This window comes from Aequorivita lipolytica, assembly GCF_007997135.1.
Taxonomy (GTDB): Bacteria; Bacteroidota; Bacteroidia; order Flavobacteriales; family Flavobacteriaceae; genus Aequorivita; species Aequorivita lipolytica.
The window spans coordinates 57672-115342 of record NZ_VORU01000010.1 but is presented as its reverse complement, the minus strand read 5'-3'; the positions used below and the strand labels follow the sequence as shown (position 1 = coordinate 115342).

Annotated in this window: 51 protein-coding genes and 1 tRNA gene (2 of these 52 cut by a window edge); 24 read left to right on the top strand and 28 right to left on the bottom strand. The window is 37.6% G+C overall.

Going from position 1 to position 57671, the window contains the following annotated elements:
- The 12 genes from ESV24_RS11825 to ESV24_RS11770 all read left to right on the top strand — a co-directional run.
- Positions 1-536, top strand: the 3' portion of a protein-coding gene (locus tag ESV24_RS11825) for a glucosamine inositolphosphorylceramide transferase family protein (protein ID WP_146743175.1). It extends 367 nt beyond the left edge of the window; 536 of the gene's 903 nt are visible here — the last part of the coding sequence; the start codon falls outside the window, past its left edge; the stop codon is at positions 534-536.
- A 21-nt stretch (positions 537-557) separates the two neighbouring features.
- The gene (locus tag ESV24_RS11820; protein WP_111816595.1) at positions 558-1664 is read left to right on the top strand and encodes a glycosyltransferase family 4 protein; all 1107 of its coding nucleotides are present in this window, start codon (positions 558-560) and stop codon (positions 1662-1664) included.
- Complete coding sequence (locus ESV24_RS11815) at positions 1661-2755, top strand: glycosyltransferase (protein WP_111816597.1); 1095 nt, start codon at positions 1661-1663, stop codon at positions 2753-2755. The genes ESV24_RS11820 and ESV24_RS11815 overlap by 4 nt, the downstream gene beginning before the upstream one ends.
- A 20-nt stretch (positions 2756-2775) precedes the next feature.
- On the top strand, positions 2776-3789 hold the full coding sequence (locus tag ESV24_RS11810; protein WP_111816598.1) for a CgeB family protein: 1014 nt from the start codon (positions 2776-2778) through the stop codon (positions 3787-3789).
- On the top strand, positions 3786-4889 hold the full coding sequence (locus ESV24_RS11805; RefSeq protein ID WP_111816600.1) for a glycosyltransferase family protein: 1104 nt from the start codon (positions 3786-3788) through the stop codon (positions 4887-4889). Before ESV24_RS11810 ends, ESV24_RS11805 begins: the two co-directional genes overlap by 4 nt.
- 1 nt (position 4890) lies before the next feature.
- Positions 4891-6159 (top strand): hypothetical protein, encoded by a 1269-nt coding sequence (locus tag ESV24_RS11800; RefSeq protein ID WP_111816601.1) that lies wholly within the window; start codon positions 4891-4893, stop codon positions 6157-6159.
- Positions 6152-7144, top strand: a complete 993-nt coding sequence (locus ESV24_RS11795) for a glycosyltransferase (RefSeq protein ID WP_111816603.1) — start codon at positions 6152-6154, stop codon at positions 7142-7144. Before ESV24_RS11800 ends, ESV24_RS11795 begins: the two co-directional genes overlap by 8 nt.
- A gap of 3 nt (positions 7145-7147) precedes the next feature.
- On the top strand, positions 7148-8284 hold the full coding sequence (locus ESV24_RS11790) for a glycosyltransferase (protein WP_111816604.1): 1137 nt from the start codon (positions 7148-7150) through the stop codon (positions 8282-8284).
- A gap of 215 nt (positions 8285-8499) precedes the next feature.
- The gene (locus ESV24_RS11785; RefSeq protein WP_111816606.1) at positions 8500-9048 is read left to right on the top strand and encodes a WcaF family extracellular polysaccharide biosynthesis acetyltransferase; all 549 of its coding nucleotides are present in this window, start codon (positions 8500-8502) and stop codon (positions 9046-9048) included.
- Entirely contained in the window at positions 9045-9812 is a 768-nt protein-coding gene (locus tag ESV24_RS11780; protein ID WP_111816607.1) for a glycosyltransferase family 2 protein, read from the top strand. Before ESV24_RS11785 ends, ESV24_RS11780 begins: the two co-directional genes overlap by 4 nt.
- A gap of 135 nt (positions 9813-9947) precedes the next feature.
- A complete protein-coding gene (locus tag ESV24_RS11775; RefSeq protein WP_111816609.1) occupies positions 9948-10715 on the top strand; it encodes a polysaccharide biosynthesis/export family protein in 768 nt (255 codons plus the stop codon).
- Positions 10715-13084, top strand: coding sequence for a GumC family protein (locus ESV24_RS11770; RefSeq protein WP_111816610.1), 2370 nt, complete (start codon positions 10715-10717; stop codon positions 13082-13084). The genes ESV24_RS11775 and ESV24_RS11770 overlap by 1 nt, the downstream gene beginning before the upstream one ends.
- A gap of 248 nt (positions 13085-13332) precedes the next feature.
- On the opposite strand, the gene ESV24_RS11765 is transcribed toward ESV24_RS11770, so the two are convergent.
- Positions 13333-13417, bottom strand: a tRNA-Ser gene (locus ESV24_RS11765).
- Positions 13418-13632: 215 nt separating this feature from the next.
- Between ESV24_RS11765 and ESV24_RS11760 the strand changes: the two genes are divergently transcribed.
- The 6 genes from ESV24_RS11760 to ESV24_RS11740 all read left to right on the top strand — a co-directional run bounded on the left by ESV24_RS11760 (position 13633) and on the right by ESV24_RS11740 (position 20729).
- On the top strand, positions 13633-17523 hold the full coding sequence (locus tag ESV24_RS11760) for a hybrid sensor histidine kinase/response regulator transcription factor (protein ID WP_111816612.1): 3891 nt from the start codon (positions 13633-13635) through the stop codon (positions 17521-17523).
- 116 nt (positions 17524-17639) lie between these two features.
- Positions 17640-17777 (top strand): hypothetical protein, encoded by a 138-nt coding sequence (locus ESV24_RS15365; protein WP_170227891.1) that lies wholly within the window; start codon positions 17640-17642, stop codon positions 17775-17777.
- Positions 17774-18136, top strand: a complete 363-nt coding sequence (locus tag ESV24_RS11755; protein WP_111816616.1) for a DUF4870 domain-containing protein — start codon at positions 17774-17776, stop codon at positions 18134-18136. The genes ESV24_RS15365 and ESV24_RS11755 overlap by 4 nt, the downstream gene beginning before the upstream one ends.
- Positions 18137-18165: 29 nt before the next feature.
- Positions 18166-18555, top strand: a complete 390-nt coding sequence (locus tag ESV24_RS11750) for a hypothetical protein (protein WP_111816617.1) — start codon at positions 18166-18168, stop codon at positions 18553-18555.
- Positions 18556-18783: 228 nt separating this feature from the next.
- On the top strand, positions 18784-19422 hold the full coding sequence (locus ESV24_RS11745) for an NAD(P)H-dependent oxidoreductase (RefSeq protein WP_111816619.1): 639 nt from the start codon (positions 18784-18786) through the stop codon (positions 19420-19422).
- A 113-nt stretch (positions 19423-19535) separates the two neighbouring features.
- The gene (locus ESV24_RS11740) at positions 19536-20729 is read left to right on the top strand and encodes a DegT/DnrJ/EryC1/StrS family aminotransferase (protein ID WP_111816620.1); all 1194 of its coding nucleotides are present in this window, start codon (positions 19536-19538) and stop codon (positions 20727-20729) included.
- On the opposite strand, the gene ribB is transcribed toward ESV24_RS11740, so the two are convergent.
- The 11 genes from ribB to ESV24_RS11685 form a co-directional block, all read right to left on the bottom strand.
- A complete protein-coding gene (ribB, locus tag ESV24_RS11735) occupies positions 20726-21874 on the bottom strand; it encodes a 3,4-dihydroxy-2-butanone-4-phosphate synthase (RefSeq protein WP_111816622.1) in 1149 nt (382 codons plus the stop codon). The genes ESV24_RS11740 and ribB overlap by 4 nt on opposite strands.
- Positions 21875-22001: 127 nt before the next feature.
- A complete protein-coding gene (locus ESV24_RS11730; RefSeq protein ID WP_111816623.1) occupies positions 22002-23450 on the bottom strand; it encodes an LptF/LptG family permease in 1449 nt (482 codons plus the stop codon).
- Between the two features lie 15 nt (positions 23451-23465).
- Entirely contained in the window at positions 23466-24104 is a 639-nt protein-coding gene (lolA1, locus tag ESV24_RS11725) for an outer membrane lipoprotein periplasmic chaperone LolA1 (protein WP_111816706.1), read from the bottom strand.
- Between the two features lies 1 nt (position 24105).
- Positions 24106-26469: an FtsK/SpoIIIE family DNA translocase gene (locus ESV24_RS11720; RefSeq protein ID WP_111816625.1), complete on the bottom strand. Its 2364-nt coding sequence runs from the start codon at positions 26467-26469 to the stop codon at positions 24106-24108.
- Positions 26470-26562: 93 nt separating this feature from the next.
- On the bottom strand, positions 26563-26922 hold the full coding sequence (locus tag ESV24_RS11715) for a diacylglycerol kinase (RefSeq protein ID WP_111816627.1): 360 nt from the start codon (positions 26920-26922) through the stop codon (positions 26563-26565).
- A complete protein-coding gene (tpx, locus tag ESV24_RS11710; RefSeq protein WP_111816629.1) occupies positions 26922-27422 on the bottom strand; it encodes a thiol peroxidase in 501 nt (166 codons plus the stop codon). The genes ESV24_RS11715 and tpx overlap by 1 nt, the downstream gene beginning before the upstream one ends.
- Before the next feature lie 143 nt (positions 27423-27565).
- Positions 27566-27814 carry a DUF6952 family protein gene (locus ESV24_RS11705; protein WP_111816631.1) on the bottom strand — a complete coding sequence of 83 codons (249 nt, stop codon included), beginning with the start codon at positions 27812-27814 and terminating at the stop codon, positions 27566-27568.
- Positions 27795-28109, bottom strand: a complete 315-nt coding sequence (locus ESV24_RS11700; RefSeq protein ID WP_111816633.1) for a thioredoxin family protein — start codon at positions 28107-28109, stop codon at positions 27795-27797. The genes ESV24_RS11705 and ESV24_RS11700 overlap by 20 nt, the downstream gene beginning before the upstream one ends.
- A gap of 2 nt (positions 28110-28111) precedes the next feature.
- Positions 28112-28747, bottom strand: coding sequence for a peroxiredoxin (locus tag ESV24_RS11695; RefSeq protein ID WP_111816635.1), 636 nt, complete (start codon positions 28745-28747; stop codon positions 28112-28114).
- Positions 28748-28900: 153 nt separating this feature from the next.
- On the bottom strand, positions 28901-30394 hold the full coding sequence (gene nhaC / locus ESV24_RS11690) for a Na+/H+ antiporter NhaC (protein WP_111816637.1): 1494 nt from the start codon (positions 30392-30394) through the stop codon (positions 28901-28903).
- A gap of 112 nt (positions 30395-30506) precedes the next feature.
- Complete coding sequence (locus tag ESV24_RS11685; RefSeq protein ID WP_111816707.1) at positions 30507-31706, bottom strand: aminotransferase class I/II-fold pyridoxal phosphate-dependent enzyme; 1200 nt, start codon at positions 31704-31706, stop codon at positions 30507-30509.
- Between the two features lie 151 nt (positions 31707-31857).
- Here ESV24_RS11685 and lpdA point away from each other — a divergent pair, with 151 nt between their 5' ends.
- The gene (gene lpdA / locus ESV24_RS11680) at positions 31858-33261 is read left to right on the top strand and encodes a dihydrolipoyl dehydrogenase (RefSeq protein WP_111816639.1); all 1404 of its coding nucleotides are present in this window, start codon (positions 31858-31860) and stop codon (positions 33259-33261) included.
- Between the two features lie 168 nt (positions 33262-33429).
- On the opposite strand, the gene ESV24_RS11675 is transcribed toward lpdA, so the two are convergent.
- The 3 genes from ESV24_RS11675 to ESV24_RS11665 form a co-directional block, all read right to left on the bottom strand.
- Entirely contained in the window at positions 33430-34026 is a 597-nt protein-coding gene (locus ESV24_RS11675; RefSeq protein ID WP_111816640.1) for a superoxide dismutase family protein, read from the bottom strand.
- Positions 34027-34166: 140 nt separating this feature from the next.
- Positions 34167-35381 (bottom strand): bifunctional alpha/beta hydrolase/OsmC family protein, encoded by a 1215-nt coding sequence (locus ESV24_RS11670; protein ID WP_111816642.1) that lies wholly within the window; start codon positions 35379-35381, stop codon positions 34167-34169.
- A gap of 9 nt (positions 35382-35390) precedes the next feature.
- Positions 35391-36293 (bottom strand): diacylglycerol/lipid kinase family protein, encoded by a 903-nt coding sequence (locus ESV24_RS11665; protein WP_111816644.1) that lies wholly within the window; start codon positions 36291-36293, stop codon positions 35391-35393.
- 65 nt (positions 36294-36358) lie between these two features.
- Here ESV24_RS11665 and ESV24_RS11660 point away from each other — a divergent pair, with 65 nt between their 5' ends.
- Positions 36359-37324 (top strand): App1 family protein phosphatidate phosphatase, encoded by a 966-nt coding sequence (locus ESV24_RS11660; RefSeq protein WP_111816646.1) that lies wholly within the window; start codon positions 36359-36361, stop codon positions 37322-37324.
- Positions 37325-37331: 7 nt separating this feature from the next.
- Here ESV24_RS11660 and ESV24_RS11655 read toward each other — a convergent pair whose 3' ends face one another.
- The 3 genes from ESV24_RS11655 to ESV24_RS11645 all read right to left on the bottom strand — a co-directional run bounded on the left by ESV24_RS11655 (position 37332) and on the right by ESV24_RS11645 (position 40690).
- Entirely contained in the window at positions 37332-39272 is a 1941-nt protein-coding gene (locus ESV24_RS11655; RefSeq protein WP_111816647.1) for a S9 family peptidase, read from the bottom strand.
- A 215-nt stretch (positions 39273-39487) separates the two neighbouring features.
- On the bottom strand, positions 39488-40015 hold the full coding sequence (locus tag ESV24_RS11650) for a PRC-barrel domain-containing protein (RefSeq protein ID WP_111816648.1): 528 nt from the start codon (positions 40013-40015) through the stop codon (positions 39488-39490).
- A gap of 12 nt (positions 40016-40027) precedes the next feature.
- Entirely contained in the window at positions 40028-40690 is a 663-nt protein-coding gene (locus ESV24_RS11645) for a hypothetical protein (RefSeq protein WP_111816649.1), read from the bottom strand.
- A gap of 220 nt (positions 40691-40910) precedes the next feature.
- On the opposite strand from ESV24_RS11645, the gene ESV24_RS11640 reads away from it, so the two are divergent.
- The 3 genes from ESV24_RS11640 (at position 40911) to ESV24_RS11630 (ending at position 43965) form a co-directional block, all read left to right on the top strand.
- Positions 40911-42032, top strand: a complete 1122-nt coding sequence (locus tag ESV24_RS11640) for a vWA domain-containing protein (RefSeq protein ID WP_111816650.1) — start codon at positions 40911-40913, stop codon at positions 42030-42032.
- A 68-nt stretch (positions 42033-42100) separates the two neighbouring features.
- A complete protein-coding gene (locus ESV24_RS11635; protein WP_111816651.1) occupies positions 42101-42418 on the top strand; it encodes a four helix bundle protein in 318 nt (105 codons plus the stop codon).
- A gap of 83 nt (positions 42419-42501) precedes the next feature.
- Positions 42502-43965 carry a magnesium chelatase gene (locus ESV24_RS11630; RefSeq protein WP_111816652.1) on the top strand — a complete coding sequence of 488 codons (1464 nt, stop codon included), beginning with the start codon at positions 42502-42504 and terminating at the stop codon, positions 43963-43965.
- 66 nt (positions 43966-44031) lie between these two features.
- Here the strand turns inward: ESV24_RS11630 and ESV24_RS11625 are convergent, their stop codons facing one another.
- On the bottom strand, positions 44032-44409 hold the full coding sequence (locus tag ESV24_RS11625) for a LysM peptidoglycan-binding domain-containing protein (RefSeq protein ID WP_111816653.1): 378 nt from the start codon (positions 44407-44409) through the stop codon (positions 44032-44034).
- 209 nt (positions 44410-44618) lie between these two features.
- Here ESV24_RS11625 and ESV24_RS11620 point away from each other — a divergent pair, with 209 nt between their 5' ends.
- Entirely contained in the window at positions 44619-45251 is a 633-nt protein-coding gene (locus ESV24_RS11620; RefSeq protein ID WP_235004046.1) for a fasciclin domain-containing protein, read from the top strand.
- Positions 45252-45302: 51 nt separating this feature from the next.
- On the opposite strand, the gene ESV24_RS11615 is transcribed toward ESV24_RS11620, so the two are convergent.
- The 9 genes from ESV24_RS11615 to ESV24_RS11575 all read right to left on the bottom strand — a co-directional run.
- Positions 45303-45965 (bottom strand): ATP-binding cassette domain-containing protein, encoded by a 663-nt coding sequence (locus ESV24_RS11615; protein WP_111816654.1) that lies wholly within the window; start codon positions 45963-45965, stop codon positions 45303-45305.
- 297 nt (positions 45966-46262) lie between these two features.
- Entirely contained in the window at positions 46263-49553 is a 3291-nt protein-coding gene (locus ESV24_RS11610; RefSeq protein ID WP_111816656.1) for an amidohydrolase family protein, read from the bottom strand.
- 51 nt (positions 49554-49604) lie between these two features.
- Complete coding sequence (locus ESV24_RS11605) at positions 49605-51227, bottom strand: M1 family metallopeptidase (protein WP_111816657.1); 1623 nt, start codon at positions 51225-51227, stop codon at positions 49605-49607.
- 11 nt (positions 51228-51238) lie between these two features.
- On the bottom strand, positions 51239-52570 hold the full coding sequence (locus ESV24_RS11600) for a M28 family peptidase (RefSeq protein WP_111816658.1): 1332 nt from the start codon (positions 52568-52570) through the stop codon (positions 51239-51241).
- A 75-nt stretch (positions 52571-52645) separates the two neighbouring features.
- On the bottom strand, positions 52646-53512 hold the full coding sequence (locus ESV24_RS11595) for a hypothetical protein (RefSeq protein ID WP_111816659.1): 867 nt from the start codon (positions 53510-53512) through the stop codon (positions 52646-52648).
- Positions 53513-53752: 240 nt separating this feature from the next.
- Entirely contained in the window at positions 53753-55564 is a 1812-nt protein-coding gene (locus ESV24_RS11590) for an acyl-CoA dehydrogenase family protein (protein WP_111816660.1), read from the bottom strand.
- A gap of 41 nt (positions 55565-55605) precedes the next feature.
- Complete coding sequence (locus ESV24_RS11585) at positions 55606-55956, bottom strand: four helix bundle protein (RefSeq protein WP_111816661.1); 351 nt, start codon at positions 55954-55956, stop codon at positions 55606-55608.
- A gap of 50 nt (positions 55957-56006) precedes the next feature.
- On the bottom strand, positions 56007-57197 hold the full coding sequence (locus ESV24_RS11580; protein ID WP_111816662.1) for an acetyl-CoA C-acyltransferase: 1191 nt from the start codon (positions 57195-57197) through the stop codon (positions 56007-56009).
- 76 nt (positions 57198-57273) lie between these two features.
- Positions 57274-57671 carry the 3' end of a 3-hydroxyacyl-CoA dehydrogenase/enoyl-CoA hydratase family protein gene (locus ESV24_RS11575; RefSeq protein ID WP_111816663.1) on the bottom strand. It continues 2011 nt past the right edge of the window, so the window shows 398 of its 2409 coding nt (coding positions 2012-2409); its start codon lies beyond the right edge, outside the window — the gene reads right to left on this strand; its stop codon occupies positions 57274-57276.

The following is a 57671-nucleotide window of genomic DNA, read 5'->3' as shown; positions in this document are numbered from 1 at the left end:
GCGCACAGGATATACGTTTATACAAATTTGAGGATTTCCCATTCGGCCTTAAAAAATCTAAAACTTTGCTTAATGGTCGGTATTGGGACTCTTCCGTAATATATCTTGAAGGAATGTGGTATCTTTTTACTTCCTCAGAAAAAGGTATGGATATATTTTTCACACCCGATATTCTAACCCAACCTCTGAGACCGCATCCTCAAAACCCAGTATGTACTGACGCGAAATATGAAAGATGTGGGGGAGGTGTAGTTTCAATCGACGGTCAGCTTTATAGATTGGCACAAGATTGTTCAGAGGAATATGGAAAAAGCCTGCATATTCTTAAAATTAACGCGCTCGATGAAAAAGATTACAGTGAAGAATTATATCGTGAAAATTATTTGGAAGGGAGTGAAAAATGGAACTATAATGGTGGCCACCATTTGAGTTTTGCAAATTTTAAGGAAAAAAACATCATTGCCACGGATGGAAAACAAAACGACTATTTTATAAACAAGATGTTCGCCCTATATTTTATGGCCAAAAATGATTAAATTGAAAATGCCCAGGAACCAATGAAAAAAATCAATTTTATTAGCAATCAGGATTTAAACGTTACCAGTGGCGGGTGGAGCGGTATCAATTTTAATATACATAGGGAATTGGAGAAACATTTGAAAGTAAACTACGTTGGCCCCATCAATCCTCCTGTAAACCTATTGGAAAAATCACATTCCAAACTGTACCGTACTTTAGGACTTCGGGGAAAATTCAACTTCTTCTCGGAAAGCCGATTGCAAAAAATTGATACTGAAGTAAAGAAAAAACTTGAAAAGGCAGATTATAATTTATTTTTCGGGCAGACGGCTTGGCTTAAATGCAATTATAATGTGCCCTATGGCGTATATCTGGATGCAGATTTTATAACCTATTTGAAAATTTTCTCAAAAATTGAAACCTTCAACAAAAAGGATATTGACAGGATTGCGAAACAGGAAGAAAAATGGCTCCAAAACGCCACCCATATTTTTGTGGGCAGCCAATGGGCCTGGGATGAAATGGTAAAGGTTTACAGTTTAAACGAATCGCAAAAGCACGTGGTATATACTGGCGGAAACGTGGAGATGCCCGTCAAGGACAAGTATGACGGCGGCTATAATTTCGTTTTTATTAGCCTTAACTTTGAAAAAAAAGGTGGCCATATTTGCGTTGGGGCTTTTAAAAGGATAAGGAAACGTTATCCCTCGGCCACCCTTAAGATTATGGGCGAGAAACCACCTAACGAAGTTTTGGAAGAACCTGGAATAAAATATGTTGGCCTGTTGAAAAAAACGGATGCCGAGGATTTAAAAAAATTTAAGGATATTTTGTCAAAAGCGTTCCTGTTGGTACACCCCACAAAAATGGATACTATGGGCGCCGTGCTGATAGAAGCCGGATATTTTGGTTGCCCTAGCATTGCGCCACGTAGTTTTGGCATTCCAGAATTGGTAAAACATGATGAAACCGGAATTATTATTGAAAACCCATTCACGGCCGAGGATTTTGCAACGGAAATTGAGAAACTTTTGAAAGACAAAAAAAAATATTTACAGATGCGGGCTAATGCTTGGGTGTATACCCGAAACGAAATGACATGGGAAGCAATTGGCCATAAAATAAACAAACAAATAATGGGATGAAAATTTTAATTGTGGACGGAAATGCCTCCTCCACCTTCGGGGGAGCCGAAAAATCCATGTCGGTTTTTTCCGAATATCTGGAAAAAAGTGGTCATGAGGTTTTTTTGGTCTGCGAAAAATTTACCGATTATGCCGTTCAATATGAAAGGGTTGAGGTGATCAATTTACAACCGCCAAATGTGCAGGGCGTTTTTTCATACCTAAAATCCGTTGAGAAACTTGTCCGTTTCATAAAAAAGAACAAAGTCGATTTATTGATTACCCACACCATCCATGCGTTTCCAATGATTCGAATTGTAAAGTACATAACAGGTATCCGGACTATGGTTTACTTTAAATGGGTGTATAACAAAAATTCTATTGGCAGTTTAAATAAATGGGGTTTGAGGGGCATCAAAAACTATGTTGCCAACAATGAAATGGTGGGGAGTTATTGGGCGAGACACTTACCACCGACAACAAAAATGGACTATGTGGCGGACGGTATTCTCCTAAACCTTTCAGATTCGTGCTTGGTATATGATAAAGAAAACAAAAACCAAATTCTGTATTTCGGAAGAATTATTGAAGGCAAAGGCCTGCATTTGTTAATAAAAGCACTATCCATGCTTCCGGAAAAATATGCTTTAAAAGTTTTGGGAGCTTTCAATCCAAAATCTGCAAATACTATGGAAGCTACCTATCACAGTTCAATAGTAAGGTTGGTTGAAGAATTGCAATTAAAGGAAAGAGTTTTTTTTGAAGGACACGTAAAAAATGTGAATGAGTTTATTAAAAATGCCTCCCTTGTGGTAGTGCCATCCATTGTGGATGATGCCCAACCGTTTTCAATTTTGGAATCCTTTGCTCTAAAATGTCCTGCTATTGGCACCAACAGGGGTGGGATTCCCACTATCTTTGAAAATGATACGTTTTGGTATTGTGAACCAAACGCAAATGCTATTTTTAAAAAGATTGAAGAAGTTTTAAATACCGATAGCGATGTTTTAAAAAACAAAACTGAAACTGTGTTCAACTCAATTTTAAGAAGGTACAATTCGGAAAACACCCAAAAGTTGCTTTTGGATTTTTGTGAAACGGCTGTAAAGTAATTAAGGAATTTAGAGAAAATATGAAAGTTTTATACGTAGGTCAATATTCGCCCGGCACAACCAGTAAAATGCGAGGCGACAAAATTTTCGGAATTTTGAATGCAGAGATTTTTGACGTTATAGATATTCACATACCATTTTACAACACCAACAGGCTTTGGCGCTCTTTGGGTTTTAGGTATAATAAAGGCCCTTTGATTGGAAATGTAAACCGGTATGTGCTCTCCAAATTCAAAAAAATAAATTATGACTTAATTTGGGTTGATAAAGGTATTTTCCTAAATGAAAAAGTGATACAAATGTTTCGAGATTACACTACAAAAATGGTTCATTTTACTCCAGATCCAGCTTTTACTTATAACAAATCTGCCTTATTCAACCAAACCCTAAGTTATTATGATTTTTTAGTTACCACAAAATCATACGAGTTGGATTTCTACTATAAACACGTGGATCCCTCAAAAATTATTTATACCACACAAGGCTTTGATAAGGAAATCCATAAAAAATCAGAAAGCGATTTCAAATCCAAGAAAGGATTGGTTTTCATTGGCCGCCACGAAAAGGAAAGAGAAATAGTGATTCGCAAACTATTGGAAGACGAAATTCCCGTTACGCTTGCTGGAACAAAATGGGAAACTTTTGCCAATTCCCATAAAACTAATCCCTACTTAAATTATTTGGGAAAAGGGGTTTATGGCGACGATTATGTTAAGCAATTTCAAAATGCGCACATAGGCTGGGGTGCCATAAGCAAATGGTTCCCGGAGTTGCACACCACCCGCACTTTTGAAATCCCTGCTTGTGGCACCGCACTTTTGACAGAGCGCAATAAAGAAACTACTTCCTTTTTTGACGATAGTGAAGCTATATTTTATGACAATGAAACTGACCTTTTGGAAAAAATAAACTTCTATTTGAACAATGAAAAGAAGTTGGAATTGATTGCTTCAAGGGGATACGAAAAAGTACACCAAGCGGGATATGATTATGAATCAATCCTAAGGAAGGTATTAAAAACGGTAATGGCATGAAAAAAATAGCAGTCGTGCATTATCTGTCCGTGGAATTTTACCCACCCGCAATGAACTTTTTGAACATAAGTTCGGAAGAGAAAGATTTGAAGATAAAAGTTTGGACCACCCATAACAACAAAAAGCGGAAAATATATAGGAACGTTGCAATCGATAACATTTCAAGGACTGCCGCGCCAAATTTGGCTGAAAATGCAACCATCCGTGTTTTTAAATACGCACTTTTCAACATTAAATGTCTGCTTGGGTTGTTATTCTTTAAACCGGACAAAATCCTTTATTTTGAAAGTTACTCCGTCTGGCCCGTTTACTGGTATTTAAAATTATTCAATAAAAAAGCTGAATTGTTGATACATTATCATGAATATTTTAGCTTAGAATGGTATGAAACCGGGATGCGTTTGGTGAAAAAATATTACCAATGGGAGCGGGATTTTTTATATAAAAAAGCCATCTGGATTTCCGAGACCAATGAAGACAGGATCCGTTTGTTTTTGGCAGATAATCCTGAAGTTGATAGTGGCAAAATGCGGATACTTCCCAATTATCCGCCATTGAGCTGGGGAAAGGAGCTTCAGAATTCCAAAGCCACAATACCTTTAAAAACCGTTTATATTGGTACCTTGACCGTGGATCATTCCTATATAAAGGAATATTGTACTTGGGTACTTGCGCAACAGGGAGAGGTTTTGTTTGATATTTACGGCTATAATTATAATGCCGAAACCTTAGACTATCTGAAGGCCTTGGACAGTCCCCACATAAACTTTATTGAAGGCGGGGTAGATTATAACAACATTCCCTTAACTTTGAAAAAATACAATGTTGGTCTTATTTTGTATACCGCTAACGATGATAACTATAAATACAACGCTTCTAACAAGCTATTTGAATATCTAGCCTGTGGGCTGCAAGTATGGTATTCAAAAAAGATGTTGGGCGTAAAACCTTATAGGTCCGGAATGGTAATTCCCGTGGATTTCGAGAAAATGGATAGCTTTGATCGGCAAAATTTTTCAATGGTCGAATCTATTGATGGACTCTCAACCAATAACGCTGAAGATGCATTGAAACCTTTGTTGAACCAACTGGAAAAGTGATATGGAATTTTGGTCTGTAATAGGAATATTGGCTGTTGTATACGTGGGGTTCCGCTTTTTAACCGCACTGGGGCACCGCGTTCCCATATTGGAACTATTACTTTTAATAGCCGGAATGCAGTGGATTATTGGACCCATTATAGAGTATCAAAATACTTTTACCCATTTTAAATACCATATGTACATTCCCGAGGATATTTATGTGGGCTATGTAGTGCCCGCATACCTTGTGCTCGCGTTGGCCATGTTTTATGGAATTTATAAGGAGCCGAAATTAAATATCGACGAAGGATTGTTTCAGCGCTATTCCTCTGCTGGGGTTTACATTCTTCTTTTAGGCATCGCATTTGGGCTGCTCAAAAGAATAATGCCGGACAGTCTCAGTTTTGTTTTTTACCTATTGGAAAACTTTAAATATGTAGGCGCGCTCATTTTACTATTTTCAGATAAAAGATGGCACCGTTATTTGTTTTACGCCGCAATTCTCTTTCTCTTCATAGAATCCATAAGGTCTGCCCTATTCCACGATTTTATTCTTTGGTCAACATTCTTTTTTATGTTTTGGGCCTATAAGGTAAAGCCGGCCATAAGGACTACCCTTATAATTATGGTTTCGGGTTTTTTACTGGCTACGGGCATTCAATTGGTGAAGGCAGATTTCAGGACATTAGTCTGGAATGGGTATTCCGGCAATAAGCTGGAGCTGTTTTTTGATATTCTCACAAGAAAGATATCCGGTGGGTTTACAGAGGACAAAGAGGAACAAGGAGAAATGAACGTGCGTTTGAACCAAGGGTGGATAATAAGCGCCATTATGAAGTATACCCCAGAAAAGGAACCTTATGCCTACGGTGAAACGGTTGTTGATGCAGTATATGCCAGTATATTGCCCCGGTTTCTGATTCCGGGCAAGGAAGAAGCCGGCGGGGTGGAAAACTTTGAAAAATTTACAGGCCTCTATTTAAGCAGCGGAACGTCTATGGGTATGAGCGTTGTGGGCGAGGCCTACGCCAATTACGGTGTGTTCGGTGGTATTGTTTTTATGGCAATTTTCGGTGTGGTGTTAATTTTATTTTGGAGGCTAATACTAAAATGGGTAGTAAGGGAACCACTTATTTTATTTTTTATACCGCTATTCTGGCTACAGGTGGTAAAGGCCGAAACGGAACTGGTAGTAGTGCTAAACCACATGGTAAAATCACTATTGCTCGTATTTCTATTTTTTTGGGTGTGCAAGAATATTCTAAACTGGCATTTTAGCGATGAATAAAACAGTAAACTACATCTCACGCCAACGCCTGCCACAGTACAACAGTATTGAGGAGCTTTTTGAAAGCCTTCAAGACGAAATTGTAAATACCTGCCACATAAAAAAAACCGAAATGCCGGCCACAGGCGGGGATCCAAGTACCATCTTAAAAAATATTAGAAGTTTCAGCCCGAACAAAACCGATATCAACCACATTACCGGCGATGTAAATTATCTGGCCCTAGTCACGGGCAAAAACACCGTGCTGACCGTTCACGATATAAAGTCGGCCATTCACGGCAACATCATTAGACGTTTTTACATTCTTTTGCTTTGGTATTGGCTTCCGGCAATGTTTGTAAAACGGATTACGGTAATTTCGGAATTCACAAAAAAGGAACTTTCCAAAGTAATTCCTTTTGCGAAAAATAAAATCAGCGTAGTCCATAATCCTGTAAATCCAATGTTTACTTTTAAGCCGAAGGTATTTAATTCGGAAAAACCCATTATTTTGCTCATTGGCACAAAACCGAACAAAAACCTAGAATGTTCGTTGAAAGCGATCCAAAACATCCATTGTGAAGTTTTGATTATAGGTAATTTGTCTGAAGCACAACAAAAGCTACTAAAAGAATTGAAAATTGAATATACCAATAAAACATATATCCCTTTTAGTGAAATAGTTGAATGCTACGAAAAATGTGATTTGTTATGTTTCCCCTCAACCTATGAAGGTTTTGGGATGCCCATTATCGAAGCGCAAAAAGTGGGGAGACCTGTACTTACCTCAGATTTTGGCGCAATGGCTGAAGCTGCCGGTGAAGGTGCCTATCTTGTAAATCCTTATGATGAAAATGAAATTGAAAAAGGCCTGAAAGATATTATTGAAAATGAAAACCTTAGGGAAATGTTGGTTAAGAAGGGAAGAGAAAATGTGAAACGGTTCAGCCTAAAGGAAATTGCGGGCCAATATTTAAACATCTATAAAGAAATGGCCACCCCATAAAAAATGGAAAACCCAAAAAAGAACATATTGATATTTTTGGATTGGTTCCTGCCCGGTACAAAATCTGGCGGACCAGTGCGCTCCTATGCCAATATGCTGGACCATTTGGGGGATTACTGTAATTTTTACATAGTTACGCGAAACACGGATTATTGCAGTACTGAAGTCTATAAAAACGTAGCTTCAAATCAATGGAACACTTTTAGCAAAAATACTTCGGTTTATTATTTTTCAAAAGACCAGCTCAATAGAAAAAACATCAAAAAACTGGTTGACGAAACCGAATTCGATATAGCGTATATCAACGGCATCTACAGTTGGTATTTTTCGATCCTGCCACTTTGGTTGTTGAAAAAGCATATGAAAATTATTGTTTCTGCAAGAGGAATGCTCAATCCACAGGCCTTTTCGGTAAAAGGATTCAAAAAGAAAACATATTTGAGTATTGCCAACGCAATTGGACTATACAAAAATGTGGTTTTTCACGCCACCAATCTGCAGGAATCGAAACATATAAAGGCTATTTTGGGAAATAACACAAAAACCAAAGTAGCCCCAAACTTTCCCAGGTTGCTAGTTGGCGAATTTACTCAGAGAAACAAAAACAAAGTAACAACATTTGCTAACGTAGCGAGAGTTTCCATTGAAAAAGGAACTTTGAAAATGATAAACGCTTTCAAAAAAGTATCGGAAAACGTTATTTTGGACATATACGGTCCCATTTATGACGAAGCGTATTGGAAACTTTGCCAAAATGAAATCGATTCGCTTCCCAGCAATGTGACGGTAAACTATAAAGGAAGTGTGGAAAGTGAAGTAATTCCGTCTATTTTGGAACAGTACGATTTTTTCATAATGCTTTCGGAAGGCGAAAATTTTGGGCATTCCATTTTGGAGGCGCTTTCTGCTGGCTGTCCGGTCATCATTTCAGACAAAACCCCGTGGCAAGGCCTAGAGGAAAAAGGAGTGGGCTGGGATTTAAATATAAACAACACCGAAAAAGTGTCGCAAATATTGAACAGTGCAAGTTCAATGACTGATGAAGTATATAAAAGAATGTCAAAACAAGCTTTTGAATATGCCTCCGATTTCTACAAAGACCCCCAAACAATGAAACTGAACAGGGAACTTTTTCAATAAAAAACGTCCTTCAAACTTAACCCCTTGAAAAAATTTAAATAAAAAAAGTGGGTTGGTATATTCCATTGGAAAATACAGATGAATTTCATAACGTTTTGATAAAGGCAATCTATATGGCCCAAAAAAATATGATATTTGGCAGCAATCCGCGTTTGGGTATGCCAAGAAATTCATCAATGACTCCGCGATTTTTGCAGAATAAAAAATTATAGTGAATGAAGACTGACCTATCCACGTACGACAATTCTTGGTATAATCCCGGATCCAAATTTAAAGGCGCATTGTGGTACTTAACAAACATTCTTTTTTTTAGAAGCCCTCTTATCCCGTTTTCATTCTTAAAGAGAAATTTATTGAGGGCATTTGGTGCAAAGATTGGCAAAGGAGTCGTTATAAAACCTCGGGTAAACATTAAATATCCTTGGTTTTTAACTATTGATGATTATACGTGGATAGGGGAAGAAGTATGGATAGACAATCTTGCGAAGGTTACAATAGGCAAAAACGTATGTCTTTCGCAAGGTGCGATGATTATATGCGGAAGCCATAATTATAATAAATCAACCTTCGATTTGATAATAGGCCCAGTAACAATTGAAGACGGTGTGTGGATTGGCGCACAGGCTATTGTCCCGATGAATGTAGTTTGTAAAGACCATTCCATTTTATCCTTAAAATCTGTAGCTACTAAAACTTTGGAGCCATATTCCATTTATCAGGGCAATCCAGCTAAATTGATAAAACTAAGAAAGATAGTTGAATGAAAGTTTCAATAATTACTGCCACCTATAACAGCGCGCAAACCATCAATAATTGCATGGATTCCGTCTTGGGGCAAACGTATAAAAATATTGAGTATGTTGTTATTGATGGAAACTCCAAGGATAGAACGGTTGAGATTATAAAAGCACGGGCCGCCGAACATCTCAATATTAAGTGGGTAAGCGAAGCAGACAAAGGTATTTACGACGCCTTGAACAAAGGAATAGAAATGGCAACTGGCGAAATTATCGGCTTTGTACATTCAGATGATTATCTGGCCGGGCCAGAGATCATTTCAGAGATTGTAAAAATATTTGAGGAAGGAGATACAGATGGCGTCTATGGCGATCTGGAATATGTGAACAAGGAAGATACCATGCGGGTTATCCGCTCTTGGAAGAGCAGGAATTTCCACCCAAAACTTTTGAAAAAAGGTTGGATGCCCGCGCATCCCACTTTGTTTTTGAAAAAAGAGGTTTACCAGAAACATGGCAGTTTTGACTTAAAATTCAAAATAGCTGCGGACTACGATTTTATGTTGCGGGTTTTGAGGGATCCCTCTCTTAAATTTTCCTATGTCCCGAAGGTTATAACCAAAATGCGGGTTGGGGGTGCCAGCAACAGGAGTTTAAAGAACATGTACCAAAAATCCAGGGAGGATTTTACAGTAATAAAATCTAATGGTATACCATTTCCCATACGGGTTCTTTTGTTTAAGAATTTTTCAAAAATCCCCCAATTTTTTAAACTATTAGAGAAATTTTAAGATTATTATAATTTAGAAATAATATATTCATACTCAATATGAAAGAGCGATCGACATACGATTGAAAATAGTTTTATTTACACATATTCAGTAAATTATTAACCCGAAATTTAAAGCGCTTAAAGCCGTTTCGCTATGATAAAAAGAAATATTCTAATTTTAGTTTCATTGGTATTGGTATTCAGTTCGTGCGCCAGTAAAAAAGAGATTTTGTATTTTCAGGATGCGGATTATTACATCCCCCAAGAAATCTATTATGAACCTGTAAAAATCCAACCCAATGACATTTTGAACATCACCGTGAGTGCCTTGGTTCAGGAAACCGCTGCGCCTTACAATATAACGGTGGCAGGCTCTGCCGGTAATAGCAATATTGATCTTCTAAAATTGCAGGGCTATTTGGTAGGGGAGGATGGTTCTATAACTTTTCCTGTGCTTGGCACACTTGACGTTGCGGAAAGAACAACAAAGGAACTTGAGCAAGGAATAAAGGAACTATTGGAAAAAGGAGGCCATCTAAAAGAGCCTACCATAAGCGTACGTATATTAAATGCGAAAGTTACCGTATTGGGCGAAGTGGCCAGACCAGGCACTTATTCCTTTACAGAGCAGAATATTACCCTTCCCCAGGCACTTGGCTTTGCAGGAGATCTTACAATAAATGGAGAACGGAAAGATGTACTATTGATAAGGGAAGAAAATGGCATACGCAAAATACAGCATTTGGACCTTACCAGCACAGACTGGTTCAATACCCCTTATTTCTATATAAAACCCAATGATTTTATAGTAATAAATCCCAATGAGGCCAAAGTTAAAAGTGCTGGACTAGTGGGCAATGTTGGCGTTCTTTTGACCATATTGTCATTAGTTTTAACTGTAACAGTTTTACTTACACGATAATGGCAAAAAACAAAAAAGATATCTTGATTCAAAAAAAAGACCAGCAGCGGTTAAACCTAAAAGTAAAGATTTTAAAATATCTTAGGTATTGGCCCTGGTTTGTGATTGCTGCGGTCATAGCTTTGGTAGGTGGCTATATTTACCTTCGTTATACTCCGGTTAACTATAATACTATCGCCAAAATAAAAATTATTGACGATTCCCCCGAACTAAATATAGCCTCGGAAGCGTCGATCTCTTTATTGGGAAATCAATCTGCCATCAATCTTGAAAACCAAATAGAGGTATTAAAATCCTACAGATTGCTCAGTGAAGTGGTCGAAGCCCTGAATCTTGATGTTACCGTAAACGAAGTAGGGAACGTAAAAACGTATGAAACCTGGGGCAATCCGTTTGTTGTCATTAAAAAGCCAATGGCAGATAGTTTGGATATTACGGGTTCCTATTATCTTGAGATCCAGTCTTCAAAACTTAAAATTACGGATGGATCTAATAAAACAACCACCATAGACCTATATGAAAAGGATACGGTTTCCACTCTGCCATTTACTATAAATTTCACGGGAATGGAAAAACTAAGCGATTATAAAGACCGTAGCTTCGAGATTGTCCTTAAATCTAAAAAACAGGCTATAATCCAACTGACTAACGCCATTGACATTCAGCCCACAAATCGTGTTGGCGACATACTTACTTTGTCCCTTGTAGGCGAAAATACTGCACGGTCTGAAGCAATTCTTAATACTTTAATTGAAAAATTTAACAAAGATGGTATTTTGGATAGACGGTTGGTGTCTGAACGAACCGTGAATTTTATTGACAACAGGTTTGTTTATTTAACTCAGGAGTTGGATTCCATTGAGGGATCGAAAAAGACTTTTAAACAAAACAACAACCTAGCCTATATAGAGGCTGATGCCGGGGTGACACTCGAAAAGAAATCTGTGGCAGAAGATGAGGTCTTTAAACTACAGACTCAAATTGCGTTATCCCGATTGTTAAAGCAAACCATTACCGAAGAAAAAGATTTCTCTTTATTACCTGCTGACATTGGTTTGGACAATTCCGGTATAAACAATTTGGTAACTGATTACAACAAAATAGTTCAGGAACGTGAAAAACTTTTGGCAAGTGCCGGTAAAAACAATCCAACACTACAAGCGCTTTCAGGGCAATTAGAACAGGGAAAGCAGAACGTTATTCAAACGGTAAATATGTATCAAAACCAATTGAAAGTTTCTTTGGGCCAGCTGGGTATGGAAAGATCAATTGCAGGAGCCAAGTATTCCAGCCTGCCGGAAAAGGAACAAATATTGCGTTCCATTGAGCGCCAACAGGGCATTAAAGAAAATCTTTTTCTTCTTCTTTTGCAGAAAAGGGAAGAGGCCGCCATAAACCTTGCTGTAACCGCGCCATCAATAAAGGTTGTGGATTATGCCCTTTCCAGCAACACCCCAGTTTCCCCCAATAGAAATAAAACGTTGGGCATGTTCCTGCTTGTAGGATTGTTGTTGCCGTTCGTGGTTCTTTACACAAAATTTTCTTTGGACACAAAAGTCCATAATCGCCTTGATGTAGAAAAACTGAATTCTGTGATCCCCATACTCACCGAGATACCAAGAATAGAAGATACCAAAACCCTAATTGAAGCCAATGACCATTCTGTACTGGCAGAGTCCTTTAGGATTTTGAGTACCAATGTTAACTATCTATTGCAAAAAAAAGAGGATGGTTTTGGTCACGTAATATATGTTACCTCGACAGTTAAAGGGGAAGGAAAAACGTTAATGTCCGTTAATTTGTCTTTGGCCTTTGCCAGCTTGAAAAAACGAGTATTGCTTATTGGGGCCGATTTGAGAAACCCTACTCTACACCATTATTTCAAAAAGGAGAAAAACGTGGTTGGGCTTTCGAATTATTTACATAATCCAGATTTGGATTTACAAAGTTGCATTCAAAATGGGCTCGGTAATAATGACTATTTAGATGTTTGCCTCGGTGGCCCAATTCCTCCAAATGCTCCTGAACTTTTTTCGAACCATAATTTTGAGGAATTCCTTAAAAAAGCAAAGAAACAGTATGATTATGTTATAGTGGATACTGCCCCTACCATGCTGGTAGCGGACACAATGTTGATATCAAAATATGCAGATCTCACTTTATTTGTAGTACGTGCTGATTTTACTGAAAAACATTTATTGGAATTTTCAAAGGATCTGAATGCCACCAAAAAACTTAGAAAGATGGCCTACGTTATTAATGATGTGTCACAACAGAATGTTACCGGCTACAATTATGGCTATGGCTATGGCTATGGACAAAACATAAAGGCAAAATCCAAACCTTGGTTTCGGACTTTATTTGGTTAATGGATTTTTATTGACATTTGATTTTTGAATTATTCTAAAAAATTTTTGGATTAAAAATTAAAAAGGATTGGTTTCTACAGAAGCAATTTATCATTTAAAAAATATGAGCTTAAATCCACATTCTAAGGATAATGAGCGAATTATAGAATTTGTATTGAAATATAAAGATTTGGGATGCATGTAAAATAGCCCGAACTGTCAACTGCAAAAACAAAGCCCCGTAATCGTTTCGATTACGGGGCTTTTTGCGGAGAAAGAGGGATTCGAACCCCCGGAGGTGTGACCCTCAACAGTTTTCAAGACTGCCGCATTCGACCACTCTGCCATTTCTCCAGTGGTATGCGTTACCTAAGCATTTTGCTTAAGAGTGTGCAAATATAAAAAGCTTTTTGAAATATCCTATTGCTTTTTTGATGTTTTTATTCATCAAAAATAGTCCTGTAAAAATTTGTTTAAAAGCATTGTAAATGTTGGGACAAAGCAAATATGGATGGCAATAATTTCGACTGTAATTTTTTTAGTATATTTAAGTAGCCAACCAACTCTAAATGAAATCCCTAAAGTTCCTTATTTTTTATTTGCTTTCCTTGGTTGCCTTCTCACAGAGCAATAAACAAGTAGCGTTTCGTGAGCTTACCGTTGAGCAGGGATTGTCGCAAAACAGCGTCGTCAGTATTGCACAGGACAGCATTGGGTTTATGTGGTTTGCAACGCAGGATGGACTCAATAAATATGACGGCCGCAATTTTATACATTTCGATATTCAGTTTGAGGACGTAACCCGCCCCACCTATAGCAAGCTGGGTAAAATATACGTAGCTAAAAATGGTGAATTATGGATTGTTTCAAATTCTGGAAAGTTGCAAAAATACAATCTTGAGAACAATGCTTTCAAAACCATCTCAGCTGTTAATAATGTAAGCACGCTTATTCAAAATGAAACCTTCAATCTCTATTTGGGAACCTACGGAAATGGTATTTATAAGGTTAATTATAAAGCAAATGATACTATTCAATTTTTAAAACCGAAAGATTCCAAGCGTTCAATTTATGGTTTCCTAGAAACAAATGGCAAAACCATTTTAGCGACTACAAACAATGGGTTTTTAGAAATAAATAACGATAAATATATTTTTCGGGAAATTATGCCCGAAACTAATTTTAGTGCTATTTCACAATCCAAAAACAATATTCTTTACCTGGGAAGCTACGGAAAAGGACTTTTTATTAAGCATCCCAACGAATCAGATTTTCAACAGTTCAATGGTTTTTATGATGCCGAAATACCCGTGAATTTAATTATTCAAGACCTTTTAGTGGATAGACGAAACCAACTGTGGATTGCCACTTACGGACGAGGTGTTTATTTGATAAATTTTGAAAGGAAAACTATTCAAAATTTTACCGAGGATAAAAACAATCCTTATGCCCTACATTACAACGATGTGCTGTCTTTGTTTGAAGACAATACAGGAACAATTTGGCTGGGCACTGACGGTACTGGGCTTAGTTATTATGACCAATACTTGGTGAAATTTAATGTGCTTACAAACGATCAAGTGCCATTGAATGTGAATGTGGACGTTATTAGAGCGATTACAAAAGATGCCGAAAAAAATATTTGGGTAGGCACCTCGGGAAAGGGATTGACCCGTTTAAATATTGACAAACAGGATTTTCACACCTACACCACTCAAAATTCGGGTCTTTTGGGAGACAGAATTATGAGCTTGTTGTTTGACGACGGAATGCTTTGGATAGGCCATCAAACCCACGGTTTGCAGCTTATGGATGCCAATGGAAAATTTACTTCGTTTAATGAAACTGCCTCATTCACTATTTGGAAGATCTATAAAGATGAAAATGGCTTATTCTGGCTTTGCACAAGGGATCACGGCCTAATTCAATTTGATAGAAACAAAGGGATTATTCAAAAATTCACAACAGAAAATTCAAAGCTCACCACAAATAATATTAGAACTATTGAACAGGGAAGCAAAAAAGAACTTTGGATTGGCACGGAAACCGACGGCATTTTTAAGCTCAATATTCAAAACAGTGCTCTTGAAAATGTAGAAGATGTAAGCAGTAATGTGAAATCATTATACTTTGATGGCTCGCTTCTTTTAATCGGGACCAACGGAGATGGGCTACAAATTTACAATCCAGAGGATAAAAACATTCAAAAATTCACAATGGCAAATGGTTTGCCAAACAATGTAGTTTACGGAATTCTTCCAGACGCTGAAGATTATTTATGGATAAGTAGCAATAAAGGTATCTCGAAACTAAAATTTAAAAATAACACCATTTCGGTAATAGATAATTACAGCAATTACGACGGTTTGCAAGCTTTCGAATTTAATACGGGCGCTTATTTTAAAGACGAGAATGGCATGCTGTATTTCGGCGGATTGGAAGGGATTAATTGGTTTAATCCAAACCAATTATCGTTTAATCCCGTAAAGCCAAAAACAATAATTTCAGGTTTTGAAGTGTTCAATAAAGACCGAAAGCTTACACCAAAACAAAATCTTAAATACAATGAAAACACAGTAACTTTCACATTTTCGTCCCTGCATTTTTCACAACCCGAGCGCAACCAATACAAGTATAAACTAGTAAACAACGATGCCAATTGGATTGCCGCGGGAAACATCAACCTTGCGCATTACACAAACCTACCGCCCAATGACTATGAGTTTCAGGTTATTTCCAGTAACTATGACGGCGTTTGGAATACGGAACCGGCAACCTACTCATTCACAATTTTGAAACCTTGGTACGCTACCAATTTGGCAAAAGCAATGTACGCAGTGCTCTTTCTTTTATTCGCATTTTATCTTTACCGATATCTAAAATGGCGCTGGGAGATTAAAACCCAGTTGCGATTGAAGCTCGAAGAAACGGCAAGGCTTAAAAAGGTGGATGAGCTCAAAACGAAACTCTACACAAATATTTCGCACGAATTTCGAACTCCTTTAACGCTTATTTCTGGACCAATAGAGAATCAACTTGCAAAAGCAAAAATTTCAAAAGAAGATAAAAAAGAACTGTCGCTGGTAAAACAAAATGCAGACAGGCTGGTGAGTTTGGTAGATCAAATGCTCGAATTGTCTATGATAGATTCCGGTCAGCGAATATTGGCAATTAAGCAAGGAAACCTTTCAGTTTTGCTCAAACAACTTATTAGTGCCTTTCAGTACAAAGCTGCCGAAAAACAGATAACTATTTTGAGCAATATAAACAATTTAAAAAGTGTTTGGTTTGATAAAGATGTTATTGAAAAGATAACTTCAAATCTTTTATCCAATGCTATAAAATATTCACCGAAGCGCAGTACGATTGTGTTTGATGCGAACAATCAAGAGGGAGTTTTGGTTCTTTCAGTAATCAATAAAAGCGATAATGTTGGGAAAAAGGATTTAAGCAAACTTTTTCAGCGTTTTTACCAGGACAATAAACTTTCGGAAGGCGTGGGGGTTGGTTTGGCATTGGTGAGGGAATTGGTAACACTTTCAAAAGGATCCATTGTTGCTAATAATATTGATGATGACAAAATTCAGTTTACTGTTTCGCTACCTATAAATAGGGATGCCTTTGAAGATGCCGAAATAATTTCAGTAGAAAAAAATAGAACTACATATTCTGCGGAAGACAAATTTGAAAGTGTTTCAGCTAAAGATAAAGCTATTATATTAATTGTTGAGGACGAACCCGATATCCGGGCCTTTATTATTTCAATATTTAAGCATAATTATCAAATATTTCAAGCAGAGAACGGTAAGATAGGAATCGAAAAAGCAATAAAAGAAATGCCAGATTTGATTGTCAGTGATATTATGATGCCTGAAGTTAACGGTATTCAGCTTTGTAATACCCTTAAAGCAAATGAACTTACAAGTCATATTCCCATAATCCTTCTCACCGCAAAAGTGGGTGAGGAGAGCGAAATTGAAGGCATAAAAACAGGTGCTGATGGATATGTAACCAAACCTTTCAGCAGTGAAAAACTGAAAGTCAGGGTTGAAAAACTTATTGAAAATAGAAGAAAACTTCAAAAGCATTTCAGTAAAACGCTCAGCATTAATCCCGAATTGGCAATAACTTCTGCCGAAAGTGATTTTTTAAAACGCTTGCAAACGGTATTGGATGAACACATAACAGATCCTGAATTCACAAGTGACCGTTTTAGTAAAATTATGCTGATGAGCCGTACACAATTGCACCGAAAACTGAAGGCTATTACGGGAATGTCTGCCAGTGAGTTTATACGTTCGCAACGGTTGAAACTTGCTATTCGTTTGCTTGAGGAATCGGACACTTCAATTTCAGAAATAGCGTATCAAGTTGGGTTTAATACGCCTTCTTATTTCAGTAAATGTTTTAAGGAAACTTATAACTGCACCCCAAACGAATATATCGAAAAGAACCTATAATACAGCTATTTGTGCGTATTCCGAAACTCTGAAACATATCTTCTATGTTTTGGAACATTTCTACTATTAAACATTTTTCTTTCCCTGTAAATTTGTTAACCATAAAAGGTTTATCAATGAAAAATTCCACTGATAGCAATAAGAAAGACGATGTAATTTATATGAGCATCGATCATCTTAAAGAGGGTAAATATGAATTGAAAATCCTTTTGCACAATAAAGTGTTGAAATCCATTAAAATTTTAAAAAAATGAAAACTGCAGAAACAAAAACAACTCCTACCGAAGCTACCATTTCCAAAACTGAAGGAAAAAATATAGCAATTATAGCTTATATAACCTTCATAGGCTTACTTGTCGCTTTCGTAATGAACGGTGAAAAGAAAAATGAATTTGCCCAATACCATATTCGGCAATCATTAGGCCTTGCGCTTACAGGATTGGTTTTGGGAGCCATTGGAATGATACCCATCTTGGGATGGATAATCAACATACTCGGCTTTTTTGTAATGGTCTATATGTGGGTAATTGGCTTAATGAACGCCATCAATGAGAAAGAAAGCCCGGTACCACTTTTGGGTAAAAAATATGAAGAGTGGTTTAAGAATATTTAAAAAAATACAACCTTATAAATTTAAAAATTATGAAAACTAAAATACTATTATTATTAGCAGTTATGACCCTCTCTATAAGTTGTATTGAAGATGAAGTTGAAAAACTTGGAAAATCTGATTGTGCAGTGACCGTTGAAAACGAATTAGATGAGTTAGAGGATGAGTACCAGAAATTAATGCTTGAACCAGATAGCGATGGTAATGATCAGTCCTTAGAAGCTTGTTTGAATAGGCAGCTCGCAACGCAAACTTATTTTGACCTATTATTAGATGACCGAACCAAATATACCGATCGAGAGGGGTGTACATTAGAGGAAAAAGTAAGTTTTAACGTGCGCATTAGTGAGAGAACTCAGGATTTGCATGAGGATATGGTAAGTATATGGAACCGTTGTGAAGAGATTTTCGGTGGTGGTTGATTATGTTTGTCCATTAATAATTATTAATTCGCAAAAGGAAAAATGAAACCTAAATACTATATAAAAATCGCCTTTTCCTTTTTAATCTTAGTATAACCAAATAGTTTCGGAACTAAACTTGGGTGGTGTTAAGTAAGTTTTAATTGTTGAATTAGTAGCAAAAGGATAGCGGTAAAAGTTCCAAACTTTTATCGCTATTTTTGTAGCCAATATTAATTCATTTTTAAAATGGCTTCAAGAACAATTGAAAAATTGCAATGGCGTTACGCAACAAAAACGTTCGATTCCTCTAAAATACTTTCCGAAGAAAAGCTGAATATATTAAAGGAAACTTTTAACCTCACGGCAACTTCGTATGGTTTGCAACCTTTAAAATTGGTAGTGATTAGCAATTCCGAATTGAAAACTAAGCTGATGCCGCTTACGTACAATCAGCCACAGGTTCGTGATGCTTCGCACGTTTTAATATTGTGTGTTGAAAAAAACATTAATGAAAACTTCATTCTAGAACATTTCAAAAGGGTAGAAGGACAGCGAAATACGCCGCGAAAGATTTTAGAGCCTTTCGAGAAAAACTTAATTGCTTCCTTCACCGAAAAAAATAGTGAAGAAATAAAGGATTGGATGGTTAACCAACTTTATTTAACACTTGGAGCCCTTTTAACCGTTTGTGCTGTTGAAGAGATAGACGCTTGCCCAATGGAGGGTTTTGAACCCAAAAAATACGACAAACTTATTGGTCTTGACAAAAGAGGATTGGAATCTGTAATCGCACTTCCCGTAGGCTATCGCGACGAATCAGATTTTTTTAAAGATCTTAAAAAAGTGCGTCGTGGCGTTGATGAACTTATTATTGAAGTGAATTGATTTTTTAAAATTCATTCCACATACTTTTGAGCTGAACACGCAACTCTTACCTTTGGCAATCATCTTCAGTAAAGACCCAATAAAAAATAAAGAATAACAATAAACAATAAAAAATGCCCGGATTTGAAATTTTTGGCGCTGAAGAGCGCAAACAAGTAAACGACGTTTTAGAAACTGGCATTTTAATGCGCTACGGTTTTGACGGTATGCGCCACAATCACTGGAAAGCAAAAGAATTTGAAATAGCGTTCGCTAAACGAATGGGTGCTGAATATTGCCAACTAGTTTCCAGCGGAACAGCTGCTTTAACGGTTGCATTGGCTTCCGCAGGCATTGGCGCGGGTGATGAGGTTATAATGCCAACCTTCACCTTTGTAGCGAGTTTTGAATCTATTTTGGCTTTGGGCGCAATTCCAATTCTGGTAGATATTGATGATACTTTAACGCTGGATCCAAAAGCTGTGGAAGCAGCAATCACTTCAAAAACCAAATGCGTAATGCCCGTACATATGTGCGGCTCTATGGCAGATTTGAGAGCTTTGAAAGCAATATGCAAAAAACATAATTTAATTCTTTTAGAAGATGCTTGCCAAGCCATTGGCGGAACTTACGAAGGAAAACCTTTGGGAAGCTATGGCGATTTGGGTTGTTTTTCTTTCGATTTTGTAAAAACCATTACCTGCGGTGAAGGGGGTGGTGTTATCACCAATAATGAAAAATATGCACTAAATGCAGACCATTACCAAGACCACGGCCACGACCACGTGGGCAATGATCGCGGGGCGGAAACGCACCCTTTTTTAGGCTATAATTTCAGAATTTCTGAATTGAATGCTGCTGTTGGTTTGGCGCAATTGGACAAGTTGGATGGAATTTTAAAAATTCAGAAAGAAAACTACACCATTCTTCGTGAAACTTTAGAAACTATTGAAGGCGTTACTTTCAGAAGAGTTCCTAAAGGCGGAGAGGAAAATTATTCCTTCCTAAATTTCTTCCTTCCTACGGAGGAATTGACCAAAAAAGCACACAAAGCTTTATCTGAAGCAGGTGTAGATGCCTGTTTTTATTGGTACACCAATAACTGGCACTACATAAATGGCTGGGAGCATTTAAAAAATTTAAAATCCTTGGGAAATCTTTCTTCCGAAGTGAAAAACCAGATGCAGGATTTTAACAATACAGATTTTTCAAAAAGTGATGCTATTATGAGCCGCACGATTTCTTCCTTAATAAAAATTGGCTGGACTGAAAAGCAGGTTAGGGATAGGGCAGAAGCTATGAAAATGGCGATAGCTTCGATGCTTTAATAACTAACATACTCCTTAATTTCCAAACCATAACCAATCATTCCAACGCGTTTTGTCTGCTCGCTGTTTGAGACCAAGCGAATTTTGTGGATTCCCAAATCGTGCAGAATTTGTGCCCCAATCCCGAAATCTTTGCTGTCCATTTCAATACGTGTCGCTTTCGCAATTTCATTAGGTTTTTGAGCTTCTTTCAGTTCTTTTAAGCGATTCAAAAGATTTAAAGATTGACTTTGTTGGTTTATAAAAACAATGGCGCCTTTTCCTTCATTATTGATAACGTTAAACATATCGTCAAGCTTTTGCTCGGCATTATTCGTTAGTGTTCCCAATATATCGCCATTCACCAAAGTTGCATTTACTCGAACCAAGACAGGTTCATTTTCTCTCCAACTACCTTTCGTAAGCGCTATATGAATTTGATCGTTTGTAGTTTGCTTGTAAGCACGAAGTCTAAAATCTCCAAATTTTGTATTGATTTTGAAATCTTCCTTTTTTTCAATCAAGGAATCGTGCTCCATTCTGTATTTCACCAAATCTTCAATGGAAATAAGTTTTAGATCAAACTTTTTAGCAACTTTCATTAATTGTGGAAGCCGCGCCATAGTTCCGTCTTCATTTAAAATTTCAACTAAAATCCCAGCTGGTTTCAATCCTGCTAACCGTGCCAAATCTATGGCAGCTTCTGTGTGGCCGGTTCTTCTTAAAACGCCACCTTCTTTTGCACGTAAAGGAAAAATATGCCCTGGTCTTCCCAAATCTGAAGCTTTGGTTTCATCATTTACAAGAGCTTTTATGGTTTTTGAACGGTCGTGCACCGAAATTCCCGTGGTGCAACCGTGGCCAATCAAATCTACAGAAACTGTAAACTGCGTGTGGTGTAGTACGGTGTTGTTTTCCACCATCATATTTAAATCAAGGAGGTTGCAACGTTCTTCGGTTAGTGGTGCACAGATAAGCCCTCTGCCGTGCGTAGCCATAAAATTGATCATCTCTGGCGTAACCATTTCAGCTGCGGCAATAAAGTCTCCCTCGTTTTCCCGGTTTTCATCATCAACTACAATGATTATCTTTCCATTGAGAATATCTTCAATGGCTTCTTCAATAGTGTTGAGTTGAACGGAACTTTCTTTTTCTGTGGAAATCATAGCTTTAAAAAATGTAGTGCAAAGGTATAAAATGTAGTTTTGTTATTTGCCAAAAGATTTTAGCGAAGTATTAATTATAATAGATTGTAATAAAATCTCAACAATTTTCTTTCCGAATAATAGCAACCTATTTTTTTTCTTTCTTTTTCTTTTTTATTCCTAACCATCGTCCAATCCTTTGTAAAAAAGAATCAAAATCAAAAATTCCTTGGTCTGTGGTTGCACGATAAGTGAGCCAAACACTAAGCGGAAGCATAATAGCAGTACTTATCCAAGTGGCTATAAAAGGATGCATCGTGCCATCTTCGGCGCTGTTTTTTGCGAAAATTCCTATAAAGTGGTATGTTAAAAATAGTAATACTGCAACTACCAATGGCAGCCCCATGCCCCCTTTGCGTATAATTGCCCCGAGCGGTGCACCCACAAAAAATAATATAATGCAGGCTATTCCTAAAACGTACTTGTCGTGTAGTGCTATTTCTGTTTTGTTAAGCCGTTCTACTTTTTGGTTAAATTCAACTTTTTTAGCATCTACAGTTTGTAATGTGCCTTTTGCGTTGTTTAACGCGAGCTTCACTATTTGAAGTTGGTGTACAGGATTATAGATTTCAAGAATTGTATTAATGGACTGAGGTTTGGTAGAGTCTGCAATTTTGTAGTCCTGAAATTTTTCTACACCACTACGGTAGTACATATTTTTAGTGTAAGAGGCAATATCTTTGGAATAACTATCGGAAAGTGAATCAATTTCAACCCGAAGTTCACTGATATTGTACATATTCTGGTTGTTCAGGTTATTCTCTTTATCCACATCCTTAGCGTTTAGCTCAGTAAGGTCTATGTTAATAGCATAGGTCTCAAAATAACTTTTGGCAAAAGGGCTTTTTATTTGTTTTGCAGCACTTTTAGTTTGGATTTCTTCGTAGTAATTCCCTTCCTTCAAAATCAAGGAAAGCGTATTGCTGCCTTCTTCGCTGGCCAGCTCTCCATTATCTGCGATTATAACGGTAAAATTTCCGTTTGGTTTCGATTCATTTTTTTTATGAATTATTACATCTTTTAAATATTGATCACGATCGCCACTTTTCTCTTCCACTTTTATGTTGAACATATCTCCAATTTGGCTGAATTGTCCCTCAGAAATTACCATAGAAGGCTGAAATTGCGAAATGTTTCGTCGCAAGTTCTGCCATTTATATTCGGAATAGGGTATAACGTTATTAGCGAAAAAGAATGCGGTAATTGAAAGCAAAATAATGAAACCTATTACGCTTCCCATGGCTCGCTGCAATGAGATTCCAGTAGATTTCATCGCGGCAAATTCATACTTTTCAGCAAAGCTTCCGAAAACCATCAATGAAGTAACCAAAATAGTGAGCGGAAGGACCAAAGGAATCAATCGTGGGGAAACATACCAAAGAAATTTAAGCACTATCCAAACATCCAAGTCTTTTCCTGCCAGTTCAGATATGTAGAGCCAAATGGTCTGCAGAACAAATATGAACATTAAAATAATGAAGACGCTTACAAACGTCTTCAAATAACTTAACAATATATACCTGTCCAGTATTTTCACTTGCGGGTGGGGTGGTTACAACTTGTTTATGTAATAACCGTCTTTTTTATATTTTGCCTCGTCAAAAGTAAACAAGGTTTTGGAAACAGGTTGATTTGTTTTGAATGAATTTACGGTAAGCGTGTATTTAGTGCCTTTCGCATCTGTTTGGATTAGCTTGTAAATATGTTTCGTCTGCACGTCTATGCCCAACAGAATATCTTTAATCTCGGCTTTTGAATCGATCGGTATAAGCTTTACATACTGAATCTTTCTACCCTTCACGTTTTGCTCTATGTCCATTTTATAGTTATAGCCTTTTTCATAAAAAGTGAGCATTTTTGAGGGTGTAATTTCTTTATCATCTTTTGCATTATATGCCGAAATGGTTACTTCTTCGTCCTCAGGAACGATAGTGTAAATGTTTTTTCCATCAAAAATACGGGTAGTTCCAAGCATATTTAAAACGTACTTATCGCCCTGAAGCGTAACATCGCCTCGGGTTTCTTGACTTACGTTTTCTTTGGAATTGCTCAAATTGTATTTGAAATCGATAGCGATGTTATCGTAGCTTTTGGCTTTTGCCGAAACCTCCTTTAGCAAAGATTTTGCATCCTGAGCCTGCGAAAGTGTTGTTATAAAAAAAGCGATTAAAATAATACTAAGTTTCTTCATTTTAATTATCATTAGTTTCGTTATCTAAAAGTTGGTTTAACGCATCAATTGTTGGAACCAAAACTTGCCTTGCCTTGCTGCCCTCAAATTGCCCTACAATACCGGCTGCTTCCATTTGATCGATAATTCGCCCTGCGCGGTTATAACCCAATTTAAGCTTTCGCTGCAATAATGAGGCAGAGCCTTGTTGTGCAATTACCAATACTTCTGCGGCTTCACGGAATAGTTTATCGCGTTCCTCTATGTCAATATCAAGAGTTGTGCCACCTTCCTCGCCTACGTATTCTGGTAATAAATATGCGTCCGGATATGCCTTTTGCGAACCTATAAATTCCGTAATATCGGCCACCTCAGGGGTATCCACAAAAGCGCATTGAATCCGTGTTAATTCATTGCCTTGGGTATAAAGCATATCTCCGCGACCAATTAGTTGATCTGCGCCAGAATTATCCAAAATAGTACGCGAATCAATTTTGCTAGTTACCCTAAACGCTATTCGCGCCGGGAAGTTTGCTTTTATAATACCCGTAATCACGTTTACCGAAGGTCTTTGTGTAGCAATAATCAAATGGATCCCAATTGCACGGGCAAGCTGTGCCAAGCGCGCTATCGGTGTTTCCACTTCTTTTCCGGCAGTCATAATCAAATCTGCAAACTCGTCTATTACCAAAACGATGTACGGTAAAAAACGGTGACCTTCATTCGGGTTCAGTTTCCTGTTTTTAAATTTGGTGTTGTACTCTTTAATGTTACGAACCATTGCATCTTTCAGCAAATCGTAACGCGCATCCATTTCAATACAAAGTGAATTCAAAGTGTTTATAACCTTTGCGGTATCAGTGATAATAGCTTCTTCGGTGTCGGGCAGTTTTGCCAAATAATGTCTTTCAATTTTGTTGAAAAGCGTCAGTTCCACTTTTTTTGGATCTACCAAAACGAATTTTACTTCGGCTGGATGTTTTTTGTATAAAAGTGAAGTAAGCACAGCGTTCAAACCAACAGACTTTCCTTGTCCGGTAGCCCCGGCCATAAGCATGTGTGGCATTTTTGCAAGGTCAACAACAAAGGTTTCGTTGCTGATGGTTTTTCCAAAAGCGATGGGCAGTTCCATTTCGGCATTTTGAAATTTCGCCGAAGCAATTACTGAACGCATAGAAACCATTTTCGGATTTTTATTTGGCACTTCAATACCAATAGTACCGCGCCCTGGAATGGGAGCTATAATCCGAATACCCAAAGCGGAAAGCGAAAGGGCAATGTCGTCCTCAAGATTCTTGATTTTTGAGATACGGATTCCGGCATCGGGCACAATTTCGTAAAGCGTAACCGTTGGTCCAACGGTTGCTTTAATATTTGCGATGCCTATTTTATAATTGCTGAGCGTTTCAACAATTCGGTTTTTGTTTTCTTCGAGTTCCTCTTGGTCAATCGTTATTCCAGCGCCCACAGTGTGATCGCGTAGCAATTCTATGCTTGGAAATTTATAGCTGCTTAATTCCAATCTTGGATCGAACTCACCATAATCTTTAACTAACTTATCACTCAGATTTTCAATTTCTTCTTCTTCATCTGGAATGTGTTCTACTTCCATTTCCACATCGCCTTCCACGTCAGATTTCAGAATTAATTTTTCAACTGGAGGAGGTGGAGGTGGAGTAACTCTTTCTTCAATCTGAGGCTCAGGAATCTCCTCGTTCTCTTCTTCAACCTTTTCTGAAATACTATCGGAAACAGTTATTTTTCCTTTCTGTTCCTCGGAAACAAATTCAGATGCGATTTGCTTTTTTGAGCTTTTGAAAGCATCGATTGCCATTTCTGGGGTAAGCTTTAAACGTACTACCAAATAGACTATCAAAATAAAAACCATTACCAGCATTGCGCCAACCAAACCTAAATAATCCTGCATAAGGTCGTTAGTTTCATAACCAATAATACCGCTGAAAAGCGTTGTCTTTTCTCCAAAAAAACCAAAGAAAACTGAAATCCACAACATTAAAAGCAATCCCCAAAACCAAAACTTCTTTAGTGGTTTCTTCGCATAGTCAAAAAAATAGTAAACACCTGTTAGCGACACAAGGAAAGCAAAAATAAACGCAGAAACTCCAAAACCGTCATAAATAAAGAAATGCGCTACGTTAGCTCCAAATTTATTGAGCCAGTTTTTTGTTTGTAGTTCGCGTTCTGCAAGCATTCCGATTTCGCTTTGATCTGCCTGCCAAGTGAAAAAGTAGGAAACAAAGGAGAACAAAAGAGCCACCCCCAATAAAAACAAAAAGCTACCCAAAAGAATTCTCTGTTGTTTGGATAGCGAAAAGTTTATTTTTTTGCGCGGGGTTTTTGCGGTTGGTTTCTTTTTTTTGGCCATTAATAGAACGGTTGTCTTTTTAGCAAAAATACAAATATCAATGAGGAAAATTCCAAATTACAAAAAACAAATTCAAAATAAATTTTAGTGTGATTATAATTTTGGAATATAAATAATACAACCAATAATGACCGCTGTAATGGCTGCGAAAAAGACAGCCCCAGCAGCAATATCCTTTATAAAACCTATTTTATTGTGAAAATCAGGATGAACAAAATCGGCTATTTCTTCGGCGGCAGTATTTAACCCTTCAATACTCAGCACGAGCCCGATTGCGAAAATTTGAAACATCCATTCTGTTGTAGAAATTTCAAAGTAAAATCCGGCAAAAGTCATGATTACTGCAATCGCGGCCTGCACTTGAATGCTCGCCTCGTTGCGTAATAAAAGCAAAGCGCCTTTAAGTGCGTAGCCGCATCCTTTAAGGCGCTTTCCTAAAAATGAATCCCACATTATAAAAGTGGTTTTAATGCCGAAAGATAATCTGGTTCCTCTCCAATATCCGGCACTTGCTGGCTGTGGATTACTTTTCCGTTTTCGTCCAAAACCACAACTGCGCGTGAAAGGAGTCCATGTAAAGCACCACTTGACATTTCTACACCGTAATTTTTTCCGAAATTGCCGTCACGAAAGTCAGAAAGGTTGGTAACGTTGTTTATTTCCTCATCGCTTACAAATCGTTTTTGCGCAAAGGGAAGATCTTTGGAAATACAAAGCACTTTTGTGTTCTTCAACCCAGTTGCTTTCTCGTTGAATTTACGAACGGATGTTGCACAAACATTGGTGTCTATACTCGGGAAAATATTCATGATTACACGAGAACCTTTGTAATCTGATAGTTTTTTTGAACTTAAATCTTGTGCTGTTAAATTGAAATCTGGAGCTGTTTCTCCTACTTTGGGTAGTGTTCCAATGGTTTCAATATTGTTTCCGCCTAGTTTTATAGTTGCCATTATTTTGTAGTTTAAAATGAAGCATAAAGATACGGATTGATGTTTACTTAGAATGCAAACAACTTCTTAAAGAAATGATTTTTAAAAGTAAAATCCCTTTACAAAAAAATGTAAAGGGATTTGAAAAAATAGAATCTAAATTTCTATCTGTCTATGGAGCCAATTACTTTCTGTGCAAATGCATTTGCAGCATCGCGCTCCGGCATTCCATCTTCAATCATTTTGTGTACTTCCACAGCACCGCAAAGGTTTGTGATAAGTTCGCCAATGATGTCCATCTCTTCTTCCGTAATACGGTTGTACTCGCTATACGATTCCAAAACTTCAATACAGCTTTCAATCTGTGTTGTGGAATTGTTTTTTTGAATATGTCTAATTACTGGCAACTTCATCTACTAGCTCTTTTAAAAGTTCAAATTTATTGGTCTGCACTTGGTTTACTAATACACCATTCTTGAAAGTTGCAAATGTTGGTAAATTGTCAACATTTGCCATTTTTCTACTTTCAGGAAATTTTTCTGCATCAACCAGAACGAATTTGAAATTTTCCGTCTCCGAAGCCAACTTTTTGAACTTCGGTTTCATTACTCTGCAATTGCCACACCATCCTGCAGAAAATTGAACGATCACGTTTTTTTCTTCAGAAATTAGCTGCTGCAGACTATCGTCTTTTAGCTCAAGTACCATATTTAGTTTCTTAAATAAGTTGCTACAGCTTCGCGGGTAGCTTTCATTGCGTCTTTACCTTCTTCCCAGTTTGCTGGGCAAACTTCACCTTTTTCCTGAACGTGCGTGTATGCGTCAACTAATCTAAGGAATTCGTTTACGTTTCTGCCCAATGGCATATCGTTTACACCTTCGTGGAAAATTTTTCCGTCTTCATCAATCAAATACGTTGCACGGTAAGTTACATTGTCACCATCTACCATAAGATGACCGGTTTCTTCATCGTAACGCTCGTTTGTAATATCAAGGATTCCCAGTGCATTGGAAAGATTGCGGTTGGTATCTGCCAATAAGGGGTAAGTTACACCTTCAATTCCACCGTTGTCTTTTGGAGTGTTTAACCACGCAAAATGAACTTCGGGAGTGTCACAAGATGCGCCTATAACCATTGTATTTCTATCTTCAAATTTTGAAAGCGCTTCTTGAAAAGAGTGGATTTCAGTTGGGCATACAAAAGTGAAATCTTTTGGGTACCAAAAAAGCAATACTTTTTTGTTGTTTTTTTTCGCTTCTTCAAGCACATTTAGTTTAAAAGTATCCCCCATTTCGTTCATTGCGTCGACTGAAATGTTTGGGAATTTTTTTCCTACTAATGACATAGTTTTATTTATTTTATAAGTTAATAATTTTCTACTGCAAAGATAAAAACTACCTGTTGATAAAGGAAAGGTACCAAATGGATTAATCTATAAATCGATAGATTTTTGCAATAGGTTAATTTTTTAACGATAAATAAAAGTTATGAAAGAAAGTTATTCTTTTACGGGGCTTTTTAACTCTCTGATTTTGATTCTGAAAGCAGCAAAGATAAGCGTCATAAAAGGACTAAGCCAATTGAAAACCGCATACCCTGCATAATGAAGTGTATCTACACCCAATACACCGCTGTGATAAGCTCCGCAGGTATTCCAAGGCACCAATACCGAAGTTACCGTCCCCGAATCTTCTAGGGTTCTTGAAAGATTTTCAGGAGCTAGACCTTTATCCCTATATGCTTTTGCATACATTTTTCCTGGAACCACAATAGCTAAATATTGATCACTAGCGGTAAGGTTTAATGCCAAGCAGCTAAACACAGTGCTGGCAAAAAGACCGAAGGTTGTGTGGAACAATTTCAATAAAGCTTTACTGATTGCAGCTAATGCCCCAATGGCATCCATAATTCCTCCAAAAACCATAGCGCAGAGAATTAGCCAAATAGTGTTCAGCATTCCAGACATTCCGCCAGCTGAAAATAGTTCTTTTAAAGCTTCATTTTCTGTGGGTATGGCGCTGTCAATAGTTATGGCGTTCATAATACCTTTATAGCCATTTTCAAAAGTAAGAGATGTCCCTCCGCCAATGGAGGATACAATATCCGGTTGAAATATTAAGGCTGCTATTGCGCCTAATAATGTTCCAATCAATAAAGCTATCAGAGGTGCTGTTTTTTTTATTATTAAAAAGATTACTACTATAGGAACTAAAAATAACCAAGGACTAACATTGATAGATTCTTTTACCGCAGCCAAAATTAAATGTGTATCCGCGATTCCAGACGTTTCTAGGTTTAATCCTATAATTATAAATACGATAAGCGTAATAATTAAAGTAGGCACGGTAGTGTAGAGCATATACCTAATATGAGTGAACAAATCTGTACCGGCCATAGCGGGAGCAAGGTTTGTTGTATCACTTAAAGGCGAAATTTTATCCCCAAAATAAGCTCCAGAAAGAATGGCTCCAGCGGTCATCCCAACTGATATGCCCAAGGCATTGGCAATACCAATCAGCGCAATTCCCACAGTTGCTGAAGTAGTCCAACTACTTCCCGTTGCTACTGAAATAATAGCACAAATAATTACACAAGAAGCTAAGAATATAGTGGGATTTAAAATCTGTAATCCGTAATATATCATGGTTGGTATAATACCGCTAATAAGCCATGTTCCTGCCAAAGCACCAACCATTAGCAAAATTAAAATAGCTCCAGCAGTAGATTTTATATTAACCGCTACTTCCTCTAGCATCTGGTCGAATTTCACTTTATTGAAAAAGCCCACAATCGCTGCCACTGCTCCACCCATTAAAAGAATGAACTGGTTGCTTCCGCTTAAAGCATCATCACCAAAGGCGAAAAAAACATTGTAGAAGAGCATTAAAATTAGCGCCACCACAGGTATCAACGCTTCCCAAATATTCAATTCTACATTTTCTACTACTTGATCGTCTTTGGGATCGTTGGGTTTAATATCTTGACTTTGCATAGGAAGTTTTTAAGAATGGAATGTAATGTTACGATTTTGTGAAAAGCTATGCAAATTAAAAAAGGGAACAGACTTACTGTTCCCTTTGAGAAATATTATTTTGTAAGGTTAATTACAGTATACCAACCTTAACCATACATTCCCGCATCATCTGGTAAGTACGGGCAATATCATTATCCAAACCTATTGAAAATCGAATCAAGCCATCGTTAAGCCCCATTTGCTTTTGCTCATCCTCAGGAATTTCTGAAGAAGTGGAAGAGCCTGGCGCACTAAAAAGGGTTTTATAAAAGCCCAAACTAACCGCCAAATAACCAAGATTTCGTTCCTGCATCATTTCCATCAATTCGTTGGCTTTATCAATACCGCCAACGTCAATCGTCAACATGCCCCCAAAGCCATATTCCTCATTCATCATTTTTTTGAAAAGTTCGTGGCCCGTATGCGATTTCAGTCCCGGATAAACCGTTTTTAGACCATCGGCCTGAAATTTTTCAGCTAAATACATTGCGTTTTCACTGTGCTGCTTTATGCGAATGTGAAGCGTTCTAAGATTTTTCAAAATAGAAGCCGCACGTAAACTGTCCATCGCTGGCCCGAGAAGCATATTAGCGCCATCGTTTACACTTCGAAGGCTATCAATAAATTCCTGTGTGCCACAAGTTACGCCACCCATGGTATCGCTGCTTCCGTTTATGAATTTCGTTAAGCTGTGAAGCACAACATCTGCTCCCATTTCCGCTGGAGAAATACTCAAGGGCGAAAATGTATTATCCACCAATAATTGTAAGCCGTGCTTTTTTGCAATTTTTGAAAGTGCTTCAATATCGGCAATTTCCAAAAGTGGGTTGCTTACGGTTTCACAGTAGATAATTTTTGTGTTTTCAGTAATTGAGGCTTCAACTTTATCAAGCTTCGTAATATCTACAAATGAAGTTTCAATATTTAAACGCGGTGCGAAATTTTTCAGAAAAGCATACGTTCCTCCGTAAATAGTACGGCTAGAAACTATGTGATCGCCCGCTTTACACAATTGTAAAATTGCTGGAGTAATAGCACCCATTCCGCTTGCGGCAACGTTCGCGGTCTCAGTGCCTTCCATCGCCGCCAAAGCTTGCCCCAAATAAAGATTGGAAGGGGTGGAGTGGCGAGAGTAAAGATAACAGCCATCTGCGTTTCCTTCAAAAGTATCGAACATCGTTTTTGCCGAAAGAAATGTATAGGTTGAAGAATCTGAAATGGAAGGATTAACCCCTCCAAATTCGCCGAAGTACTGTAAATCCTGAATTTTGTCTGCGGGTTTAAAAGCCATGGTTGTGTTGTTTTTAAGAGATGCAAATTTCCGAAAATTAAAAGGCATACCCAATTGAAGTGAAGGTTATTTTGAAAAATCGTCAATCGTCAATCGTACTTCTAAAATCAAAAATCTTTACCTTTGCAACTTCATTTAAAAATTATAGAAAATGTCAAAATATGATGTAGCAGTAATTGGGTCGGGTCCCGGTGGTTATGTTGCCGCTATCCGTTGTGCCCAATTGGGTATGAAAACCGCAATCATTGAAAAATATGATGTCTTGGGCGGAACCTGCCTAAACGTGGGTTGTATTCCCAGCAAGGCATTGTTGGATTCTTCGCATCATTATGAAGAAGCCATGAAGCATTTTGAGGAGCACGGCATTGAAATTCCTGGGGAAATAAAGCTGAATTTCAAAAAAATGATTGAGCGCAAAGCTTCGGTTGTGGACCAAACCACAAAGGGAATTGCGTTTTTGATGGATAAAAATAAAATTGAAGTTTTCACCGGAATGGGCGCTTTTAAAGATGCAACCCATATTGAAATCACCAACGGCAAGAAAAAAGAAACCATTGAAGCTACAAATACTATTATTGCTACGGGTAGCAAACCTGCAACGCTTCCTTTTATAAAATTGGACAAAGACCGGGTTATCACTTCAACTGAAGCATTGAGCTTGAAGGAAATCCCCAAGCACCTTGTTGTTATTGGCGGTGGAGTAATTGGTTTAGAATTGGGGCAAGTATATAACCGTTTGGGTTCTGAAGTTTCCGTAGTGGAATATATGGATAGAATTATCCCAACCATGGATTCCGCACAAAGCAAGGAATTGTTGAAGGTGATGAAGAAACAAGGTGTGAAATTTTACCTTTCCCATAAAGTTTCCGCAGTTTCCAAAAAAGGTAAAGAAGTGACCGTAACTGCTACTGATAAAAATGATAAAGAAGTTACTTTCAAAGGTGACTATTGCTTAGTTTCCGTAGGAAGAAAACCGTATACTGATGGTTTGAAAGCTGAAAACGCAGGTGTAAAAATCACCGAGCGCGGAATGATTGATGTTAACGATCATCTTCAAACAAACATTAAAAACATTTACGCCATTGGCGATGTAGTTCGCGGTGCAATGCTAGCGCACAAGGCTTCGGAAGAAGGCGTTTTGGTTGCTGAAATAATAGCCGGACAAAAACCACATATTGATTATAACCTAATTCCGGGCGTGGTTTACACTTGGCCTGAAGTTGCTTCGGTTGGAAAAACCGAAGAGCAACTTAAAGATGCAAAAGTAGAATACAAAAGCGGTCAGTTTCCAATGCGTGCTTTGGGAAGAAGTCGTGCCAGCGGAGATACAGATGGCTTTGTAAAAATTCTTTCCGATAAAAAAACGGATGAGGTTTTGGGAGTACATATGGTTGGTGCAAGAGTAGCCGACTTAATCGCCGAGGCTGTTGTAGCGATGGAATTCCGCGCTAGCGCAGAAGATATTGCCAGAATGAGCCACGCGCATCCTACCTATGCAGAGGCTGTAAAAGAAGCGGCACTCGCTGCAACGGATGACCGAGCTTTGCATATGTAAAATATAGCCTAACAGTATATTAAAAAGTCTCGCGCTTGCGGGACTTTTTGTTTTTAGTTGTCGGGCCTGGAATATGTTGACAGAATTTCATTCTATTTCACTCTAGGCAACAAATAATAAAAAAGCCATCCTTATTTTAGGATGGCTTTATAAAAATTTTAGTGTAGATTATTCAATAATTCCACCGCAGGCAACTCTGCTTCCTGCATCGCCACTTGGCTGGGAAACAAAATCGTCTTGGCCTTCGTGGACTATTACGGATTTTCCTGTAATATCTTTATTTTCATCACCGCAACCTATGCACCACTCATCAGTTTGCATGGATATAGCTCCATTTCCGTCAGCATCGACTTCAAAGTTGCCAATATCGCCTTTGTGATAGCCTTCGGTATCGCCCCATTTGCCGTGTTTTTGAAGGGTTGGATTCCAATGGCCGCCTGCAGATGTTCCATCAGCCGCACTACAATCTGCCTTTTCATGAAGATGTATTGCGTGGGTACCTGGTTTTAGACCGAAAAACTTAGCATCCATTGTTACGGTTCCGTTTTCTTCGCTAAAATAAGCTTCGCCTTGTGCGGAACTTCCGCTCTTTGATTCCATTGCGACAGAAAGTGTTTTTGCTGCTTCCTTCATTTGGTCTGCGGAGGAATCCATTAGGATGGAATCATTCATTCCGTCCATTTCATCCATATCTTTTTTTTCGTTTTTACAACCCACAAATACAGTTATTGCAAGGGCCGCAATTAATATTCCTAATTTTTTCATTTGGAAAATTTTTAATTATTAATGTTGGTTACATCTTTTAAGATTCTTAAAGGTATGATTTCAATTCGTCGGAATCAAAATTTTAAACAAATCTTAGCATTTTATAATTACGTATAGTTTACACTACTACAATTTTCAAATTAATCCACGAGTTTTGTAATTACTTGAGTCTGGCTGTGCAAGGTTTTGTGGACTGGACATTTGTCTGCAATTACAAGTATCTTTTTTTTCTGTTCTTCGGAAAGGTTTGCCGTTAGATTTATTTCACGGGTAAAGGTGTCTATTTTTGCTGAATCCTCTTCGCAATGCTCACAATCAATTGCGTGATCTTTTAAATAATTTATATGACATGTCACATTACCTACATCCCATTTTTTCCTTCGAGCATACATTTGGATGGTCATTACGGTGCAAGCGGCGAGTCCGGCGGATAGAAATTCGTATGGTGAGGGGCCAAAGTTGTTTCCTCCAAAGTCCGTAGGTTCATCTGCAATTAAATAATGGTCGCCCAACTTTAAACGGGTCGTGAATTTTTCATCGTTATTTAAACTTGCGGCTACTTTGCTCTTGCTTTTAATTTCTTCCGCTACCGGAATATCAACATACCGCGCTGCCCAACCTGCAATTACTTGACCTACATAGTTTGAATCTTCTTTTCTAGTAAGCATGTGGTCCACACCGTCCAAGGAAACAAAGCTTTTGGGATGATGGGCGGCCAGATAGATTTCTTCGGCGTTTTTAATTCCCACGATTTTATCCTGCGGGGAATGTAAAATTAAAAGCGCCTTTTTAAGATTTTTTACAGTATTGATTAGCGATTTATTTTCAAGATCATCCAAAAACTGCTTTTTAATGGTGAAATCAATTCCGCCCAAATTTACTTTTGCTTTTCCATTTTTAGTAATTTCTTGGGCGCTATCCTTCAACAGATGCATAACGTGGGAAGGGTGACTGGGAGAATTGATTACCGCCACGGTTTTAATTGATGGAATTTTTGATGCTGCGAAAATGGCTGCAGCTCCGCCCAAGGAATGGCCAATAATGAGAGTAGGAGCCATATAATTTTTTTCTAAAAAATTTGCAGCCTCAACAAGATCGTCTACATTTCCTGAAAAATTGGTATTTTCAAAATCGCCTTCGCTTTCACCCAAACCTGTAAAATCAAAACGGAGAACTCCAAAGCCGGCATCGGTAAGTGCACGGCCAACATTTTTAACAGCAGTCAGGTTTTTAGTACAGGTAAAACAGTGTGCGAAAATAACAAAGTTATGTGGCTTTTGGCTAACGGGAAGCTCTAGACGCCCCGCAAGCTGTTCTTCGTCTTTATTGGTAAAAGAAACTTTATGGATATTCATGGTTTCGGTTTAGCTTAAATGTAATTTACAGAATTTTTCGGGCAATGCAACCAATAATTTTTCTCTGGCTACAGAAACGGTCACTTCATTTATTTCACCAATAAATTCTCCATCAATTTGAAAAGGTATTTTTGTCGTGGAACGAATTATAGCATTATCGGTAGAAATAGAATGTACAAAATCTGAAGACATATCAGGTTGATCGCCCATGGTTTTAAAAATTTCGATGAAATCTAAATTTTTAAATATTAAAACTTCAAACTTTCCGTCATTCATTTTTCCGCTTGGATTGATTGTGGCTCCAGTTCCAAATTTATTTGCATTGGCTATTGCCAGCAAAATACCTGAATCCTCCACAACTCCGTCCTTTGTTTCAATTGAAAAGTGATAGGGTGAATCTGAATTAAGTATCGTGGGAATGGACTGTAAAAAATATCCCAATTTACCACGAACCCCAAATGTTTCGTAGTTTTTAATCAGTTCTGCATTAATGCCTAAATCGGCAATGTGCAAACAAAGGTGGTCGTTTATATAGAGCGCATCAATATTCATTGTACAGTCAGACAGCGCAATTTCAATTTGTTCGGGAAGCGTTTGTGGGAGATTAAAATTTACCGCAATTCCGTTGGCCGAACCCGCGGGAATTATTCCCAAGCAGATTTCGGTACCCAAAATACATTGTGCCACTAACGAAATTGTTCCGTCGCCTCCTGCCACCAAGATCCTTGATGGCTTTATATCTTTTATTATGGAATCAATTGCCTCTTTGTCCTTTTCACCACTGGTTTCGTAGATTTTTAAATTGAAATTTCTGTTTTCGGCCTCTGCTATTATTGGAGTTATTATCGTGGATTTCTCGGAATCGCCTGAGATAGGGTTGACTACAAGCAAAATATTATTTTCTGAATTCATTAGTATAGATTGTTTTTAAATTTAAGTAATTTGGAAATGCTAAACCGTTAACAAAATCTCAATAAGTGAAACTAGATTTAAACCTTTACCGTGGCTATGTAAACGATGAAGAATTAGTGGTTTTTGGCCACGTCTTTAAATCCTGGGCGCCAGATAAATACAGATTGGACCGCAAGGGGATTCGTCATGCCGTTTCCGTAATCCATATGTTCCGTATAAAACCTTTGGAAAATGTAGAGGTAAAGTTGAAGTTTAGAAATGTTGAGGTAAAGACAAAAACTTTGAGTGATGGCTATTTTCGGTTTACAATTCCCTATTCAGAAAAACTTGAAAGCGGCTGGCATTCATACGAAGTAAGTTGTAAAATTTATGATTACGGTATAATTGAGAATTCTGAAGTATTAAAACCTTTTGAAAGTAAAGTGGGGGTTATTTCAGATATTGATGATACCTTTTTAGTTTCTCACAGTGGAAATTTTTTTAAAAAACTCTATATTCTTCTTTTCAAAAATATCAATAAACGCAAAATTTTTGAAGATGTAGTGCCCTATTATCAAGCTTTGAGCAGAGCGGGGCAGGAGAATGAAACGGCTTCCAATTCATTTTTCTACGTCTCGAGCAGCGAGTGGAATCTTTATGAATTTATAGATTCTTTTGCGCGACTTCATGAATTACCGAAAGCCGTAATAAAACTGAAAAAGATAAAAACGGGAATCTCAGATTTTCTTTTTACCGGCAGGGGAAGCCACGATCATAAATTCGAAAAAATAAAGGATATCATTATGTTTTATCCAAAACTTGAATATGTTTTGCTGGGTGACGATTCACAAAAAGATCCGTTCCTTTATGAACGGGTCGTAAAAATTTTTCCAAAAAGTATTAAAGCCATCTACATTAGGCAAACCTCGAAAAAGAAAAAATCTAAAACCGTAACAGTATTAAAAAACATAGAATCCATGAACGTTGCAACTTGTTATTTCTCCAAAAGCGAAGAGGCTACTGCGCACTCTAAAAGAATAGGAATTTTGTAAATTCTTATTACTTCCCTTTTATTGATTCTTTGCTGCCACTATCCATTTTGGTTTGTTCTTCACCTTTTAAATATTGGTCCAAAAATTTCAGAATCTTTCCATAGGCTTCAATTTCATTTTCCTTTTTTACAAAACCGTGACCTTCATCTTCAAAAACTACATATTCCACTGGAACACCATTCTTTTTAACACCTTCCACGATTTCATCAGATTCGATTTTAAGTACCCTTGGGTCTTGCGCGCCTTGCAGCACCATTAAAGGTTTGGTTACATTTTCGGTATGGAATAAGGGTGAAATTTCCTTTAAGCGAACTGAATCTGCCGTATTTGGATTGCCCATTTCTGTGTATAGCGCATCTTTGAAAGATTCCCACCAGGGTGGAATGCTATTTAAAGTTCTTATCCAGTTTGTAACACCAAAAATATTCACACCTACCTCAAATTCTTCCGGCGCATAAGTTAATGCCGCCATAGTCATATAACCTCCGTAAGAGCCACCGATAATTCCTATTTTATCCTTATCAATATTATCCTGGCTCGCCAACCAATCTTTACCGGCTATACAATCTTTCAAATCTTTATCACCGTGGTTTTGGTCATCCATTTGGTAAAAACTTTTTCCGTAACCACTGCTACCACGGTTATTAACAGCCAAGATTGCATACCCATGATTTACCAAATATTGGATTAAAGAACTAAAACCCTGTCTTGATTGGCCACCCGGACCACCGTGAACCCAAACAAGTGCCGGAGCCTTATTATCTACATTTGCCTGCTTTGGCTGGTAGTATATTGCTGGAATTTCCAAACCATCAAAAGATTTGAATCTAACCACTGTTGCTTCCACTAAATCGTCAGGATTTATTTCTTCATTCAAAACATCAGTAAGTTTGTTATATTTTCCAGAGGCAATATTATAGGAGTATGTATTTGTGGGAAGCTGAGAGCTACCAACGGTCAACAAAGCCATCGTTTCGTCTTTTGAAAAACTTGCGGCATTTATTGCTTGTCCGTCAATTTCCGGAAAGTTCAATTCCTTTCCTGTTGCAACTTCGGTAACATACATCTTTGTTTTGGCGTCTTCATTGCTAAAAAGCACTTGGTATTTTCCGTTGTGCGTAAAGTAGAAGGCGTTAATGTCCCAATCTTTTTCTAAAACCTTTTCCTTGGTTCCGTTTCCGATGTTGTATTTCATTAAATAGCTGAATTCAGAATTGTCATCTGTTGTGTAGTAAAACGACTCGCCATCGGGTGAAAAATCCTGGGGCGAATTATTGCTTAAGCTTTCATTAATCTTTATCTTTTTGTTCGTTTTGAGGTTTAGAAGGTAAAGATCGCTATCATTAGTATTTATGGATTTTGATAGCAGCATATAGTTTTTATCTGCTGAAATTCCTCCAAAATCCATATTATCTTCATTCTTCAAAATAAGTTTCGGTTTAAAAGTTTCGATGTCCATTTCATAAACATCCATCGTTTGTGGGCTGCGTTCATTGCTGTTGTAAAAGAAACTATTACCATCCTTCGCCCAACCTTGAAAGAGAGCGCGCACATTCTTTTCTGGCGTTAACCTTTTTATTCCGTTGCTGTCTTTTACAAAAATTTTAAAAATTTCATCTCCGTCCCCATCCATTCTGAAAAGAATTCTATCATCATCAGGAAAATATGAAATACCGTACACCGAGGCACTGTCAGATTGGGTGATAGGCATAAACTCACCACCTTCAGCAGAAACGTTGTACATATTGTAAATTCCAGATCGATTGCTTGTTACCAAGACTTTGGATTTATCTGGAGAAAAACCGTTCGCCGAAGCGTTTTCATTGCCCATAAATTGCTCGATGGAGTACGTTTTCACTTCAGCAACTTCTTTGGTTTGTTCGTTTGGCTTGTCTTTGCACGAAACTAAAAGCAATAATACGGAACAGATTAAACTAAAATTTTTCATAATGATGCATTTTGGCGGTTATCTTGTTGATTTTCAAAACAAATCTAATAAATTTTAGTTTGCCACAATCTGTTCTTTCTTGAAAAATCTTGGATTTCTTTTCTTTAGTAGTTTTAAGTTTTTTACATTATTGGAACTAATTATCCCGTCCTAAAATTAAGTTGAAACATGTGTCAACTTATCCAGAACGGGACAATTTTGTAAAACAGTAAAGATTATTTTCTATTCGAATAGCGCTTTCTGTCAAATTCGTCTCTATCATAAAAACTGTCGTCATCACAGGCTTTTTGCTCTGATGATAAATTTTCACGATTGTATGAATCTAGTACAAGAACTTCGTACTCGCGATTTATCTCGTCTCCTTTGCGATAACGCTTGGTTTCAGCAAAGGTGCGATGGTCTATTCCATTGACGAGAACGTTTTCATTTTCGGTATCAATATTTACCATTCCTACTGGTACTATTATATGATTTTCGCCATCCTTATTTACAAATTCACGTATTTCGGTATTTTCTGAGTGTCCATAAGGATCATGATTTGCTTCGATAATTGTTTCATCCACTTCTACATCAAGATAGACTACTCTTTTTGCATTTTTGTTGACCAAAAGGTTATCTACTTTCCCAATTACTCGATTGTCGATATCGCGAACTTCCCAGTTGCGAACATCGGCGTCACCGCTAGCAACTTTATAATCAGATAGTTCATCAAGATTGTATAAATGTTTTTCTTTATTTTTCATAGTTGTATTTTTTTATTGATTATTTTCATATTCATTCATTTTTTGAAGCAACCTACCCGCTTTCTCAAAAAAGTTTTTAGCATCTTCCTTCTGTTCAAGCGTAGGAGCCTGAGGATTTATATCCTCAGCAGCAGTTTTTAACCCATCAACTTCTGAGGAGAGGCTTGAAAATTTCTGCTGTTGAATAGTTTTAAGCGCAGTAGTAATTTCTAAAGCTGCTGCTCTAATTTTATCCGCGTGCTTCAAAGACATAGGATCTTTAGTAATCTCGAAGGCATTTTCTCGTGCTTTTTCAATATTAGCGTCAATATCCACATTGAGGTTCTTAGCTTCTGCTTCCACTGCAGTTATTAAATGAACTAACGCGCCATTAGTATACTCATGATCCAGCCCCATTTGATTATTGTCTATATAGGTAAAATAATTAGACACCGCTTTTTCCTTTACTACGGTCCCATAGGTACCAGTATATAAGGTGGTGGAATCTTCATCTGAATTGTCGTAAACATCACGATCATCTATTTCAGTAATAGTGTCGTTGTTTAAAAGATCATCGTTGTTGTCATAATCTTGGTCATTATAGAACCAAAAGAAATAAATGGCTGCAAGAATTATTAGGACTACCAAAATCCAAGGCCAAATAGGTTTTTTCTTTTCAATTTTAATTTCTGCCATAGTTTTAAATTTTAAGGGTTGATTAATTTTTATAATCCTAAATATAGAGTTTACTACAATACACTCTATATAAAGAACTGTTAACTATAATGTTAATAAATGCTAATTGACGTAATACAATTAAACTTTGATTCATTTACTTCAATTTTCCCCTCATAATTTGGTATTAGTTTAACGTTTCCTCTTTTTATTTAAACAAGGATTGTTCTACTTTTAAAATATGAATAATAAAGAATCTAAAGGCGGATTTGTCTTCACTAAGCACACCCCCAAAGATCAATCACCATTCGATAAAATTTTCGATGTTTTTCAAGAACTCATAACACATACCTCTGGAGATTTCGACGAAGCGATGGACTGGTTGAAACAAATAGATGAAGAATATAAGCTTACAACTGATGATTACACACTTGATGATTTTGTGGAAGACCTAAAAGCAAAAGGGTATTTGCGTGAAGAAATAAAGATGGACGGTAAGAGTGGCTTGGCAATTACAGAAAAAACCGAAAGAGCAATTAGAAAGAGGGCTTTGGAGCAGATTTTCGGAAAACTGCGAAAGAGCGGCGCCGGCAACCATCGAACCAAACAAACGGGGAGGGGAGATGAACAGTCTGGAGAGTTTCGGGATTACCGATTTGGCGATTCTTTGGAACAAATTTCGATGACCGAAAGTTTCAAAAATGCACAGATAAATCACGGTTTGGGAGAATTTACACTTGCAGAAAACGATTTGGTCGTAGAAGAAACCATGTACAAAACCCAGATGAGCACTGTGCTAATGATAGATATTAGCCACAGTATGATTCTTTATGGGGAAGATAGAATTACGCCAGCAAAAAAAGTGGCGATGGCGCTTTCGGAATTTATCACAACGCGATACCCAAAAGATACATTGGATATTTTAGTCTTCGGAAACGATGCTTGGCCCATTAAAATTAAAGATTTGCCATATTTAAATGTAGGTCCGTATCACACAAACACAGTCGCGGGACTTCAATTGGCAATGGATTTACTGCGAAGAAAGCGAAACACAAACAAACAGATTTTTATGATTACTGATGGAAAACCTAGCTGCGTGCGGCTCCCAGATGGGCGCTATTACAAAAACAGCAACGGCTTAGACAGTTATATTGTGAACAAATGTTACTCAATGGCCTCTCAAGCGCGGAAACTCCACATTCCAATCACAACTTTTATGATTGCGGAAGATCCTTACTTAATGCAGTTTATTGAAGAATTTACTGCCGCTAATAAAGGCAAGGCATTTTATACTGGATTAAAAGGTTTGGGTGAAATGATTTTTAGCGATTATGAAACGAATAGAAAAAAGCGATTGCGTTAGTGAATAAAGAAGAAAGAGAAAAGAAGAAAGAGACAAATCTACTTTTTTAAACCTTATCAATATATTTTATGAAAATAAAGCACAATTATAAAAATTTAAAAATTTGGCAGAAAGCTTTAAATATTGCTTTTGACACGTCGGATATTTTAGAAATATTTCCAAAGAAAGAGCAATATAATTTAACTTCTCAAATAAGTCGTTGTTCAATATCTATCCCAAGTAATATTTCTGAAGGTTCATCAAGAACAGATAAATCTTTTAATCATTTTCTAGACATTTCTTTAGAATCATCTTACGAATTGAGCACGCAACTTTTAATTGCGCACTATAAAAAATATATAAATAATGAAGAGTTAATAATTTTAGAAGATAAAATATCAGAATGACAAATGATGACATCTGGTTTTCAAAAAACATTACTTAAATAGTCTTTCATCTTTACTCTTTTATCTCATATCAAAATTAAATTATGAATATAGAAAAAATCAAAACCTTCGGGCAACTTAAAAAAGCGGGATACGAATCAAAGTCAATAAAAGAAGAATTACGTCGCAATTTACTTCAGAAAATAATGAAGAAGGAAACGCCTTTTGTAGGTATTCACGGTTACGAACTTACCGTAATTCCAGAATTGGAACGCGCTATTCTTTCAAAACACAACATCAATCTTTTAGGGCTACGCGGACAAGCTAAAACTCGCTTGGCACGCCAAATGGTTGAGCTTTTGGATGAATATATTCCCATTGTGGAAGGCAGTGAGGTAAATGACGATCCTTTTAATCCAATTTCCCGTTTTGCAAAAAACTTGCTACAAGAAAATGGAGATGACACGCCAATTAGTTGGCTTCACCGAGACGATCGCTTTTCAGAAAAACTTGCAACACCAGATGTTACGGTCGCAGATATTATAGGAGATGTGGACCCGATAAAAGCTGCAAACTTAAAATTGACGTATGCCGATGATCGCGTAATTCATTTTGGAATGATTCCGCGAAGCAATCGCTGCATTTTCGTCATTAATGAATTACCAGATTTACAGCCAAGAATTCAAGTGGCACTTTTTAATATTTTACAGGAAGGCGATATTCAGATTCGTGGTTTTGCAGTACGCTTGCCGTTAGATATTCAATTTGTTTTCACTGCAAACCCTGAGGATTATACAAACCGTGGCAGTATTGTAACGCCGCTAAAAGATAGAATTGGTTCTCAAATATTAACACATTATCCCGAGGATATAAAAACTGCAAGAACTATTACCGCACAGGAAACTGCACAAGCTACAAATGCGAAATCAAACGTTTATGTATCTGAATTGGCAAAAGATATTTTGGAACAGATAAGTTTTGAGGCACGCGAAAATGATTTTATAGATGCCAAAAGTGGTGTGAGCGCGAGATTGAGCATTACCGCTTTTGAAAATCTGCTGAGTACTGCCGAGAGACGTGCGCTACATAGTAACGATGAAAAAACCTCAGTAAGACTTGGAGATTTTATTGGTATTATTCCTTCCATTACCGGAAAGGTTGAATTGGTTTACGAAGGCGAGCAGGAAGGTGTTTCGCAAGTAGCACAACAGTTGATCGTTGATGCTGTAAATACTACTTTCAAAGAGCGGTTTCCAAAAATTGAGAAGCTTAAAAAGGATGGAGATCTTGATCCGTATGCAGAGATTGTAGCGTGGTTTTTTGAGGAAAATGATTTTGAATTGCTCGATTCCTATTCGAATGCAGAATATAAAAATGAGTTGGACCGAATTAATCCTTTGCAGCAATTAATAGAAAAATACCAACCCGAAACCTCAAAAAAGGATAGCTACTTTTTAAAAGAAGTGGTTCTTTGGGCCTTGGCAGAAAATAAAAAACTGAGTAAGTTCAGTTTAGGAAATGGGATTCATTTCAAGGATTTGTACGGAAGCTATATTAGCGGACTATAGAAAGATCAGTAAATGAAAAGACCGCCATCCTTTAAAAGATGGCGGTTTTTCAGCTTTTAAAAGCTATTACAAATTCGGAATTACCAATTCGTCGCCTGGATGAATAAGGTCTGCAGATTTCAGTTTTCCCTTATTTGCTTCGTAAATCACGTTGTATTTATTCGCATCTCCATAATAATGCTTTGCTATTTTGCTTAAAGACTCACCACTCTTTACAGTGTGGTGTGCGAAAGCTGAAGTATCTTCTACTTTTATATCTGCCATGATATCGGTTGGGTTTTCTCCTCCAACTTTTTTTATTTCATCCCAAAGCAAGTTTTTCTCATATTGGTTCTTGGCTGTTCCGTGAAATTTAAGCTGCCCGTTTTCTTCCTTTACATCACCATTTTTAATATTTAATTTTTCACCTAAATCCAGAACGCTTTGATATTTTGATTTGACCATTTTCTTAAAATTTTAAAGTTAATTCTGAAAGATACAATTTTATGGTAGGTATAATTTAGTGTTAGGAAAAATTTAATAATTAGGCTAATTTCATAGTAAACCCTTATGAAATTTACCAAAAATTTAACTAAAGATTAATTACAATTCATAAAAAATTCATTGCACTTAGAATACCTTTGGTGCAAAGATATAAATCAACGAAAACTATTATGAAACTAAAAACAATTTTAATGTCTCTAGCAGTTGTAGCAATGCTTTTTGCTAGCTGTGAGGACTCAAAAAAGAAAGAAGCTGAAGCACAAGCACAAGCTGAAGAAATGCGTATGGAACGCGAAAAAGATTCTTTAATGAAAGTTGAAGAAATGAACACTGCAAATATGGCTGAAATGGAAGCCAACTCAATTGCTGCAAAAGCGATGGGTAATGCAGAATTGTCAACTTTGGTTAGTGCGCTTCAAGCTGCAGATTTGGCTCAAACATTTAAATCTGAAGGTACGTACACAGTTTTTGCTCCTACTAATGAGGCTTTCAACAAAGTAGCAAAGGCAACGATGGATAATTTAATGAAACCAGAAAATAAAGAGCAATTACAAGGTTTGCTTAAATATCACGTGCTTCAAGGAAAAATGAATGCAACTGATGTTTTGGCTAACATTAAAGCAGCTAACAACAAACTAGATGTTACTACTTTAAATGGTGAAGTTTTAACTTTATCTGAAAAAGGTGGTAAAGTAATGATTAAAGATGCAAAAGGAAATACAGCTACTGTAACAAGTGCTGATATGGATGCATCAAATGGGATAGTACACGTTATTGACAAAGTGCTAATGCCAACTATGTAATTCATTAATTTGAATAAATTTGAAAGCTCCAGAAATGGGGCTTTTTTTATGTCATGATTTTAGATATTCAAGAGATCTCAGATCATCCCTGCTTTGAACAACGTAACTTTCACCGTCCTTAAGCAATAAATTTTTTGTAGTTATGGCTAGAACGTCTTCGTAATAATGATCGGTTGTTATAATTCCTTTATCATTTTTCAGTTTATTGAGAAATTTTTTGATTTCAATTTTATATAAAGGTTCGATCATTGAAAATGGTTCGTCAAGCATTATGAAGGGATGACTTAGATTACCGATGAGCAACACTTCCAAATAACGCAGCTGTCCCATTGATAGTTCTCCTACTTTTTTGGCGGCAATCTGGGAAATCATAGAATCGTAAAAAATGGCATCTTGCTTTTTTTCTTCTTCGAAATATATTGGAATTACATCACGGACTTTGATATTTTTTGGTAAAAATGGATGTTGCGGCAGATAAGCAATTTGTTGATTTTTTATATTTTGTTTCGGATCAAAACGTTCTTCATTAATCGAAACCCTAATAAAATTAGACTTTTCTGTACCAAAGAGCATTTTCAGCAGCGTAGATTTTCCACAACCATTTCTGCCGAAAACTCCTAAGATTTCACCGGTATTTAAAGTGAATGAAACTTTTTCAATCACAACTTTGTTTCCAAAGCTTTTTGCTGCGCTATGTAATTGTAAAATTGCCAAGGAAAAAATGTATGATTAAAATTATAATTCCGAAGATTGGAATTCCCAATAGTAAATTCATAAGAAAAGAAACACTCATTAATTTTGAATTGGTGATTCCTAAGTTGTAATAAAAATAAAATTGATCCTGGTAAAAAAATCTAAAACCTAAAATTCCAATTAATGGACCAATAACTACGAAAAGTAAAAATGCCCAAAACAATCCCCCAACCGCAATACAAGCTACTGAAAACGCCGCAATAAAAGGAAAAATAGTCTTATAAAATTGCCAATAAGCTCGGTACATTTAATTTTAAATTAATGACAACTGCAACCACCGTCCATAAAACCGTGCGTTTCTTGATGCCAAGGAAAGGCCTGGTTGTATTTATCCATTTCCCAGAAAAATGGCAGTCGCTCTTTTGGGTTGTTTCCTATTTCATTCATTGTTTCGGTATCATACAATCTGCCGTTAATCATCACCATTTGTATGGATTGGGTATTCTCAATATTTTCCAAAGGATTTTTTTCCATGACGATTAAATCGGCCAGTTTTCCCTCTTTCAATGAGCCAATATCTTGCCCAGCGCCAATATATTCCGCTGAATTAATTGTAGCAGCTTTTAAAGCTTCCAAATTACTCATCCCACCTTGCTGTAACATCCAGGTTTCCCAGTGTGCGCCTAAACCTTGTAATTGGCCATGGGCTCCCATATTTACTTTTACACCAGCATCGCTTAAAGTTTTTGCGGTTTCGGAAACTAAAATATGTCCATTTTTGTATGCTTCCTGAGGAGATTTTACTCTGTGGCGTGATCTGCTGTCAATAATACTGCGTGGGCTGAAAGTAAGCAGCTTTTCAATTTCCCATACATTATCACGTTCGTAATAATAAAATTCACCGTTCATGCCTCCGTAATTCACAATCAAAGTAGGAGTATAGCCAGTTCCACTTTTGCCCCAAACTTCAAGTACATCTTTATAAACTGGAGCCACGGGAATGTTATGTTCTACGCCCGTGTGCCCATCAATAACCATCGTTAAATTATGATAGAAAGTAGAACCGCCCTCGGGAACTACATTGATGCCTAGTTCACGAGCAGCCTGCAACACTTGTTGGCGTTGGTCCCGTCTTGGCTGGTTGTAGCTTTTAACACTTTTTGCCCCAAAGGCTTTTGTACGGCGGATACTGCTTCTGGCATCTTCCAAATTATTTATAACCGCTTTAAAATCGCCATCGGCACCGTAAAGAATGAATCCTGTTGAAAACAATCTTGGACCAACCAATCCACCACTTTTTTGAAGTTCAGAAAGCGTAAAAACAGTTTCAGTATTTGCCGAAGGATCGTGCGATGTCGTAACTCCGAAAGCCAAATTCGCCATAAAAGGCCAATATTGCTGCGTTGGCAATCCGTATCTGAAAGCACCAACATGTGCATGCGCGTCAACCATTCCTGGCATAATGGTTTTTCCTTCTGCGGAATAAACTTTTGTTCCTGCGGGAACAGAAACTTTATCGGCTTCGCCAACAGTTTCTATTTTATTGCCGTTAATGACGATGGTTCCATTTTCGATTACCTTATCATTTTCCATGGTTATAATACGCGCATTGGTAAAAGCAATCCTTCCGCTGGGCTTATCCACAGTTGCTTTCAGGCCGATCTTTATTCCCTCCAAATTTATTTCTGGTACTTTTTCTGGAGAACCAGGCAAAAAAGTAAATCTGTTTTTTATTTCATTACTGAAGTATTCATCACCCAAAGTCCAAATTACTTTTTGACTGTTTGGCGACCAGTGAATATTTATTCCAGCATCTTTGGCGAGTTGTGAAACAGGCACAGATTTGCTGTCATTATCCAAATCGATGGTTTGTCCGTTGAGCACCAAAGGAGCTACAAATAGTTTGTGAAGATTTGTAAAGGCTATCCATTCGTTGTCCGGGCTTGGTATTAATCTATTGGCATACTTTGAAGTAATATGCGTCTTTTCATCATTTCCATCAAGATTTACGCTAATGAGTTTTTTCTCAATATCTCCAAAGTAGGTTCCCCCTGTTTGGATAAAAATTCGTTTTCCGTCTTTACTGAACATAGGGTATTCACCTTTGTCAACAACAAATTCCTCGTTGCTCCCGTCGGTATTCATTATATAAATACCGTCATTTTTCGTATATGTAAACCCTTGATCCGTATTTCCCTTGTCCTTTTTAAAAACTATCTGTGTTCCTTTTGGGGAAAAGGAAGGAGTTCTAAAGATTCCTTTTGCTGAAGTAAGTTTTACTGGATTTCCGCCAATTGCAGGAATTTTATAAATAGCACCTTTCTCCAAATCGTTCCAAGTAACGTAAACTATTTCGGAGCCATTTGGTGAAAAGGTGGGTTCGAATTCAAAATCTTTACTATTAGTGAGTCGTTGCGGTTCGCCATTGGGGATGGTCTTTTTGTACAAATGCCCTAACGCACTGAAAACAATATACGTCCCATCGGGCGAAGTAATCGCGTGCCGAATCATTTTTGGCGTAAAAGTTTCGGTCTCAATTTTATTGTTGAAATGAACGGTTTCAGCTAAATCTATATTCACATTTGCTGTAAATGGAATGTTGGTAACGTTCAATGAATTCACATCAATCTTATTGATTTTTCCGCCGCTCCAAAAAACTATTTCGCTATTATTTGGCATCCAACTAAAATTAGGGTAAACTCCAAAAAGGGCCCAAGCTTCCTGTTGGTCTTTGTTCAATTGGTCGTAAATGGGCCATTCTTCGCCAGTTTCCAAATTTTGAATATAAAGAACACTTTTGGTGCGAACCCTTTTTATGAAAGCCAATTTTTTACCGTTCGGTGAAATTGTAGGTCTTGCAGCACCGCCTGGCCCACCTGTTATTGTTTCGGTTTTTCCGGTTTCAAACTCATATCGTTTTATCACATAAATTTGGTCGTTGGGGTCTTTGTTGTATTGAAAATTACCGCCTGGATACATATCTTCGCTGTAATAAAGATATTTTCCATCCGGGGAAACAAAGGGCTCGTTTACATCCTGTTGATCATTTTTACGTTTGGTTAGTTGCAGGCCTGTTCCGCCAGATTTATGATATTGCCAAATTTCGCCAGCACCCAAGCTTCGTTCTGAAGAAAAATGTTTTCGTGAAATCAAATAATTCCCGTCAGCACTCCAAACGGCGTTGTTCAACAGTCTAAATTCTTCTTTGGTGACTTGTTTTGCATCGCTGCCATCTGCGTTCATAACCCAAATATTGTCGCCACCGCCCGCATCACTTGTAAATGAAATTTTTGTACCATCCGGACTGAATCTTGGTTGAACTTCAAAAGGAATTCCCACTCTGATTGCTTTAGCCGTTCCGCCCGAAATAGGCATTGTATATATATCGCCCAGCATATCAAAAGCAATAGTTTTCCCATCGGGACTCACATCCAGATTCATCCAAGTGCCTTCGTTTGTGGTGAAGGAATAGGTTTTATAATTAAAATCTTTTCCGGGATTGGCTACTTCCCATTTTGGTTCTTCTTTTTCTTTGTCTTTCTTTTCTTTTTTTTGGGCTGTGAGTGTGAGTGTAAAAGTTAAAAGGACTAGTGTTGACAGTATTTTCATATTTGGCTAGTTTCGATATTTATATCATTAATGTATGTGAATGTATTTATTTTATTCAACTTGCTCTTTATTCACATAGAAATCTTTTTTAATCTGAAAAGTTTCAATAGAAGAAGAAAACGTTTGTGTTTTCCATTCTGAAGTTGGGGAGATCCATTCTTCTTTGCCATTTATTATTGCAATTACGGGCATATTGAAGTTTTCAATAATATCTACATATCGAAATTTCAGGTCTTTTCCGTCAAAAGAATATTCCACTTTGGGAACCATTGTGGTTCGAAGATACTGGTCAAAAAATTCAGTAAGATCAATTCCGCTTTTTTGACAAATGTAATCTTCTACCTGCTTACTGGTAACAATTTGGTGATAAAAATCTTTGTTCAAACCACGAAGAATCTGCCGCCATTTGTCATCATCTTCAATAAGTTGCCGAATGTTGTGCAGAATATTTGCGCCTTTGTAATACTTGTCACTGCTCCCCGGATTGTTAACATTGTATTGCCCAATAATGGGACGATCGTTCAAAATATTCTTCCGTATTCCTATTACATATTCCGAAGAAGCTTTTTTTCCGAAGTAATAATCCAAATAAAGATTTTCAGAATAATTTGTAAATCCTTCGTGAATCCACATATCAGCCACGTCTTTATTGGTGATGTTGTTCGCAAACCATTCGTGGCCGCTTTCGTGAATGAGTATAAAATCAAATTTCAATCCCCAACCTGTTCCGGAAAGATCGCGGCTCAAATATCCGTTTTCAAATTTGTTGCCGTAAGTCACACTGCTTTGGTGCTCCATTCCCAAATAGGGCGCTTCCACCAGCTTGTAGCCGTCTTCGTAAAAAGGGTAGGGGCCAAACCAATGCTCAAAAGCTTTCATCATCATTGGAGCTTGTTTGAATTGTTCTTTTGCCTTCACTTCATTTTCACGGAGCACGTAATAATCCATATCGAGTATTCCTTTTTCGCCTTTATATTTTTCGCTCCAGTGCACGTAATCACCAATGTTAATGTTTATGCCATAGGCATTTATGGGGTTTACCACTTCCCAAACCCAAGTTTTAGTGTCGGTTTCTATTACTTTTTTTAGCCTGCCGTTGCTCACGTCCATCAAATCTTTTGGTGTGGTTACTGAAATCGTAGCGCCATTATCTGGTTCTTCGGAAGGATGGTCTTTTAGCGGCCACCAAACGCTGGAGCCAATGCCTTGATTGGAAGTTGCTATAAAATCTTTTCCGTTGCTGTCCTTGCTCCAAGTAAATCCGCCATCCCACGGCGGACGCTTTGCTTCAATTGGTTTTCCAGAAAAGAAGATCGTTATTTTCGCTTCACTTCCCTTTTTTAGTTTTTTCTGAAGTTTTAAAAAATGGGCGTCTCCTTCTGAAGTGAATGTAATTTCCTTTCCATCTTGAATAATTTTATCAATCTTCATCGGGGCTTGCAGGTCTATTTGCATTACATCATTCGGAGCCAAAACTTTATAGGTGATGGTATTGCTGCCTTCAATGGTTTTTTCTGAAGGGTTTACCGCTACTTTTAAATCGTAATAGGTAACGTCCCACCAAGCTCTTTCCGGAGTTATACTGCCGCGAAGCGTATCCGGACGGGTGAATTCTTGGGAAATTGCAGAAATAGTAAAAAGCAATAAAATGACGATACAGATTTTTTCTTTCATAGCTTATTGTTTTATCTAAATACGGAATTCGGAAAAACAACCAAACTCTCAAACCCATTTTTCCCTACCGAAGCTACTCCAAAAAATGAATTGTCAATCACAATTCCATCCAACGTAAATTCTGAAACATCACCTACATAGCGGCTATGGTCCCAAGTTGGCGAAGTAGTATTACGCCAATAGATTTTATAGCCCATTGCACCTTCAACTTTGTCCCACTTCAGTTTTGCAGAGGCTTCCACAATACCGCCAATAGCAACATTTTTGGGTTCGGGTGGTGCCCAAGCGATACTTGCTAAATTTATGGCATTTACCGCAGTAAGCTTAGCAGCGTAGTCAAAATTTACGAATTCCAGTTTATCGCCGTATTCAATGCCGTTTTCCGTACGAATATCTTGGTGCTGTTGGTTGTAATTTTCGTGAGCTTCCATAATTCTAATTCCAGCCCAACCTAAATCATTGAAGGGACGGTGATGCCCGCCGCGACCAAAACGGTCCAATCTATAAACCATCATTGGATTCATTTCTGGCATATAAGTTTGTGTAGTTTTATAGACATATCGGGCTAACTGACGCGAAACACCATCAACTTCTCCGCCGTAAAAGCGTCGCATTTCACGTTCGCGCTCTGTTTCTGTCGGGGGAACGGGTTCGCTGAAAATTCTGAAATCACGATTGCTGATTACGCCGTCAACACCTTTTATGTTGCCAATCATATCATTATTAAAAACGCCAATGATTTCCCATCCGTTCTTTTTTGCGTATTCCGCAAAACCTTTTCCGCCGAACAATCCTTGTTCTTCTCCGCTCAATCCTAAATAAATAATACTGTTTTCAAATTTATATTTTGAAAGAACGCGTGCTGCTTCAATGGCTCCCGCCATTCCGCTGGCATTATCGTTGGCGCCGGGTGCATCTTTTGTGAAATCGCTTCCGTCACTATTTCGCGAATCGATATCGCCGCTCATGATTACGTAACGGTTTGGGTATTTTGTTCCTTTTTGAACTGCGGCAACATTCACGATCCAAGTATCTTGGGGAACGCGATCATTTCCTTCGGCCTTCACCAAATCTTTTTGGGTAAAAACATTTAGGCAGTTGCTACAGCCCTTCGAAATGGTTTCAAATTCACTTTTAATCCATCTACGAGCAGCGCCAATACCGCGAGTATTGCTTATCGTGTCACTGAAAGTGTTGCGAGTGCCGAAATTTGCCAGCTTGGTTATATCTGCCTCAATCCGTTCTGAAGAAACGGAATTAATAATATCGTAGATTTTTTGATCGGTTTGGGAAAAACAAAAAGAAAATAATAATAATGCAGCTAAAAGGGAAAAGGTCTTCATATTAAAAAAGTTTCCCTAAAAATACTCAAAAGAAGGTACAACGTCTAGAAACTTTTAAAATTTGTAAATGCTGAGTTACATAGACTCTGCCACTACGGCTATTTTCTTTCCGTTGGGGCTGATTGCCATTCTACTAATGTTTTTGAGACCGTAATCTTCTAAGGAAGCGACTCTTGTCCATTCCGAATCTCCCAAGGTGTCGTACATATAGAGCCTATTTCCGCTGCCAATTAGGATTTGTGTATCATTGAGCCAGACGTAATCTTGAATCCCGATGGGTAATTCGGTTACAAAATAACTTTCATAGGAATTCATATCGAGAAGGTAGAGATCTAGATTTCCTTCTTCGTTCACCAGTGAATAGCTCATGGAATTGGTCTTGGGGACCTTCTGAAGTGATCTTCCTACATTTCTGAAAATTGTATCGGAAACCTTTGTCGGGAGATCAATTAAAACCAAGTCCATCACTTCGCCATCCAAAACAGTTGCAAGTATTTTCTGGTCGTTGTAAAAAGCAAAATAGGCTACTTGTAGCTTATCTATTAGTTCTAATGAATTGCCCGTTTCTGAATTGTACAGATAAAAACGCTGCAAACCGTCTTTATCCAGCCTAACCGCAGTCACATCATTATTTGAAGGGAATTTTTGTGGAGAATATTCGCCGCCTTCGGTTTTATTATTGAACCATTTTTTAGTTTTTGTATTAAAATTGTATTCTGCAATATCGCTTTGACCTTCGTTATTTCCTGCAAATAATAATACATCATTTGAAAAAAAAGATGGTTGATTGTTGTAACCTTCATTGTTTGAAGCGTTTTGAATATTCAATAGCTCTAATCCTTCATAAGCAGGGGCAATATCAAAAACATAAACTTCTGTGTTGTTTTGTGCGAAAGTTAGCTGGGTTGCGAGGATGGTAATTAGGAAGAGGAGCTTTTTCATTTAATTCAATTTTCTTCAAAAATAGCAAACTCTGCGCCATAAAAATGGTAGCCACGAATACACTAATGTAATTTTTATTTTTTTGGAAAACCTAAGCGGATAAAAGGCCACGAATACACGAATGTAATTTTTATTTTTTTGGAAACCTTAGTGTAAAAAAAACCACGAATACACAATTGATTTTATTAATCATTCGTGTATTCGTGGCAAAACTAAAAGGATTTGGAACCTAGTAGCGTACTAAAAAGGATAATTATTTTCAGCAATAACTTTATGCGCGATTGTTTTTCTCAATTCACCAATATTCGGCATATTTTGATATTTTGTGAAACGTTTAAGACCCATCAACATTGCGCGTTGTTCGTCACCCTCAGAGAACGAAAGAATGGCTTCTTTTGCTTTGACGGTAATAATATCAACAGCGTGATAAAGGTAAAGTTGAGACATTGCAATTTGTTCTTTTTGAGTGTCTTCACCGAAACGTTTTACGTTCTTTTCGGTACGTAAAATTCCGCTTTCAGCCATATAGATTTCAATTAAGATATCTGCTGCTGCTAATAACGTTTGCTGGTGTTCTTCCAGTTCGGTACCGTACTTTTGAACTGCGCTTCCTGCAACCATTAAAAATACTTTTTTCAGTTTACCAATCATTGCTTTTTCTTCGGAAAGCAATTCGGAATAATCTGGTGTTTCAAAAGAAGGGATTCCCATCAATTCTGAAGCAACAGCTTGCGCTGGATTCAATAGATCTACGTGTCCTTTCATTGCTTTCTTCACCAACATTCCAACGGCCAACATTCGGTTTATTTCGTTCGTACCTTCGTAAATTCGGGCGATTCGAGCATCACGCCAAGCAGATTCCATCGGCGTGTCGGCACTATAGCCCATTCCGCCATAAATCTGGATTCCTTCGTCAGCACAGTTTTGAACGTCTTCAGAAACAGCTACTTTTAAGATAGAGCACTCAATAGCATATTCTTCAACACCTTTCAGTTCGGCTTCTGGATGGCTGTTTCCAGCTTCTAACCTAAGTGCAATTCTATCTTCAATATCTTTCGCTCCGCGATAACTTGCACTTTCTCCTACATAAGCATTGGTGGCCATTTCAGCAATTTTCAATTTTATGGCGCCAAATGAAGAGATTGGAACTTCAAATTGGATGCGGTCATTTGCATATTGAACGGCGTTTGAAATTATTCTACGTTGTGCGTCAAGACTGGCCGCTGCAAGTTTTATTCTTCCAACGTTTAAAGCGTTCATTGCAATTTTAAAACCTTCGCCACGCTCGCCCAACATATTTTCAACTGGAACTTTGGTTTCGTTAAAGAATATCTGACGGGTAGAGGAGGAGTGGATACCTAATTTCTTCTCTTCCTCGCCCATTGAAATGCCGTTTTCGGGGTCATTTTCAACAATAAATCCTGTAATGTATTTATCGTCTTCAATTCTTGCGAAAACTATAAATGTGTTGCAGAAACCTGCGTTTGATATCCACATTTTTTGTCCGCTAATTGCGTAGTATTTACCGTCTTCAGAAAGTACCGCTTTAGTTTTTCCACTGTTAGCATCACTACCAGCGCCAGGTTCAGTTAGAGCATAGGCTCCAAACCATTCCCCAGTGGCAAGTTTTGGAACATACTTTTTCTTTAGCTCCTCTGTACCATAAAGCGTGATTGGTAAAGTTCCAATCCCGGTATGTGCGCCAAAAGCTGTAGCTACAGAGCCTGTTGCACCTGAAATGTAATCGCAAACCAGCATTGTAGTTACAAAGCCCATTCCGAGTCCTCCATATTCCTCGGGAACTGAAACACCCAGCAAGCCAAGTTCACCAGCTTTCCGCATAATTTCTTCGGTAAGCGCGTAATCTTTGTGCTCAAAGCGTTCCTTAAGTGGCCAGATTTCACGATCTACAAATTCCTTTACGGAATCGCGCATCATTTTTTGCTCTTCAGAAAAATCTTCTGGAGTGAAAACGTCTTCTGCTTTTGTTTCTTTTACCAAGAATTGGCCGCCACGAAGGAGTTCTTTATCAACATTGTTTGTTATATTCATATTTATAGATTTTTAGAATCAAGAGCCAAGAGTCAAGACTTTTAAGTAAGTCTAGATTGGAATCCTGAAATCATTTTTTGAATTTGTTTTATTTTTTCTTCTAAATATTTAAATTTTTCTTCCGAAATATACAATTCATTAAATGCAATAATTAATTGTGTTTCTAATTCGAAAGACGATCCCAAAGCTATTTCCAAATATTGTTTGAAATGTTTATTAGAACTTTTACTTGAGCCCTCTGCTATATTTGAAGGAATTGAAACAGCACACCTATTCATCTGTGAAACCAATCCAAATTTTTCAAAATCTGGAAAAGCTCGAGTAATTTTATAGGTATTTGAAACCAGGCTCATACTCTCCATCCATATTTTCAGCTTTTTAAAATTATGCATACACTCTTCTTTAGTCTTCAATCTTGGCTCTTGAATCTTGGCTCTTTCTTCTACTTCAAAAATTCATAAACCCCAGCAGCACCTTGTCCAGTACCAACACACATCGTTACCATTCCGTACTTTCCTTGCAGGTTTCGTTTGCGCATTTCATCAAATAATTGGACTGAAAGTTTGGTGCCTGTACAACCCAATGGGTGACCCATCGCGATTGCGCCTCCGTTTACGTTCACAATTTCCTTATCTAAACCAAGTCCGCGGATTACAGCTAAGGATTGTGACGCAAAAGCCTCATTCAATTCTATAAGTTCCATTTGTTCCTGCTTCAATCCAGCTTGCTTCAATGCTTTTGGGATTGCATACAATGGGCCAATACCCATAATTTTCGGATCTACCCCAACTGCAGCAAAACTTACTAATCTCGCGATAGGTTCAAGATTTAATTCTTTCACCATTTCTTCACTCATAATTACAGCGAAAGCTGCCCCATCACTCATTTGTGAAGAGTTTCCTGCGGTTACGCTTCCACCTTCTGCAAAAACGGGACGAAGTTTGGAAAGTGCTTCTATAGTTGTTCCTTTTCTTGGGCCTTCATCCTTATTGACTGTATATTTTTCGGTAACTTTTTTTCCAGCATCATTTACAAAAATATGTTCAACTTCAATGGGAACAATTTGATCCTGAAAACGATTTTCGTCTTGTGCTTTTAAAGCGCGCATCTGGCTTGTGTAAGCAAACTCGTCTTGATCCTCGCGGGAAACGTTATATTTTTTAGCTACCGCTTCTGCCGTTAGCCCCATATTCCAATAATAATCTTCGTGGCCTTCTTTCGCTAATTTATAATCTGGAACAGGTTTATAACCGCCCATTGGAATGTAGCTCATGCTTTCAGCACCTCCGGCGATGATGCAATCTGCCATTCCATTTTGGATTTTTGCTGTGGCGATGGCAATGGTTTCAAGCCCGGAAGCGCAGTATCTGTTTACAGTCATCCCAGGAATATCAACTATTTCCAGTCCCATCAGCGAAATCAATCGGCCCATATTTAAGCCTTGTTCGGCTTCGGGCATTGCGTTACCAACTATTACGTCGTCAATTCGTTTCTTGTCGAGTTGTGGCAATTCGTTCATTATATATTTAATGGTTTCCGCAGCCAACTCATCAGGTCTTTTGAAACGAAAAACTCCACGAGGGGCTTTTCCCACCGCGGTTCTGTATGCTTTTACTATGTATGCTGTTTTCATTTTTCTAGTATTTTGGATTATTGGATTTTTAGATAATTCGATTTCTAAAAATCTAAGAGTCTAATTATCTAACAATCTAATTTCTTAGCGGTTTCCCCTTCTGAATCATATGCTGAAGTCTTTCCAAAGTCTTTCTTTCTCCTGTCAAACTCAAAAATGCTTCTCTTTCAAGGTCGAGCAAATATTGCTCGCTCACGTAGCTTGCTTCGCTCAAATCTCCACCAGCCATTACGTAGGCTAGTTTATTTGCGATTTTTTTGTCGTGCTCGCTGATGTAATTTCCGGCGTACATTTGGTCAGTTCCCACAAGGAACATTCCCAATGCTTGCTTCCCAAGCACTTTTATATCTGTTCTCTGAATTGGTTTTGTATAACCCTGATCTGCCATAAAGCGTGCTACTTCTTTAGCTGCGGCAATCTGTCTATTTTGGTTTACGATTACAATATCCTTTCCTTTTTGAAGAATTCCGGTAT

Excerpts from the sequence above, each read along its gene's own strand:
- ESV24_RS11820 (WP_111816595.1), top strand. The coding sequence starts at position 558 with ATGAAAAAAATCAATTTTATTAGCAATCAGGATTTAAACGTTACCAGT.
- ESV24_RS11815 (WP_111816597.1), top strand. The coding sequence starts at position 1,661 with ATGAAAATTTTAATTGTGGACGGAAATGCCTCCTCCACCTTCGGGGGA.
- ESV24_RS11810 (WP_111816598.1), top strand. The coding sequence starts at position 2,776 with ATGAAAGTTTTATACGTAGGTCAATATTCGCCCGGCACAACCAGTAAA.
- ESV24_RS11805 (WP_111816600.1), top strand. The coding sequence starts at position 3,786 with ATGAAAAAAATAGCAGTCGTGCATTATCTGTCCGTGGAATTTTACCCA.
- ESV24_RS11800 (WP_111816601.1), top strand. The coding sequence starts at position 4,891 with ATGGAATTTTGGTCTGTAATAGGAATATTGGCTGTTGTATACGTGGGG.
- ESV24_RS11795 (WP_111816603.1), top strand. The coding sequence starts at position 6,152 with ATGAATAAAACAGTAAACTACATCTCACGCCAACGCCTGCCACAGTAC.
- ESV24_RS11790 (WP_111816604.1), top strand. The coding sequence starts at position 7,148 with ATGGAAAACCCAAAAAAGAACATATTGATATTTTTGGATTGGTTCCTG.
- ESV24_RS11785 (WP_111816606.1), top strand. The coding sequence starts at position 8,500 with ATGAAGACTGACCTATCCACGTACGACAATTCTTGGTATAATCCCGGA.
- ESV24_RS11780 (WP_111816607.1), top strand. The coding sequence starts at position 9,045 with ATGAAAGTTTCAATAATTACTGCCACCTATAACAGCGCGCAAACCATC.
- ESV24_RS11775 (WP_111816609.1), top strand. The coding sequence starts at position 9,948 with ATGATAAAAAGAAATATTCTAATTTTAGTTTCATTGGTATTGGTATTC.
- ESV24_RS11770 (WP_111816610.1), top strand. The coding sequence starts at position 10,715 with ATGGCAAAAAACAAAAAAGATATCTTGATTCAAAAAAAAGACCAGCAG.
- ESV24_RS11760 (WP_111816612.1), top strand. The coding sequence starts at position 13,633 with ATGAAATCCCTAAAGTTCCTTATTTTTTATTTGCTTTCCTTGGTTGCC.
- ESV24_RS15365 (WP_170227891.1), top strand. The coding sequence starts at position 17,640 with ATGAAAAATTCCACTGATAGCAATAAGAAAGACGATGTAATTTATATG.
- ESV24_RS11755 (WP_111816616.1), top strand. The coding sequence starts at position 17,774 with ATGAAAACTGCAGAAACAAAAACAACTCCTACCGAAGCTACCATTTCC.
- ESV24_RS11750 (WP_111816617.1), top strand. The coding sequence starts at position 18,166 with ATGAAAACTAAAATACTATTATTATTAGCAGTTATGACCCTCTCTATA.
- ESV24_RS11745 (WP_111816619.1), top strand. The coding sequence starts at position 18,784 with ATGGCTTCAAGAACAATTGAAAAATTGCAATGGCGTTACGCAACAAAA.
- ESV24_RS11740 (WP_111816620.1), top strand. The coding sequence starts at position 19,536 with ATGCCCGGATTTGAAATTTTTGGCGCTGAAGAGCGCAAACAAGTAAAC.
- ribB (WP_111816622.1), bottom strand. The coding sequence starts at position 21,874 with ATGATTTCCACAGAAAAAGAAAGTTCCGTTCAACTCAACACTATTGAA.
- lolA1 (WP_111816706.1), bottom strand. The coding sequence starts at position 24,104 with ATGAAGAAACTTAGTATTATTTTAATCGCTTTTTTTATAACAACACTT.
- ESV24_RS11720 (WP_111816625.1), bottom strand. The coding sequence starts at position 26,469 with ATGGCCAAAAAAAAGAAACCAACCGCAAAAACCCCGCGCAAAAAAATA.
- ESV24_RS11715 (WP_111816627.1), bottom strand. The coding sequence starts at position 26,922 with ATGTGGGATTCATTTTTAGGAAAGCGCCTTAAAGGATGCGGCTACGCA.
- tpx (WP_111816629.1), bottom strand. The coding sequence starts at position 27,422 with ATGGCAACTATAAAACTAGGCGGAAACAATATTGAAACCATTGGAACA.
- ESV24_RS11705 (WP_111816631.1), bottom strand. The coding sequence starts at position 27,814 with ATGAAGTTGCCAGTAATTAGACATATTCAAAAAAACAATTCCACAACA.
- ESV24_RS11700 (WP_111816633.1), bottom strand. The coding sequence starts at position 28,109 with ATGGTACTTGAGCTAAAAGACGATAGTCTGCAGCAGCTAATTTCTGAA.
- ESV24_RS11695 (WP_111816635.1), bottom strand. The coding sequence starts at position 28,747 with ATGTCATTAGTAGGAAAAAAATTCCCAAACATTTCAGTCGACGCAATG.
- nhaC (WP_111816637.1), bottom strand. The coding sequence starts at position 30,394 with ATGCAAAGTCAAGATATTAAACCCAACGATCCCAAAGACGATCAAGTA.
- ESV24_RS11685 (WP_111816707.1), bottom strand. The coding sequence starts at position 31,706 with ATGGCTTTTAAACCCGCAGACAAAATTCAGGATTTACAGTACTTCGGC.
- lpdA (WP_111816639.1), top strand. The coding sequence starts at position 31,858 with ATGTCAAAATATGATGTAGCAGTAATTGGGTCGGGTCCCGGTGGTTAT.
- ESV24_RS11675 (WP_111816640.1), bottom strand. The coding sequence starts at position 34,026 with ATGAAAAAATTAGGAATATTAATTGCGGCCCTTGCAATAACTGTATTT.
- ESV24_RS11670 (WP_111816642.1), bottom strand. The coding sequence starts at position 35,381 with ATGAATATCCATAAAGTTTCTTTTACCAATAAAGACGAAGAACAGCTT.
- ESV24_RS11665 (WP_111816644.1), bottom strand. The coding sequence starts at position 36,293 with ATGAATTCAGAAAATAATATTTTGCTTGTAGTCAACCCTATCTCAGGC.
- ESV24_RS11655 (WP_111816647.1), bottom strand. The coding sequence starts at position 39,272 with ATGAAAAATTTTAGTTTAATCTGTTCCGTATTATTGCTTTTAGTTTCG.
- ESV24_RS11650 (WP_111816648.1), bottom strand. The coding sequence starts at position 40,015 with ATGAAAAATAAAGAAAAACATTTATACAATCTTGATGAACTATCTGAT.
- ESV24_RS11645 (WP_111816649.1), bottom strand. The coding sequence starts at position 40,690 with ATGGCAGAAATTAAAATTGAAAAGAAAAAACCTATTTGGCCTTGGATT.
- ESV24_RS11640 (WP_111816650.1), top strand. The coding sequence starts at position 40,911 with ATGAATAATAAAGAATCTAAAGGCGGATTTGTCTTCACTAAGCACACC.
- ESV24_RS11635 (WP_111816651.1), top strand. The coding sequence starts at position 42,101 with ATGAAAATAAAGCACAATTATAAAAATTTAAAAATTTGGCAGAAAGCT.
- ESV24_RS11630 (WP_111816652.1), top strand. The coding sequence starts at position 42,502 with ATGAATATAGAAAAAATCAAAACCTTCGGGCAACTTAAAAAAGCGGGA.
- ESV24_RS11625 (WP_111816653.1), bottom strand. The coding sequence starts at position 44,409 with ATGGTCAAATCAAAATATCAAAGCGTTCTGGATTTAGGTGAAAAATTA.
- ESV24_RS11620 (WP_235004046.1), top strand. The coding sequence starts at position 44,619 with ATGAAACTAAAAACAATTTTAATGTCTCTAGCAGTTGTAGCAATGCTT.
- ESV24_RS11610 (WP_111816656.1), bottom strand. The coding sequence starts at position 49,553 with ATGAAAATACTGTCAACACTAGTCCTTTTAACTTTTACACTCACACTC.
- ESV24_RS11605 (WP_111816657.1), bottom strand. The coding sequence starts at position 51,227 with ATGAAAGAAAAAATCTGTATCGTCATTTTATTGCTTTTTACTATTTCT.
- ESV24_RS11600 (WP_111816658.1), bottom strand. The coding sequence starts at position 52,570 with ATGAAGACCTTTTCCCTTTTAGCTGCATTATTATTATTTTCTTTTTGT.
- ESV24_RS11595 (WP_111816659.1), bottom strand. The coding sequence starts at position 53,512 with ATGAAAAAGCTCCTCTTCCTAATTACCATCCTCGCAACCCAGCTAACT.
- ESV24_RS11590 (WP_111816660.1), bottom strand. The coding sequence starts at position 55,564 with ATGAATATAACAAACAATGTTGATAAAGAACTCCTTCGTGGCGGCCAA.
- ESV24_RS11585 (WP_111816661.1), bottom strand. The coding sequence starts at position 55,956 with ATGCATAATTTTAAAAAGCTGAAAATATGGATGGAGAGTATGAGCCTG.
- ESV24_RS11580 (WP_111816662.1), bottom strand. The coding sequence starts at position 57,197 with ATGAAAACAGCATACATAGTAAAAGCATACAGAACCGCGGTGGGAAAA.